At 63.8% G+C, this 56,473-nt stretch carries 54 protein-coding genes and 1 other RNA gene (1 of these 55 cut by a window edge); 43 read left to right on the plus strand and 12 right to left on the minus strand.

Features of this window, described 5'->3' with window-relative positions:
• Nucleotides 1–405: 405 nt before the first annotated feature.
• The 11 genes from AAHK20_RS20870 (at nt 406) to pyrF (ending at nt 11,613) form a co-directional block, all read left to right on the plus strand.
• Entirely contained in the window at nt 406–1,323 is a 918-nt protein-coding gene (locus AAHK20_RS20870) for an IclR family transcriptional regulator (RefSeq protein ID WP_449183412.1), read from the plus strand.
• Nucleotides 1,320–2,351, plus strand: a complete 1,032-nt coding sequence (locus AAHK20_RS20875) for a 2-dehydro-3-deoxygalactonokinase (protein ID WP_449183413.1) — start codon at nt 1,320–1,322, stop codon at nt 2,349–2,351. The genes AAHK20_RS20870 and AAHK20_RS20875 overlap by 4 nt, the downstream gene beginning before the upstream one ends.
• Nucleotides 2,352–2,417: 66 nt before the next feature.
• Nucleotides 2,418–3,104: a 2-dehydro-3-deoxy-6-phosphogalactonate aldolase gene (locus tag AAHK20_RS20880; RefSeq protein WP_449183414.1), complete on the plus strand. Its 687-nt coding sequence runs from the start codon at nt 2,418–2,420 to the stop codon at nt 3,102–3,104.
• The gene (locus tag AAHK20_RS20885; protein ID WP_449183415.1) at nt 3,104–3,883 is read left to right on the plus strand and encodes an SDR family oxidoreductase; all 780 of its coding nucleotides are present in this window, start codon (nt 3,104–3,106) and stop codon (nt 3,881–3,883) included. Before AAHK20_RS20880 ends, AAHK20_RS20885 begins: the two co-directional genes overlap by 1 nt.
• A gap of 90 nt (nt 3,884–3,973) precedes the next feature.
• Nucleotides 3,974–4,972: an arabinose ABC transporter substrate-binding protein gene (locus AAHK20_RS20890; protein WP_449183416.1), complete on the plus strand. Its 999-nt coding sequence runs from the start codon at nt 3,974–3,976 to the stop codon at nt 4,970–4,972.
• Nucleotides 4,973–5,142: 170 nt separating this feature from the next.
• Nucleotides 5,143–6,666 carry an L-arabinose ABC transporter ATP-binding protein AraG gene (gene araG, locus AAHK20_RS20895; RefSeq protein ID WP_449183417.1) on the plus strand — a complete coding sequence of 508 codons (1,524 nt, stop codon included), beginning with the start codon at nt 5,143–5,145 and terminating at the stop codon, nt 6,664–6,666.
• 41 nt (nt 6,667–6,707) lie between these two features.
• On the plus strand, nt 6,708–7,724 hold the full coding sequence (gene araH / locus AAHK20_RS20900) for an L-arabinose ABC transporter permease AraH (RefSeq protein WP_449183418.1): 1,017 nt from the start codon (nt 6,708–6,710) through the stop codon (nt 7,722–7,724).
• A 29-nt stretch (nt 7,725–7,753) separates the two neighbouring features.
• Nucleotides 7,754–8,554 (plus strand): SDR family NAD(P)-dependent oxidoreductase, encoded by an 801-nt coding sequence (locus tag AAHK20_RS20905; protein ID WP_449183419.1) that lies wholly within the window; start codon nt 7,754–7,756, stop codon nt 8,552–8,554.
• A 2-nt stretch (nt 8,555–8,556) separates the two neighbouring features.
• Nucleotides 8,557–9,447: an SMP-30/gluconolactonase/LRE family protein gene (locus tag AAHK20_RS20910; RefSeq protein ID WP_449183420.1), complete on the plus strand. Its 891-nt coding sequence runs from the start codon at nt 8,557–8,559 to the stop codon at nt 9,445–9,447.
• A 193-nt stretch (nt 9,448–9,640) separates the two neighbouring features.
• Entirely contained in the window at nt 9,641–10,699 is a 1,059-nt protein-coding gene (locus tag AAHK20_RS20915) for an aldose 1-epimerase (RefSeq protein WP_449183421.1), read from the plus strand.
• 89 nt (nt 10,700–10,788) lie between these two features.
• Nucleotides 10,789–11,613 (plus strand): orotidine-5'-phosphate decarboxylase, encoded by an 825-nt coding sequence (gene pyrF, locus AAHK20_RS20920; RefSeq protein ID WP_449183422.1) that lies wholly within the window; start codon nt 10,789–10,791, stop codon nt 11,611–11,613.
• A gap of 107 nt (nt 11,614–11,720) precedes the next feature.
• Here pyrF and AAHK20_RS20925 read toward each other — a convergent pair whose 3' ends face one another.
• Genes AAHK20_RS20925 through thiL form a run of 3 tightly spaced genes read right to left on the minus strand, consistent with a single transcriptional unit; the run spans nt 11,721 to nt 13,801 of the window.
• Nucleotides 11,721–12,221: a CinA family protein gene (locus tag AAHK20_RS20925; protein ID WP_449183423.1), complete on the minus strand. Its 501-nt coding sequence runs from the start codon at nt 12,219–12,221 to the stop codon at nt 11,721–11,723.
• A gap of 25 nt (nt 12,222–12,246) precedes the next feature.
• Nucleotides 12,247–12,786: a phosphatidylglycerophosphatase A family protein gene (locus AAHK20_RS20930; RefSeq protein WP_449183424.1), complete on the minus strand. Its 540-nt coding sequence runs from the start codon at nt 12,784–12,786 to the stop codon at nt 12,247–12,249.
• Nucleotides 12,776–13,801, minus strand: a complete 1,026-nt coding sequence (gene thiL, locus AAHK20_RS20935; protein WP_449183425.1) for a thiamine-phosphate kinase — start codon at nt 13,799–13,801, stop codon at nt 12,776–12,778. Before thiL ends, AAHK20_RS20930 begins: the two co-directional genes overlap by 11 nt.
• A gap of 218 nt (nt 13,802–14,019) precedes the next feature.
• On the opposite strand from thiL, the gene AAHK20_RS20940 reads away from it, so the two are divergent.
• The 3 genes from AAHK20_RS20940 to AAHK20_RS20950 all read left to right on the plus strand — a co-directional run bounded on the left by AAHK20_RS20940 (nt 14,020) and on the right by AAHK20_RS20950 (nt 17,716).
• Complete coding sequence (locus AAHK20_RS20940) at nt 14,020–16,317, plus strand: NADP-dependent malic enzyme (protein WP_449183426.1); 2,298 nt, start codon at nt 14,020–14,022, stop codon at nt 16,315–16,317.
• A gap of 399 nt (nt 16,318–16,716) precedes the next feature.
• On the plus strand, nt 16,717–17,139 hold the full coding sequence (locus tag AAHK20_RS20945) for a ribonuclease (protein ID WP_449183427.1): 423 nt from the start codon (nt 16,717–16,719) through the stop codon (nt 17,137–17,139).
• A 16-nt stretch (nt 17,140–17,155) separates the two neighbouring features.
• Complete coding sequence (locus AAHK20_RS20950; protein ID WP_449183428.1) at nt 17,156–17,716, plus strand: barstar family protein; 561 nt, start codon at nt 17,156–17,158, stop codon at nt 17,714–17,716.
• Nucleotides 17,717–17,883: 167 nt separating this feature from the next.
• Here AAHK20_RS20950 and AAHK20_RS20955 read toward each other — a convergent pair whose 3' ends face one another.
• Nucleotides 17,884–18,624, minus strand: a complete 741-nt coding sequence (locus AAHK20_RS20955; RefSeq protein WP_449183429.1) for a 16S rRNA (uracil(1498)-N(3))-methyltransferase — start codon at nt 18,622–18,624, stop codon at nt 17,884–17,886.
• A gap of 18 nt (nt 18,625–18,642) precedes the next feature.
• A complete protein-coding gene (locus AAHK20_RS20960; RefSeq protein ID WP_449183430.1) occupies nt 18,643–19,059 on the minus strand; it encodes a VOC family protein in 417 nt (138 codons plus the stop codon).
• A gap of 402 nt (nt 19,060–19,461) precedes the next feature.
• Here AAHK20_RS20960 and tkt point away from each other — a divergent pair, with 402 nt between their 5' ends.
• Together tkt and gap are read left to right on the plus strand one after the other, a co-directional pair.
• Nucleotides 19,462–21,492: a transketolase gene (gene tkt, locus AAHK20_RS20965; RefSeq protein ID WP_449183431.1), complete on the plus strand. Its 2,031-nt coding sequence runs from the start codon at nt 19,462–19,464 to the stop codon at nt 21,490–21,492.
• 108 nt (nt 21,493–21,600) lie between these two features.
• Nucleotides 21,601–22,611: a type I glyceraldehyde-3-phosphate dehydrogenase gene (gene gap, locus AAHK20_RS20970; protein WP_137333846.1), complete on the plus strand. Its 1,011-nt coding sequence runs from the start codon at nt 21,601–21,603 to the stop codon at nt 22,609–22,611.
• A 120-nt stretch (nt 22,612–22,731) separates the two neighbouring features.
• On the opposite strand, the gene AAHK20_RS20975 is transcribed toward gap, so the two are convergent.
• Nucleotides 22,732–23,508, minus strand: a complete 777-nt coding sequence (locus AAHK20_RS20975) for a FadR/GntR family transcriptional regulator (RefSeq protein ID WP_449183432.1) — start codon at nt 23,506–23,508, stop codon at nt 22,732–22,734.
• A gap of 204 nt (nt 23,509–23,712) precedes the next feature.
• Here AAHK20_RS20975 and AAHK20_RS20980 point away from each other — a divergent pair, with 204 nt between their 5' ends.
• The 3 genes from AAHK20_RS20980 (at nt 23,713) to AAHK20_RS20990 (ending at nt 26,679) form a co-directional block, all read left to right on the plus strand.
• Nucleotides 23,713–25,047, plus strand: a complete 1,335-nt coding sequence (locus tag AAHK20_RS20980) for a C4-dicarboxylate transporter DctA (RefSeq protein ID WP_449183433.1) — start codon at nt 23,713–23,715, stop codon at nt 25,045–25,047.
• Between the two features lie 104 nt (nt 25,048–25,151).
• Nucleotides 25,152–26,162, plus strand: a complete 1,011-nt coding sequence (gene alc / locus AAHK20_RS20985) for an allantoicase (RefSeq protein ID WP_449183434.1) — start codon at nt 25,152–25,154, stop codon at nt 26,160–26,162.
• Between the two features lie 10 nt (nt 26,163–26,172).
• Nucleotides 26,173–26,679: an ureidoglycolate lyase gene (locus tag AAHK20_RS20990; RefSeq protein WP_449183435.1), complete on the plus strand. Its 507-nt coding sequence runs from the start codon at nt 26,173–26,175 to the stop codon at nt 26,677–26,679.
• A 109-nt stretch (nt 26,680–26,788) separates the two neighbouring features.
• Here AAHK20_RS20990 and fur read toward each other — a convergent pair whose 3' ends face one another.
• Nucleotides 26,789–27,217 carry a ferric iron uptake transcriptional regulator gene (fur, locus tag AAHK20_RS20995; protein WP_137333841.1) on the minus strand — a complete coding sequence of 143 codons (429 nt, stop codon included), beginning with the start codon at nt 27,215–27,217 and terminating at the stop codon, nt 26,789–26,791.
• 161 nt (nt 27,218–27,378) lie between these two features.
• Here fur and AAHK20_RS21000 point away from each other — a divergent pair, with 161 nt between their 5' ends.
• From AAHK20_RS21000 to holA, 7 genes are all read left to right on the plus strand, one after another.
• Complete coding sequence (locus AAHK20_RS21000) at nt 27,379–28,224, plus strand: outer membrane protein assembly factor BamE (RefSeq protein ID WP_449183436.1); 846 nt, start codon at nt 27,379–27,381, stop codon at nt 28,222–28,224.
• A 115-nt stretch (nt 28,225–28,339) separates the two neighbouring features.
• On the plus strand, nt 28,340–29,137 hold the full coding sequence (dapB, locus tag AAHK20_RS21005) for a 4-hydroxy-tetrahydrodipicolinate reductase (RefSeq protein ID WP_449183437.1): 798 nt from the start codon (nt 28,340–28,342) through the stop codon (nt 29,135–29,137).
• 40 nt (nt 29,138–29,177) lie between these two features.
• A complete protein-coding gene (locus AAHK20_RS21010) occupies nt 29,178–29,888 on the plus strand; it encodes a MotA/TolQ/ExbB proton channel family protein (protein ID WP_449183438.1) in 711 nt (236 codons plus the stop codon).
• Between the two features lie 41 nt (nt 29,889–29,929).
• Nucleotides 29,930–30,373 carry an ExbD/TolR family protein gene (locus AAHK20_RS21015; protein WP_449183439.1) on the plus strand — a complete coding sequence of 148 codons (444 nt, stop codon included), beginning with the start codon at nt 29,930–29,932 and terminating at the stop codon, nt 30,371–30,373.
• Nucleotides 30,374–30,558: 185 nt separating this feature from the next.
• A complete protein-coding gene (gene leuS / locus AAHK20_RS21020; protein WP_449183440.1) occupies nt 30,559–33,156 on the plus strand; it encodes a leucine--tRNA ligase in 2,598 nt (865 codons plus the stop codon).
• Nucleotides 33,157–33,224: 68 nt separating this feature from the next.
• Entirely contained in the window at nt 33,225–33,776 is a 552-nt protein-coding gene (locus tag AAHK20_RS21025; protein ID WP_449183441.1) for an LPS-assembly lipoprotein LptE, read from the plus strand.
• Nucleotides 33,777–33,814: 38 nt separating this feature from the next.
• Nucleotides 33,815–34,927, plus strand: a complete 1,113-nt coding sequence (gene holA / locus AAHK20_RS21030; protein WP_449183442.1) for a DNA polymerase III subunit delta — start codon at nt 33,815–33,817, stop codon at nt 34,925–34,927.
• Nucleotides 34,928–34,994: 67 nt separating this feature from the next.
• Here the strand turns inward: holA and AAHK20_RS21035 are convergent, their stop codons facing one another.
• Entirely contained in the window at nt 34,995–35,123 is a 129-nt protein-coding gene (locus tag AAHK20_RS21035) for a hypothetical protein (RefSeq protein ID WP_449183443.1), read from the minus strand.
• Between AAHK20_RS21035 and AAHK20_RS21040 the strand changes: the two genes are divergently transcribed.
• The 3 genes from AAHK20_RS21040 (at nt 35,122) to AAHK20_RS21050 (ending at nt 38,399) form a co-directional block, all read left to right on the plus strand.
• Nucleotides 35,122–36,402: a glutamate-5-semialdehyde dehydrogenase gene (locus AAHK20_RS21040; protein ID WP_449183444.1), complete on the plus strand. Its 1,281-nt coding sequence runs from the start codon at nt 35,122–35,124 to the stop codon at nt 36,400–36,402. The genes AAHK20_RS21035 and AAHK20_RS21040 overlap by 2 nt on opposite strands.
• 22 nt (nt 36,403–36,424) lie before the next feature.
• Nucleotides 36,425–36,841, plus strand: coding sequence for a CopD family protein (locus AAHK20_RS21045; protein WP_449183445.1), 417 nt, complete (start codon nt 36,425–36,427; stop codon nt 36,839–36,841).
• Between the two features lie 619 nt (nt 36,842–37,460).
• Nucleotides 37,461–38,399, plus strand: a complete 939-nt coding sequence (locus tag AAHK20_RS21050) for a YadA family autotransporter adhesin (protein WP_449183446.1) — start codon at nt 37,461–37,463, stop codon at nt 38,397–38,399.
• A 173-nt stretch (nt 38,400–38,572) separates the two neighbouring features.
• Here AAHK20_RS21050 and AAHK20_RS21055 read toward each other — a convergent pair whose 3' ends face one another.
• Entirely contained in the window at nt 38,573–39,415 is an 843-nt protein-coding gene (locus AAHK20_RS21055; RefSeq protein WP_449183447.1) for a MurR/RpiR family transcriptional regulator, read from the minus strand.
• A 336-nt stretch (nt 39,416–39,751) separates the two neighbouring features.
• Between AAHK20_RS21055 and edd the strand changes: the two genes are divergently transcribed.
• From edd to AAHK20_RS21080, 5 genes are all read left to right on the plus strand, one after another.
• Entirely contained in the window at nt 39,752–41,617 is a 1,866-nt protein-coding gene (gene edd, locus AAHK20_RS21060; protein ID WP_449183448.1) for a phosphogluconate dehydratase, read from the plus strand.
• Nucleotides 41,618–41,636: 19 nt separating this feature from the next.
• Nucleotides 41,637–42,278: a bifunctional 4-hydroxy-2-oxoglutarate aldolase/2-dehydro-3-deoxy-phosphogluconate aldolase gene (gene eda, locus AAHK20_RS21065; RefSeq protein WP_449183449.1), complete on the plus strand. Its 642-nt coding sequence runs from the start codon at nt 41,637–41,639 to the stop codon at nt 42,276–42,278.
• Nucleotides 42,279–42,534: 256 nt separating this feature from the next.
• Entirely contained in the window at nt 42,535–43,896 is a 1,362-nt protein-coding gene (locus AAHK20_RS21070; RefSeq protein ID WP_449183450.1) for a GntP family permease, read from the plus strand.
• A gap of 26 nt (nt 43,897–43,922) precedes the next feature.
• On the plus strand, nt 43,923–44,420 hold the full coding sequence (locus tag AAHK20_RS21075) for a gluconokinase (protein ID WP_449183451.1): 498 nt from the start codon (nt 43,923–43,925) through the stop codon (nt 44,418–44,420).
• Nucleotides 44,421–44,525: 105 nt separating this feature from the next.
• Nucleotides 44,526–44,942: a hypothetical protein gene (locus tag AAHK20_RS21080; protein ID WP_449183452.1), complete on the plus strand. Its 417-nt coding sequence runs from the start codon at nt 44,526–44,528 to the stop codon at nt 44,940–44,942.
• A 137-nt stretch (nt 44,943–45,079) separates the two neighbouring features.
• On the opposite strand, the gene purB is transcribed toward AAHK20_RS21080, so the two are convergent.
• Nucleotides 45,080–46,468, minus strand: coding sequence for an adenylosuccinate lyase (gene purB, locus AAHK20_RS21085; protein ID WP_449183453.1), 1,389 nt, complete (start codon nt 46,466–46,468; stop codon nt 45,080–45,082).
• Nucleotides 46,469–46,610: 142 nt separating this feature from the next.
• Here purB and AAHK20_RS21090 point away from each other — a divergent pair, with 142 nt between their 5' ends.
• From AAHK20_RS21090 to AAHK20_RS21115, 6 genes are all read left to right on the plus strand, one after another.
• Nucleotides 46,611–47,567 (plus strand): LysR substrate-binding domain-containing protein, encoded by a 957-nt coding sequence (locus AAHK20_RS21090; protein ID WP_449183454.1) that lies wholly within the window; start codon nt 46,611–46,613, stop codon nt 47,565–47,567.
• Between the two features lie 161 nt (nt 47,568–47,728).
• Nucleotides 47,729–49,033 (plus strand): Glu/Leu/Phe/Val family dehydrogenase, encoded by a 1,305-nt coding sequence (locus AAHK20_RS21095; protein WP_449183455.1) that lies wholly within the window; start codon nt 47,729–47,731, stop codon nt 49,031–49,033.
• 220 nt (nt 49,034–49,253) lie between these two features.
• Entirely contained in the window at nt 49,254–50,147 is an 894-nt protein-coding gene (locus AAHK20_RS21100; protein WP_449183456.1) for a glutamate/aspartate ABC transporter substrate-binding protein, read from the plus strand.
• 82 nt (nt 50,148–50,229) lie between these two features.
• Complete coding sequence (locus AAHK20_RS21105) at nt 50,230–50,970, plus strand: amino acid ABC transporter permease (protein WP_449183457.1); 741 nt, start codon at nt 50,230–50,232, stop codon at nt 50,968–50,970.
• Nucleotides 50,970–51,647 (plus strand): glutamate/aspartate ABC transporter permease GltK, encoded by a 678-nt coding sequence (gene gltK / locus AAHK20_RS21110; RefSeq protein WP_449183458.1) that lies wholly within the window; start codon nt 50,970–50,972, stop codon nt 51,645–51,647. Before AAHK20_RS21105 ends, gltK begins: the two co-directional genes overlap by 1 nt.
• Entirely contained in the window at nt 51,644–52,369 is a 726-nt protein-coding gene (locus AAHK20_RS21115; RefSeq protein ID WP_449183459.1) for an amino acid ABC transporter ATP-binding protein, read from the plus strand. Before gltK ends, AAHK20_RS21115 begins: the two co-directional genes overlap by 4 nt.
• A 117-nt stretch (nt 52,370–52,486) precedes the next feature.
• Here the strand turns inward: AAHK20_RS21115 and AAHK20_RS21120 are convergent, their stop codons facing one another.
• Entirely contained in the window at nt 52,487–53,392 is a 906-nt protein-coding gene (locus AAHK20_RS21120) for a class II glutamine amidotransferase (protein WP_449183460.1), read from the minus strand.
• Between the two features lie 243 nt (nt 53,393–53,635).
• Between AAHK20_RS21120 and pyrC the strand changes: the two genes are divergently transcribed.
• The 3 genes from pyrC to rnpB all read left to right on the plus strand — a co-directional run bounded on the left by pyrC (nt 53,636) and on the right by rnpB (nt 56,011).
• On the plus strand, nt 53,636–54,724 hold the full coding sequence (pyrC, locus tag AAHK20_RS21125) for a dihydroorotase (RefSeq protein WP_449183461.1): 1,089 nt from the start codon (nt 53,636–53,638) through the stop codon (nt 54,722–54,724).
• Entirely contained in the window at nt 54,721–55,530 is an 810-nt protein-coding gene (locus tag AAHK20_RS21130; protein WP_449183462.1) for a DUF3025 domain-containing protein, read from the plus strand. Before pyrC ends, AAHK20_RS21130 begins: the two co-directional genes overlap by 4 nt.
• A gap of 66 nt (nt 55,531–55,596) precedes the next feature.
• An RNA gene (rnpB, locus tag AAHK20_RS21135) (RNase P RNA component class A) lies at nt 55,597–56,011 on the plus strand.
• A 70-nt stretch (nt 56,012–56,081) separates the two neighbouring features.
• Here rnpB and AAHK20_RS21140 read toward each other — a convergent pair.
• Nucleotides 56,082–56,473, minus strand: the 3' portion of a protein-coding gene (locus AAHK20_RS21140) for an OsmC family protein (RefSeq protein WP_449183463.1). Its footprint extends 31 nt past the window's final position; only the last 392 of its 423 coding nucleotides appear in the window; its start codon lies off the right edge, out of view; the stop codon is at nt 56,082–56,084.

Consider the following 56,473-nt stretch of genomic DNA (forward strand, 5'->3'; position numbering starts at 1 on the left):
TTACTTTGGGCAAGGACCAAAGTGACCCCGGTCCCGGGGAGGGACGGACCATACGGACCGCCGCGAAATCAAAGTTTTCACGCAAACCCAAGCGAACGACAAAACGCGCCGCAGGCAAAAGAAGCGCCAAAAATCCCAAAATATGAATCAACAATTCAAATGTTGGAGATTCCGGTGCCCCGCCCTACAATCCAGACCGACAAAGCGCCGCTACCGCGGCCAACCGCTGCGAACCACGATTCGCACGACAACGGAGACACCGTCAAATGACCTCGATTCATCGCCAAGCCGCAGGCACCGCTTCGCACGAACGTATCGCGCTTCATCCGTCCGCCCAGGGCGCTTAACCGCGCACCCAGCACCGCGACCAATCGGCCGAATGGCCACCTGAACCGGATGAGCGCCATGAACAAACCCCTGGCAGAGCACACCGAAGAGCCGCAAGCCACGCAAAACGGCAAGCGCGACACGCAATCGATTCCGTCCGCCGTCGACGGCATCGCACTGCCCAGCACGCTGCTCGACATCACCCCGCAGCAAGCCGGCACGCAAACGCTCCTGCGCGGCCTCGCGATCCTCGAAGCGGCCGCGTCCGGCGCGCGCGATCTGCGCGCCTTCGGCGCCGCGCTCGGCACGACGCGCAGCACGACGCACCGGCTCGTCAGCAGTCTCGTCCAGGCGCGCTATCTGCGTCAGGTGCAAGGCGGCTATCTGCTCGGTCCGAAGCTAATCGAACTCGGCACCATCGCGCTCGAACAAATGCCGCTCACGGCCGTCGCCCGCCCGCATCTGGAGCGGCTCGCCGAGGCGACGCTCGACACGATTCACCTCGGCGTGCGCGATGGCGACGACGTGCTGTACATCGACAAAATCCCCGGCACGCGCGGGCTGGAAATGCGCTCGCGGGTCGGGCATCGCATGCCGCTCGCGTCGACGGGGATCGGCAAGGCGATGATGCTCGACCTCAAGCCCGAGTCTTGGCAGTCGCTCTTCGACGCGTCGCGCCGCGCGCTCGCGTCGGTCAGCTTCAAGCCCGACAATCGCCCCGATGCGCCCACCTTCCTGCAGCGCATGGCGACCTATTCCGCGGGCGGCTTCACGCTCGATCTCGAAGAAAACGAAGCGTCGATCCGCTGCGTGGCCGCGCCCGTGCGCGACGCGTCGGGCTCGATCGTCGCAGCGGTTTCGGTCGCGAGCACGATTCCCTATATGCCGCTCGAGCGCATGGATGAGCTCGTGCCGGTCGTGCAGCGCGAAGCGCGCGCGATCTCCGAGGAACTCGGCTGGCGCGCACCGCAGACCACACGCAGGATCAAACGATGACCGAGCAGCACTCCGCCACGACGTACACCGTCGCCGATACCGCTTTCGAGCACGCCGCGCTGATCGCGCTCGATTGGGGCACGACGTCGCTGCGTGCGTACCTCTTCGACGCGAACGGCAACGTGATCGCGAACAGCGCATCGACGGCCGGCATCATGAATCTGCCGCGCTCGGTGAGCGCGGGCGGTTTCGATGCCGCGTTCGAGGACGCCTGCGGCGTCTGGCTCGACCGCGCGCCGCGCGTGCCGGTGATCGCGGCAGGCATGGTCGGCAGCGCGCAAGGCTGGGCGGAGGCGCCGTATGTCGACGCGCCCGCCGATGCGAATGCGCTCGCGGCCGGCATCGTGCGGGTCGGCACGGACCGCGGCATCGCGCTCCATATCGTGCCGGGCGTGATCCAGCGCGGCGAACTGCCAAACGTGATGCGCGGCGAAGAAACGCAGATCGTCGGCGCGCTCGCCGCCAACGGCGCGCTCGGCAACGGCAGCGCAAGCGCGCTGATCGGCCTGCCGGGCACGCATGCCAAGTGGGCTGTCGCGCGCGACGCTCGCATCGAACGCTTCTATACGTTCATGACGGGCGAAGTCTTCGCGGCGCTGCGCGATCACACGATTCTCGGCCGCACGATGGCCGAGCCGGAAACGCCGAACACGGCGGCATTCCTGCGCGGCGTCGCGGTCGCGAAGCGCACGGACCACGCGGGCTTGCTTGCGACGATTTTCAGCACGCGCACGCTGGGGCTGACCGCCGAACTTTCGGCCGAAGAGCAGTCGGATTATCTTTCCGGACTCCTCATCGGACACGAGCTGTGCGGACTTGCCGCCGTGCATCCGCAATTCGCCGTCGAGCCGCTTCGCCTGATCGGCAACGAAGCACTGTGTGACCGGTATCGCCTCGCGCTTGCCGAGCTGGGTTGCCTGCAGACAACGCACGTCAAGGACGCGACTGAGCGCGGGTTATGGCGGATCGCGTCGCTGGCCGGGCTGGTCGGCGAGGCGCGTTCGGCTGTGGCGCAAACCGCTGGTTGAGCCGGGTCGAGCCCGATTGATGCCAGGGTCCCACGAATAGAACGCCTAAATTTTCACGGAAACGATATGCAACCGCAGCAACCGCACATCAACTTGCCAGCACCGTATCAGCCGCACGCGGGCCTCGCCGCCGCGTTCGCCGCGTGCCCGCTGATCGCGATCCTGCGCGGCGTGACGCCGGCCGATGCCGCCGATCACGGCCGCGCGCTATATGCGGCGGGTTTCCGGATCATCGAGGTGCCGCTCAATTCGCCGCAGCCATTCGAAAGCATCGCGGCGATTCGCGAAGCGTTGGCGGCCGATGCGATCGTCGGCGCGGGAACGGTGCTGCATCCGAGTTATGTCGACGAGGTGAAGCGCGCGGGCGGCGAGCTGATCGTGATGCCGCACAGCGACGCGGACGTGGTGCGCGCCGCCAAGGCGCAGGGGCTCGCGTGCGCACCGGGTGTCGCCACGCCGAACGAAGCGTTCGCCGTGCTGAAAAACGGCGCGGATGTACTGAAGATGTTCCCGGCCGAGCAATTGGGCCCGCATGTCGTGAAGGCGTGGCGCGCAGTCATTGCGGCGCAGGTGCCGCTCGTCCCCGTCGGGGGCGTTGCGCCGGACAACATGGGGCCGTTCCTCGCGGCCGGGGCGAACGGCTTTGGCCTGGGTTCGGCGCTGTACAAGCCGGGGCAGAGCGCAGCGACCACCGCGGCGCATGCGAAGGCTTTCATCGACGGCTTGCAAGCCGCGAAAGCAGGAGCAAAGTGATGAACCGTCTGGCGGACAAAGTCGCGCTGATCACCGGTGCCGGTCGCGGTATCGGCGCGGCGATCGCGCACGCGTTCGCTAGAGAGGGTGCGTCGGTCGTGCTGGCTGAACTCGATATCGACACGGCGCGCCGCACTGCGAAGGAAATCGAAGCGGCGGCGCCCGGCGCACGCGTGCTCGCGGTGCAGACGGACGTGACGCAAGCCGCCTCGGTCCAGAACGCGGTGAGCGAAGGGGAGCGCGCTTTCGGCCCGCTCGACGCGCTCGTCAACAACGCCGGCATCAACGTGTTTTGCGATCCGCTCACGATGACCGACGACGATTGGCGCCGCTGCTTCGCGGTCGATCTCGACGGTGTCTGGAATGGCTGCCGCGCGGTGCTGCCGGGCATGGTCGAGCGCGGGCGCGGCAGCATTGTGAACATCGCGTCGACACATGCATTCAAGATCATTCCCGGGTGCTTCCCGTACCCGGTTGCCAAGCATGGCGTGCTCGGTCTCACGCGCGCGCTCGGCATCGAATACGCGGCGCGTCAGGTGCGCGTGAACGCGATCGCGCCCGGCTACATCGAGACGCAGTTGACGCTCGACTGGTGGAACGGTCAGCCCGACCCGGCCGCCGCGCGCCAGGCGACGCTCGATTTGCAGCCGATGAAACGGATCGGCAAGCCCGACGAAGTGGCGATGACAGCGGTGTTTCTCGCTTCCGACGAAGCGCCGTTCATCAACGCGAGCTGTATCACGGTCGATGGCGGGCGCTCTGCGCTCTACCACGACTAATGTGGGTAATCGGATGGCGCACCGGCCGCGTGCGTTATCCCGCTAGAAGAACACGCGGCCGACTTTTCCATCCAAGACAGGAGACACGTCATGAAGCGAAGAATTTTCCTCACGTTGGCCGCGGCGGCTGCTGGGGTGCTGTTCAATGCGCCGGTGGCACAGGCTGCCGACGAAGTGAAGATCGGTTTTCTCGTGAAGCAGCCCGAAGAGCCCTGGTTCCAGGACGAGTGGAAGTTCGCTGAAATCGCCGCCAAGGAAAAGGGCTTCACGCTCGTGAAGATCGGGGCGCCGTCGGGCGAGAAAGTCATGAGCGCGATCGACAATCTCGCCGCGCAAAAGGCGCAGGGCTTCATCATCTGCACGCCTGATGTGAAGCTCGGGCCGGGCATCGTCGCGAAGGCGAAGGCGGACGGCTTGAAGATGATGACCGTGGACGACCGTCTCGTCGACGGCTCGGGCAAGCCGATCGAATCGGTGCCGCATATGGGCATCTCGGCTTACAACATCGGCAAGCAAGTGGGCGAGGGTCTGGCCGCTGAAATCAAGAAGCGCGGCTGGGATATGAAGGACGTCGGCGCAATCGACGTCACCTACGAGCAACTGCCGACCGCCCACGACCGCACGAGCGGCGCGACCGATGCGCTCATCGCCGCGGGCTTCCCGAAGGCGAACGTGATTGCAGCGCCGCAAGCGAAGACCGATACCGAGAACGCGTTCAACGCGGCCAACATCGCGCTTACCAAGAATCCGCAGTTCAAGCACTGGATCGCGTATGGCCTGAACGACGAGGCCGTGCTCGGCGCGGTGCGCGCAGCGGAAGGCCGCGGCTTCAAGGCGGACAACATGATCGGCATCGGCATCGGCGGCTCGGACTCGGCGCTGAACGAGTTCAAGAAGCCGCAGCCGACGGGCTTCTACGGCACGGTCATCATCAGCCCGAAGCGCCACGGCGAAGAGACGTCTGACCTGATGTACGCGTGGATCACGCAGGGCAAGGCGCCGCCGGCGCTGACGTTGACGACCGGCATGCTCGCCACGCGCGACAACGTGGGTGAAGTGCGCGAGAAGATGGGCCTCGCGTCGAAGTAAGCGATCGTTCTGAACCGCCGCTTCACGGTGTGCACGCGCATACCGTGAAGCGGCAAACAGAGCGACGCAAAGAACAGGGGTGAATGAGACGGTTCGCATTGCGATAGACGCGCCACGCAACACAAGGCGCGCAGCAGGCGAACCATCCATATGGCGTGATTGGAGGCGATGTGTCAGCGACGCTGCGTTTTGACAATATCGGCAAGGTGTTTCCAGGCGTACGCGCGCTTGACGGTGTGTCCTTCGAGGTCAACGCCGGGCAGGTGCACGGCCTGATGGGCGAGAACGGGGCGGGCAAGTCGACGCTCTTGAAAGTGCTCGGCGGCGAGTATCAGCCCGATTCCGGCCGCGTGATGATGGACGGCAACGAGGTGCATTTTGCGAATGCGGGCGCGTCGATCGCGGCTGGCATTGCGGTGATTCACCAGGAGCTGCAGTACGTGCCTGATCTCACCGTGGCCGAAAACCTGATGCTCGGCCGCTTGCCGAATACGTTCGGCTGGGTGAAGAAGCAGGACGCGAAGCGCTACGTGCGCGAGCGGCTGGCCGCGATGGGCGTCGATCTCGATCCCAACGCGAAGCTGCGGCGGCTCTCGATCGCGCAGCGGCAGATGGTCGAAATCTGCAAGGCGCTGATGCGCAACGCGCGCGTGATCGCGCTCGACGAACCGACGAGCTCGCTCTCGCATCGCGAGACCGAGGTGCTGTTCAAGCTCGTGCGCGACCTGCGCGCCGACAATCGCGCGCTGATTTACATCTCGCACCGCATGGACGAGATCTACCAGCTTTGCGATGCGTGCACGATTTTCCGCGACGGACGCAAGGTCGCTTCGCATCCGACGCTCGAAGGCGTGAAGCGCGAGACGATCGTTGCCGAGATGGTCGGGCGCGAGATTTCGGATATCTACAACTACCGGCCACGCGAGCTCGGGGCGGTGCGCTTTTCGGTGCAGAACGTCGAGGGCCACGGGCTGGCCAGGCCGGCGAGCTTCGAGGTCCGTTCGGGCGAGATCGTCGGGTTTTTCGGGCTCGTGGGTGCGGGGCGCAGCGAGTTGATGCACCTCGTCTACGGCGCCGAGAAGAAGAAAGGCGGGCAGTTGATGCTCGACGGCAAGCCGATCACCGTCAAGAGCGCCGGCGAGGCGATCCGCCACGGCATCGTGCTGTGTCCCGAAGACCGCAAGGAGGAAGGGATCGTCGCGATTGCGTCGGTCTCGGAGAACATCAACATCAGTTGCCGGCGTCACTATCTGAAGGCTGGCCTCTTTCTTGATCGCAAGAAAGAAGCTGAAACCGCTGATCGTTTTATTCAGCTGCTGAAGATCAAGACGCCGAACCGCCGTCAGAAGATCCGCTTCCTTTCGGGCGGCAACCAGCAGAAAGCGATTCTGTCGCGCTGGCTCGCCGAGCCGGACCTCAAGGTCGTGATTCTCGACGAGCCGACGCGCGGCATCGACGTCGGCGCGAAGCACGAGATCTATCACGTGATCTATCAGCTCGCCGAGCGCGGCTGTGCGGTCGTGATCGTTTCGTCGGAGTTGCCGGAGGTGCTGGGCGTGTCAGACCGTATCGTCGTGATGCGTCAGGGGCGCATTTCCGGCGAGTTGCCGCGCAGCCAGGCGAACGAGCATGCGGCGCTGAGCCTCGCGCTGCCGGAGAGCTCGACGCCGCAAGCGGCCGCGCAGGCGGCGTGATTCCGGAACACAACTTAATGCAGCACGGTAGGAGCCCTCAAATGCAAGCCAGAGAAAACTTAGTGCAGTCGGCCGCGAAGAGCGCCGCCGATGCGCTGACGCCGCAGACCAGCGACAAGCAGAAGTGGTGGCAGCAAATCACCGAATACAGCCTGATCCTGATCTTCGTGGTGATGTTCATCACGATGTCGCTGACGGTCGATCATTTCTTCTCGATTCCGAACATGCTCGGCCTCGCGCTGTCGATTTCGCAGATCGGCATGGTCGCGTGCACGATGATGTTCTGTCTCGCGTCGCGCGATTTCGACTTGTCGATCGGTTCGACCGTGGCGTTCGCGGGCGTGTTGTGCGCGATGGTGCTGAATGCAACCAACAACACTTTCATCGCGATCGGCGCCGCGGTGTTGGCCGGCGCCGCGATCGGCTTCGTGAACGGCGCGGTCATCGCTTACCTGCGCATCAACGCGCTGATCACCACGCTCGCGACGATGGAAATCGTGCGCGGCCTGGGGTTCATCGCGTCGCAGGGGCAGGCAGTCGGCGTGTCGTCGGATACGTTCATCGCGCTCGGCAATCTCGCCATGTTCGGCGTGTCGCTGCCGATCTGGGTGACGCTCGTTTGCTTCATCGTGTTCGGCGTGCTGCTCAACAAGACGGTGTACGGCCGCAATACGCTCGCGATCGGCGGCAACCCTGAAGCGTCGCGTCTTGCCGGTATCAACGTGGAGCGCACACGTGTCTACATTTTCCTGATTCAAGGCGCGGTGGCGGCGCTCGCCGGTGTGATTCTCGCGTCGCGCATCACGTCGGGGCAGCCGAACGCCGCTCAGGGCTTCGAGCTGAACGTGATTTCCGCGTGCGTGCTCGGCGGCGTGTCGCTGCTCGGCGGGCGCGCGACGATTTCGGGTGTCGTGATCGGCGTGCTGATCATGGGCACGGTCGAGAACGTGATGAACCTCCTGAACATCGACGCGTTCTATCAGTACCTCGTGCGCGGCGCGATCCTGCTTGCCGCCGTGCTGCTCGACCAGTTGAAGAATCGCGGTTCGCGCGATTGATGCGCTACTACCGATAGGGAAAGAACACGATGACGTCTCCAGCCAATGCGGCCGATCGCCAATCCGGCGGGACTTATGCGCACTATCCGAGCCTCGCCGACCGCACCGTGCTGATCACCGGCGGCGCGACGGGCATCGGCGCGTCGTTCGTCGAGCACTTCGCGGCGCAGGGTGCGCGCGTGGCCTTCTTCGACATCGACGTGGCGGCAGGCGAGGCACTCGCGGACCAGCTCGGCGATTCGCGCCACGCACCGCTCTTTCTGACGTGCGATCTCGCCGATATCGATGCGCTGCGCAAGGCGATCGCCGACGTGAGGAGCGCGCTCGGCCCGATCTCCGTGCTGGTCAACAACGCGGCGAACGACAAGCGCCACTCGATCGCCGAAGTCACGCCCGAATCGTTCGATGCGGGCATCGCGGTCAATCTGAAGCATCAGTTCTTCGCGGCGCAGGCGGTCGTCGAAGACATGAAGCAACTGGGCGGCGGCTCGATCGTCAACCTGGGCTCGATCAGCTGGATGCTCAAGAACGGCAACATGCCCGTCTACGTCACGTCGAAATCGGCGATAGCGGGGCTCACGCGCGGTCTCGCGCGCGACCTCGGACCGTTCGGGATCCGCGTGAACACGTTGTTGCCGGGCTGGGTAATGACGGAAAAGCAAAAGCGCTTGTGGCTCGACGAGGCGGGCAAGCGCGCGTTGAAAGCGGGACAGTGCCTCGACGCTGAACTACTTCCGGAAGACCTCGCGCGGATGGCGCTCTTTCTCGCCGCCGACGACAGCCGTATGATCACGGCCCAGGATTTTATCGTCGACGGAGGATGGGCTTGAACATGCAGACCAACGAAGCGGCGCTCGCCATCGATGCGCAATGCGTGCTCGGCGAAGGCGCGACGTGGTGCACCCGCAATGGTGTGCTCTATTGGACAGATATCGAAGGCGCACGCCTTTGGCGCTATTCGCCGGTGTTCGGCGAAACCCGCTCGTGGCCCATGCCGGAGCGGCTGGGAACGTTCGCGCTGACCGCCGATTCGAAGCGCCTGCTGCTCGGCCTCGCTACGCATCTCGCGTTCTTCGATGTGACGACCGGCGCGACGCAGCACATCGTCGACGTCGAGCCCGGCCTGAACACGCGCGTCAACGACGGCCGTTGCGACCGCCAAGGGCGCTTTGTCTTCGGCACCAAGGACGAAGCCGAGCCCACCCAGCCGATTGGCGGCTTCTACCGGCTGAACCTCGATCTGTCACTCGAACGCCTGCCGCTGCCGGCGCCCGCCATTTCGAACAGCATTGCGTTCAGCCCCGACGGCGCGACGATGTACTACTGCGATTCGCCGACCCGCGAAATCCGCGCCTGCGACTACTTCGCGGACGGACGCATCGCCGGCGACCGCGTCTTCACGCGGCTGACTGACGCAGACGGCGAGCCCGACGGTTCGACCGTCGATGCCGACGGCGGCCTCTGGAACGCGCAGTGGGGCGGCGCGCGCGTCGTGCGCTACGGCGCGGACGGCGTCGAAACCGAGCGCGTGGGTGTGTCGTCGATACAACCAAGCTGCGTCGCGCTAGGCGGCGCGGGGCTCGATACGTTGTACATTACGACAGCGCGGATCGGTCTGACGGATCACGCGCTGTCGCAAGATCCGTACGCCGGCGGCGTCTATGCCGCAAGCGTGTCGCGGCAGGGCTTGCCGGAGCCTGTGTTTCTCGGCGAGCCTCGTTGAGCAACTGTGTGAGCAAGACCGGCGGGATTCGTCGAACGCTAGCCAGACGCCGGATCTCGCGCTTTTCTTGTTTCCCCAGCCGTTTGCAACATGCAACACGACAACTTCAGAGGCGGCGCTCATAGCCGCCCGACATCGCCTCAAGTCATTCGGTCTGCAAGACGACGATCTACGCCTCTCGATGGAGCGAACCATGACCGCTGCGAATGTTGATGTCACACCCGTATCTCCTTCCGAATCGCGCCGCGCCAAACTGGCGGGGCTGACCCAGCCGGTGCGTCCCGGGCCGAGCACGTCGGCCGTTGCGCGCGGCGCGGCAACGTCGGCCAACGCGGAGCTTGTCACGCTCGCCAACGCGCAATTGCGGCTCGATCTCGCGCCGGGGATCGGCGGCGGGATCGCGCGCTTCGACTGGCGCGGCGACGACGGCGCGTTGATTCCGATCTTCCGCCGCTGCGAGACGGTGCGCGCGAACACTGATCCGAACGAGCTCGCCTGCTATCCGCTCCTGCCGTATTCGAACCGGATCGGCGGGGGGCGCTTCCGGTTTGCGGGGCGCGACGTGCAGGTGAGCGCCAATCGCGCGACCGAAGCGTGTCCGATCCACGGTGACGGCTGGCTCGCGCAGTGGCAGCTCGAACAAACGGACGACGCGAGCGCGCGGCTCACGCTTGACCGCAGTCGCGGCAAGCCTTACGCGTATCGCGCGTCGCAAGCGTACTCGCTCGACGGCGCGACGCTCACCGTCACGCTCGAAATCGAAAACAGGGGGCGCGAGCGGCTGCCGTTCGGCCTCGGCCTCCATCCGTTTCTGGTTCGCGACGATGACACCGAGCTGTCCGCAGGCGCGGCGGGTCTCTGGCTGTCGGGCGACGACTGGTTGCCGGTTCGTCACGTGCCGGCGCCGCCCGCGTGGCAGTTCGGCGTCGCGTATCCGCTGCCTGCGGCGATGGTGAACCACGCGTTCACGGGCTGGAGCGGCTATACGTCGGTGGTGTGGCCGAAACGCCGACTGTCGCTGACGATTGCGGCGAACACCGAGTACTACGTGCTCTACACGCCGCCGGGCGAGGACTTCTTCTGCTTCGAGCCAGTCGACCATCCGATCAACGCGATGAACTTGCCGGGCGGCGCTGCGGCGAATGGCATGACTGAGCTGGCGCCGGGCGAGCGGCTCGTCAGGCAGTTCGGCTTCACGGTTGAACGCATGGGCGTGCGCGCGAGCGCCGATGGGCGCGGCGTGAGGCGCTGATCGCGAGCGCGGGCGGCCGCTTTGGCGGCCGCTCGCCCGTCCAAGCGCCGGCCAGATAAAATACGGCCTCTTCCGTTACCGGCACCGCCATGTCTTCCACACCTTCTTTCATCGAAACGCTTACGAGCGCCTGGCAACGCACGAACTCGCTGCTGTGCGTCGGCCTCGATCCCGAGCCGGCCAAGTTTCCCGGCGCGCTGGCGAACCGTCCGGATGCGATTTTTGATTTCTGCCGCGCGATCGTCGACGCGACGGCGCCGTATGCGAGCGCGTTCAAGCCGCAGATCGCCTACTTTGCCGCGCACCGTGCCGAGGACCAGCTCGAAGCGCTGATCGCGCATATTCACGAGCGACACCCTGGGCTGCCGGTGATCCTCGATGCGAAGCGCGGCGATATCGGCAGCACCGCCGAGCAGTACGCGCGCGAAGCGTTCGTGCGCTATGGCGCCGACGCGGTGACGGTCAACCCGTACATGGGTTTCGATTCGGTCGAGCCGTATCTCGCACACGAGGGCAAAGGCGTGATCGTGCTGTGCCGGACGTCGAACCCCGGCGGCTCGGATCTGCAGTTCCTCGAGACGGGGGGCCGGCCGCTCTATCAGGTTGTCGCGCAGCTCGCCGCCGATAAGTGGAACGCGAACGGGCAGCTTGGGCTCGTCGTCGGCGCGACGTTTCCGAAGGAAATTGAAATCGTGCGGCAGATCGTCGGCGACATGCCGCTTTTGATTCCCGGCATCGGCGCGCAGGGCGGCGACGTCGAGGCGACGGTGCGCGCCGGCCGCACGGCGGCGGGCGCGGGGATGATGATCAACTCGTCGCGCGCGATTCTCTACGCGGGCAAGGGCGACGATTTCGCGGCGGCGGCCGCGCGCGCGGCAGAGGAAACGCGTGACAAGATCAACGCGTACCGCTAATTCGTACCGGTAACGCGCGCACTAAGGGCAGGAAAACAAGACGCCACGCAGATCGCTGGATCTGCGTGGCGTTTGTGCTTTGTGGGGCCAGCCGGCAGCGAACCCGCTTACCGCTCCTTCTCGTCGAGCAGCGTCAGCAGCCCGCGCAACGAATGCGTCGCCGCTTGCACGCGAATCTGCTCGCGGTCGCCCTTGAACACGACCGTCTCGACTTCCGTATGAAGCCGGTTGCTCCACGCGAACACGACCATGCCCACGGGCTTTTCCTTCGATCCGCCGCCCGGCCCGGCGATGCCCGTGATCGCCAGCGACACCTGCGCGCGGCTGTTGCGCAGCGCGCCCTCGGCCATCGCACGCGCGACCGGCTCGCTCACGGCGCCGTGCTTGTCGAGCATGTCGGTGGGCACGCCGATCATCTCGTGCTTCGCCTGGTTCGAATACGTGACGAACCCGCGGTCGAACCAGCCGCTGCTGCCGGAAATGTCGGTGATCGCCGTTGCCACCATGCCGCCCGTGCACGATTCGGCGGTCACGAGCGTCAGGCGTTCATCGCGCAGCTTGTTGCCGGCGCGAATGGCGAGTTGATGGACGACGGAATCAGTTGGCATTGCAAATCCGTAAAACTTTGAGAGCTCAGATGGTCATGCGCCACAGCGCGATGACGAGCAACGTGAAGAACGCCGCCACCAGATCGTCGAACATGATGCCAAAGCCACCTTTCAATCGGCGGTCGAAGTAGCGGATAGGCGGTGGCTTCACCATGTCGAAGAAGCGGAAGACGACGAACGTCCAGAGCTGGCCAGTGAAGGTCTCAGGTGTGACGAAAAGGAGCACGAGCCAGAACGCGACAATTTCATCCCAGACGACAGGCGAAGGGTCGTCCGTGCCGAGTTTTTGCGCGGTATAGCCGGTGATCCAGCAGCCCGCGATAAAGCCGACGACGATCAGCACGGCCCAGTCGATGACCGTCAGATGACGGCTCAGCACCGCGAACGATGCCCAGGCGAACAATGTGCCGACCGTGCCCGGCATGATCGGCGACAGTCCGCTGCCAAAACCGAGCGAGAGGATGTGAAACGGATGCGTGAGCATGAAGCGCGAGGTCGCGCGCCGCGGTTTGGACGCGCGCGGGACCTCGCCGGTACCGCCGCCGAGCGTGGGGTCAGTCTGCATTGAAATGATCGAAGCCTTGCAACGTCAGGGAAAGCGGGGCGCCTGTCGAGTCGCGCCAGGCAATCGCAGGCCGGTCCGCCGGAGCTTTCAAAGCGCTTATTGTACCGATGCGCGTGACCGGCACGTTCACCTGGGCGCCGATCGCTTCGATCGCTTCACGATTCGCGGCGGGAGCGGTGAAGCACAGCTCGTAGTCGTCGCCGCCAGTGAGCGTGCAGCGGCGCTGCACGTCGGCGGATAGCCGGGAGAGCGCGGCGGAGCGGGGCACCGCGTCGGCGTCGACCGACGCGTTCACGCGCGAGCGTTCGAGAATGTGCAGCAGATCGCCGGCGAGGCCATCGGAGATATCGAGCGCGGCGCGCGCGAGCCCGCGCAGGGCGATGCCGAGCGCGATGCGCGGCTCGGGGCGTTCCAGCGCGCGGCGAAAGGCGGCCGTATCGCTCGCTGCGTCGTCCCCGGTCACGGACCATTCGCCGCGCGCCACGCCCAACCCGGCGCGCGCATTGCCGAGCGTCCCCGAGACCCAGATGTCGTCGCCGTCACGCGCCGCGTCGCGCCGCAGCGCGACGTCCGGCGGCACGTCGCCGAACACGGTCACGCAGAGATTGAGCGGCCCGCGCGTCGTGTCGCCGCCGATCAGCTCGCAATCGAATCGCTCGGCCAGCTCGAAGAGGCCGTTGCTGAAGGCGGCGAGCCAGTCCTCGCGCGCGTCCGGCAGCGCGAATGCGAGCGTGAAGGCGCGCGGCTTCGCACCCATCGCGGCGAGATCCGACAAGTTCACGGCGAGCGTCTTGTGGCCGAGCGCATGCGGATCGATGTCGGGGAAGAAGTGCCGGCCTTCGACGAGCATGTCCGTCGATATCGCCAGCGACTGGCCGGCGCGCGGCGCGATCAGCGCGCAGTCGTCGCCGATGCCGAGGACGGCGCGGTTGGCGTCGTTGGGCGAACGATTTAGTGCACGACGCTCAAAAAATCGTTCGATCAGTGAGAACTCGGAAAGAGAGGTCTGGCTCACGAGAGGGGAGCGAAAGTTATCGCAAAAAGGCGTTGAAAAAACAAAGCGTTGACCGCGAATGGCGCGCTGCAGCAATGGTTTGAAGCGATCGTTCGACGCTGGCCTTGGCCATATTTCAGTCGCAGCAGTTGTACCCGAATTGAAGGAATTAGGCCGTTGAATGGCGCTACAATGCGACCGAATAGCTATTCTAATCCGCCCTCAAGACCGACCGCCTCATGTCAACCAATCCCGCCAAATCCAAACTCCGCGAAGCCGCTCTCGATTATCACGAGTTCCCTACCCCGGGGAAAATCGCGATCGCGCCGACCAAGCAGATGATCAATCAGCGCGATCTCGCCCTCGCGTATTCGCCCGGCGTGGCCTACGCCTGCGAGGAAATCGTCGAGAACCCGCTGAATGCCGCGCGCTTCACGGCGCGCAGCAATCTCGTCGGCGTGGTGACGAACGGCACCGCGGTGCTCGGTCTCGGCAACATCGGGCCGCTGGCGTCGAAGCCGGTGATGGAAGGCAAGGCGGTGCTGTTCAAGAAGTTCGCAGGCATCGACGTGTTCGACATCGAGCTGAACGAGTCGGACCCGCACAAGCTCGTCGATGTCATCGCCGCGCTCGAACCGACCTTCGGCGGCATCAACCTCGAAGACATCAAGGCGCCGGACTGCTTCATCGTCGAGCGTGAATGCCGCAAGCGCATGAAGATTCCGGTCTTCCACGACGACCAGCACGGCACGGCGATCGTCGTTGCGGCGGCGGTGACGAACGGCCTGAAGGTCGTCGGCAAGGATATTCGCGAAGTCAAGCTCGTCGCGTCCGGCGCGGGCGCGGCGGCGCTGGCGTGTCTCGACTTGCTCGTCGATCTCGGCCTGCCGATCGAGAACATCCTCGTCACGGATTTGGCCGGCGTGGTCTACAAAGGCCGCACCGAGCTGATGGACCCGGACAAGGAGCGCTTCGCGCGCGAAACCAGCGCGCGGACGCTGGCCGAAGCCATCCCGGGCGCGGACATTTTCCTCGGTCTTTCGGCGGGCGGCGTGCTCAAGCCGGAGATGGTCAAGGAGATGGGGACCAAGCCGCTGATCCTCGCGCTCGCGAACCCGACGCCGGAAATCCTGCCGGAACTCGCGCTCGAAGTGCGCCCTGACGCGGTGCTCGCGACCGGCCGCACCGACTATCCGAACCAGGTCAACAACGTCCTGTGCTTCCCGTTCATCTTCCGTGGTGCGCTCGATGCAGGCGCGTCCACGATCACGCGTGAAATGGAAATCGCGGCGGTCAACGCGATCGCCGATCTCGCGCGCCAGGAGCAGAGCGACATCGTTGCGACTGCTTACGGTATCCAGGATCTGTCGTTCGGCCCTGAGTACCTGATTCCGAAGCCGTTCGATCCGCGCCTGATCGTCAAGATCGCGCCGGCCGTAGCGCAAGCGGCGATGGATTCGGGCGTCGCGACGCGTCCGATCGAGGACATGGAGGCCTATAAGGTCCACCTCCAGCAGTTCGTTTATCACAGCGGCACGACGATGAAGCCGATCTTCCAACAAGCGCGCAACGTAGCGCCTGAGAGGAAGCGTGTCGTGTTTGCGGAGGGCGAGGAAGAGCGCGTGCTGCGCGCGGTGCAGATCGCCGTCGACGAGAAGCTCGCGACGCCGATCCTGATTGGCCGCCCGGCTGTGATCGAGCACCGGATCGAACGTTATGGCCTGCGTCTGACGGCGGGTGTCGACTACACGGTCGTCAACACCGAACACGACGAGCGCTACAAGGACTTCTGGCAGACCTACGCGAAGATGATGGCGCGCAAGGGCATCAGCGAACGCCTTGCGCGCGTCGAAATGCGCCGCCGCACGACGCTGATCGGCGCGATGCTCGTCGAGAAGGGCGAGGCCGACGGCATGATTTGCGGCACGGTCTCCACGCCGCACCGCCACCTGCACTTCATCAACCAGATCATCGGCAAGCGCGAGGGCTGCAAGGTGTTCGCGGCGATGAACGGACTCGTGCTGCCGGGCCGCCAGATTTTCCTCGCCGATACGCACGTGAACGTCGACCCGACGCCGGAAGAACTCGCGGAAATCACGATCATGGCGGCTGAAGAAGTGCGCCGCTTCGGCATCGAGCCGAAGATCGCGCTGCTGTCGCATTCGAACTTCGGCACGAGCAATGCGCCTTGCGCGCAGAAGATGCGCGACACGCTGGCGCTCCTGAAAGAACGTGCGCCTGACTTGCAAATCGACGGCGAAATGCACGGTGACGTTGCGCTCGATGCGAATCTGCGCAAGGAAGTGCTGCCTGATTCGACGCTCGAGGGCGACGCGAACCTCTTGATTCTGCCGAACATCGACGCAGCGAACATTTCGTACAACCTGCTGAAGACGGCCGCCGGCAACAACATCGCGATCGGTCCGATCCTGCTTGGCGCAGCCAAGCCGGTGCACGTGCTGACCGAGTCCGCGACGGTGCGCCGCATCGTCAACATGACGGCGCTGCTCGTGGCCGACGTGAGCGCCGCCCGATAAACGAAGCCCAGGCCCACAGAATGGGACCGGAGTAAGCGCTAAAGCACAAACTCCGGTCGAAAAAAAACGGCGTGCCCGCAATGGGCACGCCGTGGAGCAAGTTGGGGATTGCGGCTCCAAAGGAGTAATACCAACGGCGCGCGTTTCGCAAAAAGCAAAAAGACGAGGAGGCAAATGCCCGTCACAAGCGAACGCCGTCATGGCTATTTTATCTTGAACAAGATAAAAAACACCTGATTTGCGGCTCGGCTGGGTGCGTTAAACGGTCGCACCCGCAAGCGTCGCCGCGCCCACAAAACCTTTCATTTCAATGACAAACGTTGCTTCTGGGTGTCATTAGCGATAACCTTACGTCTTTCGTGGTCGTCAACTTCATCCAATCAGCGGGAACTCTGGTTCATGGCACGCAAGTGGCTCCGCAACGGCGCGCTCGCGGCCGTCCTCGCGATCGGCAGTCTTGGAAGTATCGGCATTGTCTCCGGGGGCATCGTCCCCAGCGCATTCGCACGCGATTATTCGCAGTCCGGGCAGGTTGAAGGCACGATCGCGGTACGGCAATTGCCGCCCGAAGCCGCCAAAACGTTGAACTTGATTGCAGCCGGCGGGCCTTATCCGTATCCGAAGGATGGCGTCGTATTCGGCAACTTCGAGCGGCTGCTGCCACGGCAACCGCGTGGCTTTTACCACGAATACACCGTTCCTACGCCGCGCGCGAAGAATCGCGGCGCCCGCCGCATTGTCTGCGGGGGCCCGCCGAAGCAGGTCGACAATTGTTTCTATACCGACGACCACTACAACAGTTTTAAACGCATTGTTGAATGATATTGGGATGAACGGCATGAGCGACAACATCTACGCGCACGACCCCGCGGTCGCGACGGATCTTTTCGCGGCCGGCGACGGCAATCTTTTTCAACGCGTCATGCAGATGCGCATGGCCGAGCACGGCCAGACTGCCGCAGACGAAGCCAGCCCCGGGCTTTCATCGAACGAGGAGCCTATGAGTCTTTTCAAGACGGTGCGGTCGAATATCGTGCAGTCGATTCGCGCATTTCGCGTGCAGGATTTGCACGACGAAGCGCTCCAGCTTCAGCAGCATTTTCTGTATGCGCACTGCGGTAACGCGCAGACGAAGCAGGAAGTGCTGGAAACGATAGCGACATCGTTTCTGTTTCCGAAGCACTTCGGCAAGAACTACGACGCGCTGTACGACTGCTTGACCGATCTGGTGCAAAAGGCCGGCACGCAGCCGGGCTTCGTAATCGTGCTCGAGGCGTTGCCGATTGCGCAGAAGTTCGACAAGGAAGGCCGTGAAACGCTGCTCGACGTGTTCCGTGAAGCGGCGGAATTCTGGGCCGAGCGCAAGGTCGCATTCCGCGTGTTTTATTCGTTTGCGTGATCGTTTTTCGACTGGCCGCGACGCGTCGTCCCGGTCGTAGTCGAAGATACAGAAAGGCCCGCCGGATGTGCGGGCCTTTTGCATTGTGTCGACGCAAGTTAGCGCTTTAGCTCTTACGCGGGTCCCATGCAAAGCGGGTAGCGCTTTTGAAGGGACGGTTCTGGTTCTCACCAGCCGCCCCAGCGCGCCGCCAGCGCCGCCAGCACGGCAATGCCCGCCGTTTCCGTGCGCAGCACGCGCGGGCCGAGTCCCAGTGGCAGAAAGCCCTGTGCGGACGCCGCGTCTTCTTCCGCGGGCGTCAGGCCGCCTTCTGGTCCGATCAGCAAGGTCACGTTGCCCGACGGAGCAAGGGCTGGCAGCTCGGCAAACGGGACGCTCGCACGCGGCGACAGCATCAGGCGCAAGTCGCCGTGGTCGGGACGCTCGGGCATGCTCCCGAGCCACGCTTCGAGTTCGACGGGCGCCGCGACTTCGGGCAGCCGATTGCGGCCGCATTGTTCGCACGACGCCCGCACGATCCCTTGCCAATGGGCGTGGCGGCGTTCCGCGCGATCGCCGGTTAGGCGTACGACGCTACGCGCCGCAGCCAGCGGGACGAACCCGGATGCGCCGAGTTCCACGGCTTTTTCGATCAGCCAGTCCATCTTGTCGCCGCCGGCGATGCCTTGCGCGAGTGTGATGCGATAGGGCGGCTCGGTCTCGACTTCGGCAAACTCGCCAATCTCGACGAGCGCCTGCCGCTTGCCGATCTCGACGAGCCGCGCGTCGTTCTGGCCGCCGCGGCCGTTGAAGACGACGAGCGCGTCGCCGACTTGCAAACGCAACACCTGGACATGGCGTGCGACTTCGTCGGGCAGCGTAACGACGTCGCCGGGCGCATAGATCGAATCGATAAAGAAACGGGGCATGACAATAGACTAAGTGACTCAGACCGACAGGTGACGGGCGAGCGCCCAACGGTAGCCGTCAAGATCTTCGACCTGAGCGAAGCGGTCGCCCCAGAACTGGTCTTGCGGCTCGGAGAGCGACTTTGCGCCCGCCGCAATCGCGCGCGCGTGCACTTCGTCGACATCGTGGACGTACAGATAGAACGACTGCGGCGCGATCGCGCCGGAATTCCTCGGCGTCTTCGCCGTCGAGCCGAACGCGCCTTCGGGCGCGAACATCACGATCAGCTGGCCTTGGTAGGTCATCTCGACGTGCATGATGACGCCGTCGTCCTGCACGCTGTCGCGTAGCTCGAAGCCGAACGCAGCTTCGAAGAACGAGATGGACGTGCGCGCATTGTTCACCGTCAGGTAGGGCGTCAACCAGGAAACGTTGGCTGGTCGCGGGGCGGTCATGCGTTTCTCCTGCTTAATGGGCGATGGTGAGGTTGGAGTGGGGCCGGCGCGAAGCGTTCGATTCGCATAACCGGCACATAAGCGGCAATGTGCTCCGTGCCGGTAGTTCGGCGCGGGTGGCACTGAAAAATCGATCCCGATCGCCGGATTATAAAAGGCCGAACGGCGGCGTGAGCCGCGCCTTCGCGTAAGGCTCACGCCGCCGTCGCATGGCGGAGGATGAGCCTCTCCATCTGTTAGAATGACAGGCTTTGCAGCCTCGTCCGTTTGCTCTGTCGCTTAGGGCATGTTCCGGTGCCATTCGCTCGCCGAAGCGCGCGCCCGAATTTGCAAAAGCCGCTGAAAAACGAGCATCCGGTCCGCCGCCCGCCCCGCTTTTTGGACTCGTTTCCCGGACTCGACATGACGACCTCGTCTCCCGCCCCGACCTCCCTGATGGCCAACGCGATCCGCGCGCTCGCCATGGATGCTGTTCAACAAGCGAACTCCGGTCACCCCGGCATGCCGATGGGCATGGCTGAAATCGGGGTTGCGCTGTGGTCGCGCCATCTGCGCCACAACCCGGCCAATCCGCACTGGGCCGATCGCGACCGCTTCGTGCTGTCGAACGGCCACGGCTCGATGCTGCTGTATTCGCTGCTGCATCTGACCGGCTACGATCTGCCCCTCGTCGAGCTGAAGAATTTCCGCCAGCTCCACTCGAAGACGCCGGGCCACCCGGAATACGGCATCACGCCGGGCGTCGAGACCACCACTGGCCCGCTCGGCCAGGGTCTCGCGAACGCGGTCGGCATGGCGCTCGCTGAAGCGCTGCTTGCCGCCGAGTTCAACAAGGCCGATGCGAAGATCGTCGATCACCACACGTACGTGTTCCTCGGCGACGGCTGCCTGATGGAAGGCATCTCGCACGAAGCCTGCTCGTTTGCGGGCACGCTGAAGCTGAACAAGCTGATCGCGCTCTACGACGACAACGGCATCTCGATCGACGGCGACGTCGTCCACTGGTTCCACGACGACACGCCGAAGCGCTTCGAAGCGTACGGCTGGAATGTGATTCGAGATATCGACGGCCATGACGTCGATGTGGTCGACGCGGCTATCGCCCGCGCGAAGCTCTCGGACAAGCCGACGCTGATCTGCTGCAAGACGGTCATCGGCAAGGGCTCGCCGAACAAGGCCGGCACCCATGACGTGCACGGCGCGGCGCTCGGCGCGGCGGAAATCGCGGCGGCGCGCGAGGCGCTCGGCTGGAAGTGGGAGCCGTTCGTGATTCCCCAAGAAGTGTACGCAGCGTGGGACGCGAAGGAATCCGGCGCGAAGTACGAAGGCGAGTGGAACACGGCATTCGCGCAATATCGCGCAAAGTACCCGGCTGAGGCGGCCGACTTCGAGCGCCGCGTCTCGAAGCAGCTGCCGGCCGACTGGGCTGCGAAGGCGCAAGCGATCATCGCGGGCGCGAACGAGCGCGGCGAGACTGTCGCCACGCGCAAGGCGTCGCAGCAGGCGATCGAAGGCTTGGCGGCGGTGCTGCCCGAGCTGCTCGGCGGCTCGGCCGACCTGACCGGCTCGAACCTCACCAACTGGAAGGCATCGAAACCGGTGCGCGCGCCGAAGCAAGGCGAGACCGGCATCCAGTGGGGCAACCACATCAACTACGGCGTGCGCGAATTCGGCATGAGCGCCGCGATCAACGGCATCGCGCTGCACGGCGGCTACAAGGTGTTCGGCGGCACGTTCCTGACGTTCTCCGACTACGCCCGCAACGCGCTGCGCGTCGCCGCGCTGATGAAGTCACCCTCGATCTTCGTGTACACGCACGATTCGATCGGCCTCGGCGAAGACGGCCCGACGCACCAGTCGATCGAGCATGTCGCGAGCCTGCGTCTGATTCCGAACCTGCAAACGTGGCGTCCGTCTGATACCGTCGAAACGGCGGTGGCCTGGACCCAGGCGGTCGAGCATCACGGCCCGTCGACGCTGATCTTCAGCCGTCAGAACCTTGCGTTCGCGCCGCGCACCGACGCGCAGATCGCCAACATCGCGAAGGGCGGCTACGTGTTGCGCGACTGGAATGACGACGTGCCGGCCCGCAAGATCATCCTGATCGCCACGGGCTCCGAAGTTGAACTCGCGATGAACGCGATCGAGCCGCTCGCGCGCGAAGGGATTGCAGCGCGCGTCGTGTCGATGCCGTGCACCAACGTCTTCGACAAGCAAGACGCCGAGTACCGCGAGCGCGTGCTGCCCAAGGGCGTGCGACGCGTCGCGATCGAAGCGGGTGTCACCGATTTCTGGCGCAAGTACGTGGGTCTCGAAGGCGGCGTGGTCGGCATCGACACGTTCGGCGAATCGGCCCCGGCTGGCGTGCTGTTCAAGCATTTCGGCTTTACCGTCGATCACGTGGTCGCGACGGCGAAGGCCGCGCTCGCCTAACCAAGAACGAACGGCGTTCGCGCGAAGCGCAGCCCCGCGTTTTCGCGCCAACGCCCCGCAAGCAAGCGAGAAGGTTTTTTTTCAGCCATCAGGTATCAGGAGATAAACATGACGATTCGCGTTGCAATCAACGGATACGGCCGGATCGGCCGCAACACGCTGCGCGCCTTCTATGAAAACGGCAAGAAGCACGACATCGAGTTCGTGGCGATCAACGATCTCGGCGATGCGAAGACCAACGCCCACCTGACGCAATACGACACCGCGCACGGCAAGTTCCCGGGCGAAGTGGCGGTCGACGGCGACTACCTCGTCGTGAACGGCGACAAGATCCGCGTGCTCGCGAACCGCAATCCGGCCGAGCTGCCGTGGGGCGACCTGGGCGTCGACGTGGTGATGGAGTGCACGGGCTTCTTTACGACGAAGGAAAAGGCGAGCGCGCACATCAAGGGCGGCGCGAAGAAGGTGATCATCTCGGCGCCGGGCGGCAAGGATGTCGACGCGACGATCGTTTACGGCGTGAACCACCAGACGCTCAAGAAAGAGCACACGGTGATCTCGAACGCATCGTGCACGACGAACTGTTTGGCTCCGCTCGTCAAGCCGTTGAACGACAAGATCGGCCTCGAAACCGGCCTGATGACGACGATCCACGCCTACACGAACGATCAGGTGCTGACCGACGTCTATCACGAAGACCTGCGCCGCGCGCGCTCGGCCACGCACAGCCAGATCCCGACGAAGACGGGTGCGGCATCGGCAGTCGGCCTCGTGCTGCCGGAGCTGAATGGCAAGCTCGACGGCTACGCGATCCGCGTCCCGACGATCAACGTGTCGATCGTCGACCTGTCGTTCATCGCCAAGCGCGACACGACGGTCGATGAAGTCAACGCGATCATGAAGGAAGCGTCGGAAGGCGCGCTGAAGGGCATCCTCGGTTACAACTCGGCGCCGCTCGTGTCGATCGACTTCAACCACAACCCGGCTTCGTCGACGTTCGACGCGACGCTGACCAAGGTGTCGGGCCGTCTCGTGAAGGTGTCGAGCTGGTACGACAACGAGTGGGGCTTCTCGAACCGCATGCTCGATACGGCTGTCGCGCTCGCGAACGCGCAGTAAGCGGCGTTCAGTCGTCGTTGTGCGTCGGTGTGCCGTATGTAACGCGGCTATCGCCGGCGCAAAAAAACCGCTCCTCGGAGCGGTTTTTTTATGCGCGCGGCGTTGTTTGCCTCGCCTCATTCAACGCGAAACCGAAGCCGAAAGCGGCAGCGGCGTCTCGCTCGTCTCGGCCGACCGCGGCGGCGTCGGAAAATGCACGCCGGCGCGTTGAGCCGCCGCCGTGATGTGCGCTTCGATCGCGCGCCCTGCGCCCTCGCTGTCGCGCGCCCTCAGCGCATCGAGAATCGCGCGGTGCTCGTGATACGTCGACAGCAGCAACTCGCGCTGATAGAACGGCAGGCGCTGGCTCTCCTTCATGATTTCGGCGCTGCCGCGCAAGACCGTATCGATCGCCGAATTGCCCGCGATCCCGATTATGCGCATATGGAACTCGAAGTCGAGCTGCGAGGCTTCGTCGAGGTCGCCATTGGTGAGCGCGCTGTGCAGCGCATCCATGTTGTCGTCGAACCAGACGACGTCGGTATCGCTGATCGCGAGCGCCGCCATGCGCGCCGCGAAGCCTTCGAGCGCGTAGCGCATCTGATAGGTGTCCGGCAGCGACGATTGATCGGCGAAACGCCAGGCGTGCCCGTTCATCGCCTTCGCGCTTTCCACGTATACACCCTTGCCCGCGCGGATCGTCAGCATGCCGAGCGCTTCGAGCGTCGATAGCGCTTCTCGCAGCGACGCGCGGCTGATCTCCAGTTCTTCCGACAATTGCCGCTGCGCCGGCAACAGGCTGCCAACCGGATAGATGCCGGACTCGATGCGTTCGCGGATCGTCGAGGTGGCGGCGTCGGTGACGGTATGCGTGACGTTCTTCATATTGCTCAGCACTCCAACTGGTCTGACCACCATTGTAGTCGCCTGCCGCCCACATGCAAATCAAACTGGTCTAACCGGCCTGGACTGCATCAGAAATGCCTGATTCGGCACGGGTAAACACCGTTGTGACGCGGCTTGACGCGACTATATCGGCTTCCTACTATTCACCATAACTGCTCTGGTCCGACCAGTATGAACAGTTAAACTGATTCCTTCTCTTCTCATCTGGAGAAAGCCGTGTCGAAGTTCTTCAATTCGTTGTTTGGCCGGGTGATGATCGCGCTGGTCGCGGGCATCGTGATCGGCGCGTTTTTTCCGCACTTCGCCCAATCGCTACGGCCCCTCGGCGACGGCTTTCTCAAGCTGATCAAGATGGTGATCGGGCCGATCGTGTTCTGTGTCGTCGTCAGCGGCATGGCCAGCGCGGGCAATTTGAAGAAGGTCGGCCGGGTCGGCACGAAGGCGGTGATCTACTTCGAGTTCATGACTTCGATCGCGCTCGTGATCGGCGCGGCGCTCGCTTACTTCCTGAAGCCGGGCGTGGGCATGAACATCGATTTGCACTCGCTCGACGCCTCCGCGCTCACCACCTACACCGAGCACGCGAAGAGCCTCAAGGACGTGGCCGGTTTTCTGCTGAAGATCATCCCCGACACGGCCGTCGACGCGTTCGCGAAGGGCGACATCCTGCAAGTGCTCGTGTTCTCGGTGTTGTTCGGCTCGGCGCTCTCGCTGCTCGGCGAGAAGGCGCAGAAGGTCAACACGCTGATCGAAGAACTTTCGCACGTGTTCTTCCGCATCATGGGCTTCATCATCAAGCTCGCGCCGCTCGGCGTGCTGGGCGCGATCGCGTTCACAACGGGCGCCTACGGTGTCGGTTCGCTCAAGCAGCTTGGTGTGCTCGTGCTGGTCTTCTACGCGAGCTGCTTCGTGTTCGTGTTCGTCGTGCTCGGTATCGTGACGAAGCTTGCGGGCTTCAACATCTTCAAGCTGATCCGCTACCTGCGCGAGGAGCTCTCGATCGTGCTCGGCACCGCTTCGTCGGATGCCGTGCTGCCGCAGATCATGCGCAAGCTCGAATGGATGGGCGTCAAGGATTCGACGGTGGGTCTCGTGATTCCGACCGGCTACTCGTTCAACCTCGACGGCTTCTCGATCTACCTCACGCTCGCCGTCATCTTCATCGCGCAAGCCACCAATACGCCGTTGTCGATGCATGACCTGATCGTCGTGGTGCTCGTCTCGCTCGTGACCTCGAAGGGCGCGCACGGCATCCCCGGTTCGGCGATCGTGATTCTGGCCGCGACGCTTTCCGCCATTCCCGCGATTCCGGTGCTCGGTCTCGTGCTGATCCTGCCGGTCGACTGGTTCGTCGGGATTGCCCGTGCGCTCACCAATCTGATCGGCAACTGCGTCGCGACCGTGATCGTCGCCGTGTGGGAAAACGATATCGACCGCGTGCGTGCCCATCGCGTGCTGAACCAGGAGCCGGACGTGCGCTTCATTGCGGGCGTCGACGAAGGCGGCGCGGCCGAAGGCGTGCACGGTGCGCCGGCGGCTTCGGCCATCTGAGCTGCCCCCCGCGCACTCCTGCAGACCCAACCGCTTTCTTGCGTTTCCAGGCGGGCAGGCCATCGATCCTGTCCGCCGCCATTCACCGGAGATTCAACCGCATCATGGCTATTCCGACTCTCGACCCCAACGCCCCTTCGTTCACGCGCCGCTACCTGAACCTCGCCGACCCGCGCCTCGGCGCAAAAGCGATCTTCGCGAGCGACGAATTCTTCGCGCCGAAAGAGCGCATGCTCGACCCGCAGCCGGCCGTCTTCATCCCCGGCAAATACGACGATCACGGCAAATGGATGGATGGCTGGGAGACGCGCCGCAAGCGCACGACCGGCTACGATTACTGCATCGTGAAGCTCGCGCGGCCGGGCACGATCTACGGCATCGATGTCGATACGAGCCACTTCACGGGCAATTTCCCGCCGGCCGCGTCGATCGAGGCTTGCTATACCGACGGCGACCGGCCGGCCGATAACGCCCAATGGCGCACGATCGTGCCCGCGACGACGCTGCAAGGCAATCAGCACCACTACCTCGAAGTGACGGACGTGCGTCCTTATACGCATCTGCGCGTGAACATCTACCCGGACGGCGGCATCGCCCGGTTGCGCGTGTACGGTCAGCCGACGGTCGATTGGAGCCGTGCGGAGCGCGGGGTGGCGGTCGATCTGGCGGCGGCGGAGAACGGCGCGTACCTGGTCGCCACGAACAACCAGCACTTCGGTCTCGCTTCGACGATCTTGATGCCGGGCCGCGGCGTGAACATGGGTGACGGCTGGGAAACACGGCGTCGGCGCGAGCCCGGTAACGATTGGGCGATCGTCGCACTGGCGCATCCGGGCGTGATCAAGCGCGTCGAAGTCGATACGGCGCACTTCAAGGGCAACTTCCCGGACCGTTGCTCGCTGCAGGCGGCGCGCGTCGCGGGCGGCACCGACGAGTCGCTGATCACGCAGGCCATGTTCTGGCCGGTGCTGTTGCCCGAGCAGCCGCTCAAAATGGACAATGTGCATACCTACGAGGCCGAACTGGCCGCGCTCGGCCCGGTGACGCACGTGCGCTTCAACATCTTCCCGGACGGCGGCGTATCGCGCCTGCGTCTGTGGGGCGAAATCGAGTAACGAGGCAGCGATGAATACCCTTCATGTGGAGCGGCTCACGCGCGAGGCGTTCGCGCCGTTCGGCGACGTCATCGAGCTCGCGGGCGCGCGGCACTTCCCGATCAACGCCGGCACGACCGAGCGCTATCACGATCTCGCGACGGTCGACGTGACCGAAGCAGGCGGGCGTCCGCTCATCAACGTGTTTCGCGGGCAGCCGCGCCAACTGCCGCTCGACGTCGCGCTGATGGAGCGTCATCCACTCGGCAGCCAGGCGTTCATTCCGCTTGGCGATGTGAAGTACCTCGTCGTCGTCGCGCCGGCGGGCGAGTTCGATCCGGCGCGGATGCGCGCGTTCGCGGGAGAGGGCCTTCAGGGCGTGAACTACGCTCGAGGGGTCTGGCACCATCCGTTGATCGTGCTCGAGCGGGAAGGGGACTTCATCGTCGTCGATCGTGGCGGCAATCAGCCGAATTGCGATGAGGTGACGTTGGCCGAGCCGTATCGGTTGGCGTTCGACGAAGTCTTCGCGGCTTGAGGGCGGCGCTAGCCGTTACGTCGCCGTCGGCCGCCTTACAGCGAGAGACCGGCGCAAAAAAGCCGCCCGAGGGCGGCTTTTTTGCATCCTTGATACTGGATTCGTACGCTCAGTGCTTGCGGTGCGGGCAGTTTTCCTTGGTGCAAGCACCGTACAGCGCGAGCGCGTGTTCTTGCAGCTTGAAGCCGCGCTCCTTGGCGATCGATTGCTGACGGCTTTCGATTTCGGGGTCGAAGAACTCTTCGACGAGCCCGCAGTCGAGGCACACCAGGTGATCGTGGTGCGTGCCTTCGTTGAGCTCGAACACCGCCTTGCCGGATTCGAAGTTGCTGCGCGACAAAAGTCCCGCCTGCTCGAATTGCGTGAGCACGCGATAAACCGTGGCGAGCCCGATATCGAGCTCTTCATTCAGCAGGCTTCGGTAGACGTCTTCAGCGGTGAGGTGGCGCACGGCACTGTGCTGAAAAATCTCGAGAATCTTGAGGCGCGGTAGGGTCGCCTTGAGCCCGATATTCTTGAGATCGGTCGGATTGGTCATCGGTAGGCATCCCTAGAGTACAATGCAGGGTTCTAATAGTAATGTGTTTTTGCTGTTCCGGGCATCTTCGGTGTAACTCGCGCGGCCTTTTCAGCCTTTCCAGGCGGGCCCGCACGGTGAGTGAAATGATTCCAAATTTTCTTTTGAACCGGGGGAGCCGCGTGCGGGGTACCTTGATCGTAGCTGCTGCGGCGGCGGCCCTCGCGGGATGCTCGACCTACAACAGCGTCACGCAGCGCATCGCGCAAACCATCACGCCCTACCGGATTACCATCGTCCAGGGCAATTTCGTGTCGTCGGAAATGGCGGCGAAGATGCAGGTGGGCATGTCTCGAGACCAGGTGAAGGCGCTGCTCGGCACGCCTCTGCTCTCCGATATGTTCCATGCCGATCGCTGGGACTATCTGTTCTATTTCAAGCGCGGCTCGACGTCGATCGTCCAGCAGCGCGACTTCGTCGTGAACTTCCAGAACGACCGGGTCGCGAGCTGGTCGGGTGGCGACAATCTGCCGTCCAATCTTGAATTGCTCGCCGACATCGACGGCGACAAGCTCGGCAAGAAGAAGGCCGCTAAGGAGAAGGCGGCGGAAGCGGCGCTCGATGCGAGCCAAGCTGCCGCGGCCAGCGCCGCGAGCGCGGCAGCGGCGTCTCCGGCTCCGCTCGCGACGGTCGCCTCGCCGACGGACGAAGCCGCGCAGGCAGGCTCGCTGCCGGCGACAGCCGCGAATGCCGAAGCTGCCCAGGCGGCCAACCGCGCAACGGGCCAGGTCACGTCGACGCCGACCAACCGGCCGTCGGTGCCCGTGCCGCCGTCCACCGCGGGCATGACGCCGGGCGCCGCGCCGCTGCAGGGCCAGCCGCAGTTCCAGTTCCACCGGCCGTCGCCGAACGCACCGGATAACAGCACCCCGGTGGGCCCGACGGGCCCGCAGAGCAGCGATGGTTCCTCCTTGCACAATCAGCCGGTGACTTCATCGTCGCAAGGCACGCAGGGAACGGGTGGCTGAGCGCGCGGTCAAGTGAGAGGCGGGCGCACATCATGTGCCGCCCGCCTTCATTCTTTGCGCGGTGCCTTGACCTCTCGACAGTCGTCGTAACTCGTCGTTTTTACGTGTATTGCTCATGAAAATTGCCATTGCTGGCGCATCGGGCCGCATGGGCCGGATGCTCATCGAAGCGGTCTTGAACGACCCTGACGTCACGCTGGCCGGCGCGCTCGATCGCGCAGGTTCCCCGCAGCTCGGCCAGGATGCCGGCGCATTTCTCGGCAAAACGACGGGTGTCATGCTGACCGACGACATCGACAGTGTCTTCGCCGCAGCCGATTACCTGATCGATTTCACGCGGCCGGAAGGCACGATGACGCACGTCGAGGCCGCGCTGCGCCACAACGTGAAGCTGGTGATCGGCACGACCGGTTTCGACGATGCGCAAAAGGCCCAACTGCGCGCGGCCGCCGAGAAAATCGGCATCGTGTTCGCGGCGAACATGAGCGTCGGCGTGAACGTCACGCTGAAGCTGCTCGAATTCGCCGCGCGCGCGTTCGCGACCGGCTACGACATCGAGATCATCGAAGCGCACCATCGTCACAAGGTCGATGCCCCATCGGGCACCGCGCTGATGATGGGCGAGGTGGTCGCCAACGCGCTCGGCCGCGATCTCAAGGACTGCGCCGTGTATGGCCGCGAAGGCGTGACGGGCGAGCGCGATCCGTCGACCATCGGCTTCTCGGCGATTCGCGGCGGCGATATCGTCGGCGATCACACGGTGCTCTTTGCCGGCATCGGCGAGCGCATCGAGATCACGCACAAGTCCGCGAGCCGCGTGTCGTATGCGCAAGGCGCGCTGCGCGCAGTGCGTTACCTCGCGAGCCGTGAGACCGGCCTCTTTGACATGCAGGACGTGCTCGGCCTGCGCTGAGCCTGTCCCGCGCTTTTTCCCGACCGCGTTTTAGGCCCCGATGGCAAACACCGGCATTCTTCACTACCTGCAAACGAGCGACGCCGTCACACACGGTGTCGCGTATCTGTTGCTGGCGATGTCGGTGGCGAGTTGGTGCTTCCTGATCGTGAAAAGCTGGATGCTGGCGCGCGCGAAGCGCCAGGCGCCGCGCGCGCTCACGCTGTTCTGGCAGGCGTCGTCGCTCTCCGACGGCGTGCTGGCATTGCGCCTCGCCGATAAGGAGCGCGTGTTCGCGCCGCTGGCCGAAGCCGCGCTCGAATCGGCCGAGGCGCATACGCCGGGCGCGCTGCTCGCGCGCGTCGAGCGCAGCGAGCGGGTACTGCGCGCGCTGCGTCAGGCGCTCGCCGCGTCGCAGCGGCGGCTCGAGTTCGGGCAGGTGCTGCTCGCGTCGGTCGGCAGCACGGCGCCATTCGTCGGCTTGCTCGGTACTGTCTGGGGCATCTATCACGCGCTCGGCAGCATCGCGGCAAGCGGACAGGCGATGATCGAGAACGTCGCGGGGCCGGTCGGCGAGGCGCTCATCATGACGGCGTTCGGTCTCGTCGTCGCGATTCCCGCCGTGCTTGCGTACAACGTGCTCGGACGCATGGCGCGGCAATTGTCCGAGGAGCTCGACGGCTTCGCGCACGATCTTCACGCCTACGTCTGCGCGCCGCAGGACGCCACGCCGCACGGGGCGGCCGCGGCGCGCCGCGTCGAGGCGTCCTGAGCGGAAACTGGACCGAAGCGGACCCAAGCGGAGAGCACGGCATGGCATTCGGCGGACTCGACAAGAAGCAGACTGCCGCGCCGATGGCGGACATCAACATGACGCCGCTGATCGACGTGATGCTCGTGCTGCTCGTCATCTTCATCATCACGGCGCCGCTCTTCACGCACGCGATCCGGCTCGAGTTGCCGAAGGTCGCCTCCGCCCCGGCGCGCCAGACCCCGACCACGATTTCGCTGTCAATCGACGCTGCCGGCAAGATCTACTGGGATGGTCAGCCGATTTCACTCGACGCGATGCGCGCGAAGTTCGTCGCGGCAGGCAAGCTGGCCGAGGCGCCCGAGATCCATCTGCGTGCGGCGCGCGCGACCCGCTACGAGGTCATCGCGCAAGTGATGGGCGCGGCGCAGCAGGCGGGGCTCGAGCGCATCGGCTTCGTGACCGAACCGCCGGGCGCGAGCGCGCCGGACGCATCCAATCCATAGCGGGACGGCGCTACGGGTAATCCCACGCGAACGGTATAATCAGCCCTTTCCCCGCGCTGGTCAGGCGACAGGGAACCCGCATTTCAACCGCATTTCGACACTTACAGCCACGCCCAATGCGCCCGGTGCCGCCCGCACCGCCAGGCGCAAGAGGGCGCGAACGCACAGCCAGCCCGAACCACACCATGCAAGAAAGATACTTACCCGCCGATGTCGAAGCCGCCGCCCAGCAAGAGTGGCGCGCCGCCGATGCCTACAAGTCCACGGAAATCGCTGGTAAGCAGAAGTTCTATTGCGTCTCGATGCTGCCGTACCCGTCGGGCAAGCTGCACATGGGTCACGTGCGGAACTACACGATCAACGACGTGATGTACCGCTATCTGCGGATGAACGGCTACAACGTGCTGATGCCGATGGGCTGGGACGCGTTCGGCATGCCCGCCGAAAACGCGGCGATGGCCAACAACGTGCCGCCCGCGAAGTGGACCTACGACAACATCGCGTACATGAAGGGGCAGATGCAGTCGATGGGTCTCGCGATCGACTGGTCGCGCGAAATCGCCACCTGCAAGCCCGAGTACTACAAGTGGAACCAGTGGCTGTTCCTGAAGATGCTGGAAAAGGGCATTGCCTACAAGAAAACGGGCACCGTGAACTGGGACCCGGTCGATCAGACCGTGCTCGCGAACGAGCAGGTGATCGACGGCCGCGGCTGGCGCTCGGGCGCGCTCGTGGAAAAGCGCGAGATCCCGATGTACTACATGCGGATCACGCAATACGCCGATGAATTGCTGAACGACCTCGACGGCCTTGGCTGGCCCGAGCGCGTGAAGATCATGCAGCAGAACTGGATCGGCAAGAGCTTCGGCGTGAACTTCGGCTTCCCGTACGAACTCGACGGCGAGCAAAAGCTGTTGCGCGTGTTCACGACGCGCGCCGACACGATCATGGGCGTCACGTTCTGCGCGGTGGCCGCCGAGCATCCGCTCGCCACGCATCTTGCGAAAGGCAAGCCCGAGCTGCAGGCGTTCATCGACGAATGCAAGCGCGGCGGCGTCGCGGAAGCCGACGTCATGACGATGGAAAAGAAGGGCATGGCGACGGGCTTTTTCGTCAAGCATCCGCTCACGCAGGAGCCGGTCGAGGTGTGGGTCGGCAACTACGTGCTGATGACCTACGGCGAAGGCGCGGTGATGGGCGTGCCGGCGCACGACGAGCGCGATTTCGCGTTCGCGAAGAAATACGGTCTGCCGATCAAGCAGGTCATCGCGGTCGAAGGCCAGCAATACTCGACCGACGCGTGGCAGGAGTGGTACGGCGACAAGACGGCCGGCGGTGTGTGTGTCGCGAGCGGCAAGTACGACGGCATGGGCTATGACGCGGCCGTCGACGCCATCGCCGCCGATCTCAAGGCACTCGAACTCGGCGACAAGCAGATCACGTGGCGCCTGCGCGACTGGGGCATCTCGCGCCAGCGCTACTGGGGAACCCCGATCCCGATCATCCACTGCCCGAGCTGCGGCGACGTGCCGGTGCCGGAGCAGGACCTGCCCGTCGTGCTGCCGGAAGACCTCGTGCCGGATGGCACCGGCAACCCGCTCGCGAAATCGGCCGCGTTCGTGAACTGCACGTGTCCCAAGTGCGGCGCGCCCGCCAAGCGCGAGACCGACACGATGGACACCTTCGTCGATTCGTCGTGGTACTTCTACCGCTACGCATCGCCTGACGCGACGACGATGGTCGACGCGCGCACCGACTACTGGATGCCGATGGATCAATACATCGGCGGCATCGAGCACGCGATCCTGCACCTGCTGTACTCGCGCTTCTGGGCTAAGGTGTCGCGCGACCTCGGCCTCGTCAAGTTCGGCGAACCGGCGAAGAACCTGCTCACGCAGGGCATGGTGCTCAACGAAACGTTCTACCGCGAAGACGCGTCGGGCAAGAAGACCTGGTACAACCCGGCCGACGTCACCGTCTCGCACGACGACAAGGGCCGCCCGGTCGGCGCGACGCTGAACGCCGACGGCCAGCCGGTCGTGCTCGGCGGCATCGAGAAGATGTCGAAGTCGAAGAACAACGGCGTCGATCCGCAATTGCTGATCGACCAGCATGGCGCCGATACCGCGCGCCTCTTCACGATGTTCGCCGCGCCGCCCGAGCAGCAGCTCGAATGGTCGGGCGCGGGCGTCGAGGGCGCGAGCCGCTTCCTGCGGCGCGTCTGGGGGTTCGGCTTCGCGAACCAGGCGGTGCTGCGCGAGCGTGGCGCGTTCGACGCGGCGACTCAGACGGACGCCGACAAGACTGTGCGCCGTGAAATCCACAGCGTGCTGAAGCAGGCCGATTTCGACTATCAGCGTTTGCAGTACAACACTGTCGTTTCGGCGGCGATGAAGATGCTCAACGCGCTCGAAGGCGCGAAGCAAGCGCAAGGCGCGGTGTTGCGCGAGACGTACGGCATTTTGCTGCGTGTGCTGTACCCGGTCGTGCCGCACGTCACCCATCAGTTGTGGAGCGAACTCGGTTACGCAAGCGAATTTGGCGGTCTGCTCGATGCGGCGTGGCCGAAGGTCGACGAGCAAGCGCTCGAGCAAGCCGAGATCGAACTCGTGCTGCAGGTGAACGGCAAGGTGCGCGGCGCGTTGACGGTCGCCAAGGACGCCTCGCGCGAGTCGATCGAGCAAGCCGCGCTCGCGCACGAGATGTTCGAGAAGTTCGCCGAGGGCAGGGCGCCGAAGAAGGTCATCATCGTGCCGGGCCGCCTCGTGAACATCGTGGCCTAAGAATGCGCCGGGTGCCGCGCGGCGGATTTCGCCGCGCGCGCCTTGCCACTGCGAACCAAGGAGGTCATGTGACTCGCAGATCGTTTTTGACGCTTGCGTGCAGCGTGATGATGCTGTCCGCATGCGGCTTCCAGTTGCGCGGACAGCAGGACTACGCGTTCAAGCGGCTCGCCATTGTCGGCGCTCCGGCGCCGGTCGCGGCGCGCCTGACGCGCATGGTGCAGGGCGGCAGCGATACGGTAGTCGTCAATTCGCCGGCCAATGCGGATGCGATTTTGACGATGTCGGAAGGGCGTGGGCAAGGAACCTTGACGATGAACTCACAGGGCCTCGTCGAAGAGTATGAAATCACGTATTCGCTTTCCTACCAGCTCGTCGGCAAGGATGGAACTTTACTAATTGCGCCTAGCGCGATTGCGCTGAATCGCGCGATGACCTACAGCGACCAATATGCAACGGCGAAGCAGGCGGAAGCCGATCTGCTGTTCGCCGACATGCAGAACGACGCCGTCGATCAGCTAACGCGCCGACTTTCGCTGGTGCATTCGCTGCATCCAGCGCCGGGGCAGCAAGTACCTTCGGTTGCGCCTCGCGTCCCGTTGCCGTCGCCGCCGCTCTGATCGTTACTTATATCCGATATCGCTAATCGCACGCCCTCATGCAACTGCGACTTGACGCTCTCGAACCGCATCTCGCGAAGGGACTGGCGGGCCTGTACGTCGTGTACGGCGATGAGCATCTGCTCGCCCAGGAGGCGTGCGACCGCATTCGTGCGACGGCTCGCGCAGCGGGCTTTACCGATCGCTCGGTGTTCACCGTCGAGCGCGGTTTCGACTGGAGTTCGCTGCTGGGCGCGAGCCAGTCGATGTCGTTGTTCGGCGACCGGCAGTTCGTCGAGCTGCGCATCCCGTCGGGGAAGCCCGGCAAGGAAGGCGCCGACGCACTGAAAACGCTCGCTTCGTCCGGTAACCCAGATGTGCTGACGCTCGTCACGCTGCCGCGTCTCGACGCGGCGACGCAGAAAGCCGCTTGGTTCACCGCGCTCGCTGAGGCGGGCGTGGCCCTCAAGATCGATCCCGTCGAGCGCGCACAACTGCCGAACTGGGTGGGCCAACGCTTGGCGCAGCAGGACCAGCGCGTCGCCGCCGGCGAAGAAGGGCGGCGCGCGTTGCAGTTCATCGCGGAGCGCGTCGAAGGTAATCTGCTCGCCGCGCATCAGGAAATTCAAAAGCTCGGCCTGCTCTATCCGCAGGGCGTGCTGAGCTTCGAGCAAGTGCAGGACGCGGTCCTCAACGTCGCGCGCTACGACGTCTTCAAGCTGAACGAAGCGATGCTCGCGGGCGATGTCGGCCGGCTCGCGCGAATGCTCGACGGACTGAAAGGCGAGGGCGAGGCAGCAGTCCTGGTGCTGTGGGCGATCGTCGAAGAGCTGCGCACGCTGCTGCGCATCAAGCGCGGCGTCGAGGCGGGCAAGCCGCTGGCCATGCTGCTGCGCGAGAACCGCGTCTGGGGGCCGCGCGAACGGCTCGTCGGGCCGGCGCTGTCGCGCGTGACCGAAGCCGCGCTGGAGAAGGCGCTGTCGCTTGCCGCGCGCCTCGATCGCCAGGTCAAGGGCTTGTCGGGTTCGGGTACCGACCGTCGCAATGAGCCGCCGCCAAACCCATGGGACGGGTTGTTCGAACTTGCGATGACGGTTGCGGCGCCAGGCCGATCCGCGCCTCGCCCGCCATCGGGTACGCCGCCGAGAGCACCGGCACGACGCGCAGCCTGATGGATCACCGGCCGGCGACGCTAAGCGGAACGCGTCGCGCCACGCTACAATCGATTGCTATTCGGGTTCAGATGGAAGCGTCGATGCTCGCTGCTGGTTTGCGTAACATCGCTTGACCGCTCGCCTGTTTCTGCAATTCCGCTAATTTGTATTCACGTGCCCTCATCTTTTCGCGCGGCACGACGAGAATCACCATGGATATCGACCAATACATGACCGGCCTCGGCCGCCGGGCGCGCCAGGCATCGCGTGCGATGGCGCGAGCCACTACCGCGACGAAGAACGCCGCTCTCGAAGCGATCGCGCGGGGAATCGAGCGCGATGCGCAGGCGCTTAAGGATGCGAATGCCCGCGACGTCGCGCGCGCCCGCGACAAGGGCCACGATGCTGCGTTCATCGATCGCCTGACGCTCTCGGACAAAGCGCTGACGACGATGGTCGAAGGTTTGCGCCAAGTGGCGGCGTTGCCCGACCCGATCGGCGAGATCAGCAATCTGAAATACCGCCCGAGCGGCATCCAGGTCGGCCAGATGCGTGTGCCGCTCGGTGTAATCGGGATCATCTACGAATCGCGCCCGAACGTGACGATCGATGCCGCGGCGCTTTGCCTGAAATCCGGCAACGCGACGATTTTGCGCGGCGGTTCGGAAGCGCTCGAATGCAACACGGCGCTCGCGAAGCTGATCGGCGAAGGGCTTGCTGAGGCCGGCTTGCCGCAGGAGGCGGTGCAGGTGGTCGAGACGGCCGATCGCGCGGCGGTCGGCAAGCTGATCACGATGACGGAATACGTCGACGTGATCGTGCCGCGAGGCGGCAAGAGCCTGATCGCGCGCCTCATCGAAGAAGGGCGCGTGCCGATGATCAAGCATCTCGACGGGATCTGCCACGTCTATGTCGACGATCGCGCGGATCTCGTGAAGGCGCTGAAGGTTTGCGACAACGCGAAGACGCATCGCTACGGCACGTGCAACACGATGGAAACGCTGCTCGTGGCACGCGACATCGCGGATAAGGCGTTGCCGCCGCTTGGCGCGATGTATGCGGAGAAGGGTGTCGAGCTGCGTGTTGATCCGGCGGCGCGCAAAGTGCTGAGCGGTGTTCTCGGTATCGTGTCAGGAACGCTCGTCGATGCAACCGAAGAGGACTGGCGCACCGAATATCTGGCGCCTGTGCTCGCGATCAAGGTTGTCGACGGTCTCGACGAGGCGATCGAGCACATCAACACCTACGGCTCGGCGCACACGGATGCGATCGTCACCGAAGACCACGACCGCGCGATGCGTTTCTTGCGCGAAGTCGATTCCGCGAGCGTGATGGTGAACGCATCGACGCGTTTCGCCGACGGCTTCGAATACGGCCTCGGCGCGGAGATCGGCATTTCCAACGACAAATTGCACGCGCGCGGGCCTGTGGGTCTCGACGGGCTCACTTCGCTGAAGTACGTCGTGCTTGGGCATGGCGAGGCGCGTCAATAAGAAAACGAACTAAGGCCGTCTGATGCTCTGGATCAAGACCTTTCACATTGTCCTTATCGCTTCCTGGTTTGCGGGGCTGTTCTATCTGCCGCGCATCTTCGTGAATCTCGCTATGGAGACGGAGCCGGCCGCGGTGCGGCGGCTGCTCACGATGGCGCGCAAGCTTTATCGCTTCATGACGTTCATCGCAGTGCCGGCGATTGCCTGCGGGTTGTGGCTGTGGCTCGCGGTCGGAATCGGCCGCGGGCAGGGTTGGATGCATGCAAAGCTCGGCGTGGTTGTGCTGCTGGTGATCTATCACGCGTACTGCGGGCATTTGCTCGCCGTGTTCGAGCGCGGCGAGAACCGGCGCTCGGACAAGTGGTATCGCTTCTTCAACGAGCTACCGGTGCTGGGCATGCTGGCAGCCGTGGCACTGGTGGTCCTCAAGCCGTTCTGAGCATCGCAAATCGCGGCGCGGCGTGCGCCGAATAACGAGAATAGTTCCGCAACGGGCTGCCTTTTAAGAGTAGTCCGATTTCCTGCCGCCTACTCCATCCCTATATTGATGTCCGGTCGAAGCGCTTGGGCAGTAGCCATGTCGTGCCCGACCGATTCCATCGGGTTGCTATAGCTTCGGTCGGCGCATCGTCCGGCTGAAGTCAAGTCTGACCTTCCTTCCTTGGCTTAGCGTCGATCCACGTCCGACGTGCGCACAGATGCGTGGTCACGCGGCACATGCCGCGCCTATTCCGCATAGACGTCTGACTGATCGACTATTTATTTAGGATGGCAAATTGAAAAAAGAGAAATATTCCGTTTGGGGGCAAACGGCAGGCGGACCAGTTTTGAGATTGGCTGCGGCTGGTAATCGCGGTCGGCGAGGCGCGGCTATCCGGGTTTTCGGCGGCCTGGTACTTGCCGTGGCAGGGGCGGTCGGTTTCGCGTCTTCCGCATCGGCCGCAACGTTTTATATTAACGACGGCGCGGACGACGTCTGCTCGATGCTTCAGGATTCGACGACGTTTGGAACCGCCTTTGCTAACAATACGACGAACCCCAACTGCGGTATTTCGAGCGTGAACGATTTCACTGGCGAGGGCGGCGTGGGTTCGATGGTCCTCAATGGAAACGGGCTGTTCCTGAACAACAAGATGCAGATCAACGGCACGCTGAGCCTGAACAACAACAAGCTCATCGATCTGGCAGCGGGTACGGCTGACACGGATGGCGTGAACGTCGCGCAGCTGCGCGGGGTGCTGGCGGGCTTGGGTGGTGGCGCGGGGATCGATGCGGACGGCAACATTCTTGCGCCCAGCTACACGATCGGCGGAACCACATACAACAACGTCGGCGATGCGCTCAAGAATCTCGATGACCGCGTGACGGCCAATACAGACGCGATCAACAGCGCAAACAGCAAGATCGACGAGGTCGACCAGCGCGTGACCAACGTCGAAAACAACAACAATCCGTACGTCAACGTGAATTCTTCCAACAGTCCGTCGACCGCCAATGGTCAGAGTACGGTCTCGATCGGCGGCGGCGCGCAGGCGAACGGGAATAACTCGACGGCGCTCGGCGAAAACGCGATTGCGAATGGAAACAATTCGGTGGCGCTTGGCAATGGTTCGGTGGCGGATGAGGCGGATACCGTCTCCGTAGGGTCCAGCAGTCTGCAGCGACGTATCACAAACGTGGACAATGGCCAAAATCCAACCGATGCCGTGAACAAGCGCCAGTTGGACGGTCTGCGCAGCGACATGAACGCAGCTATTGGGACGGTTGCTCGAGCGGCATACAGCGGTGTCGCAGCCGCGACCGCGCTGACGATGATCCCCGATGTCGATCCTGGCAAAACGCTGGCCATTGGTATCGGTACCGCGAACTTCAAGGGTTATCAGGCAGGGGCGCTCGGCGCGTCGGCACGCGTGACGCCGAACCTGAAGCTGAAAGTCGGCGCGGGCATGAGCGCCGCCGGCACGACGGTCGGCGGAGGTGCGTCGTATCAGTGGTGATGACGGGCGGCGCGCCGGCGCCGCAAGCGTGGTGAATCGCGTCGTCGAGGGCATCTCTCCGCGCTCCGGCTTTCCTGCGTGACGTGTCGAAACAAAAACGGGCTGCTCCGAATTCGGGCAGCCCGTTTTGCATGGTGTTTCTTCAGGATCGCTGCAGACGCCAAAGTGCGCTCTCAGTCGTCCGCTCCGATCCTTCGCCGCGTGATTGTCTCCTTCGCCTTGCCCAGTCGGTCGACGAGTTCTGGCCCGCGTCGCAATGCGACGCCGACCGCCAGGATGTCCCCGATCGCCAAATGCGACATGCGCGACGTCATCGGCGAAAACACATCCGCCTCTTCGGCGATATTCGCCGAAAGACTCACAGTTGCGATCTGCGCCAACGGCGAATTGCTATGCGTAATCGCGATGACCTTCGCGCCGCACGCGAGCGCCGAGCGCGCGGCGTCGACGATATCGCGCGTGCGGCCGGTGTTCGAGATCGTCACGACAACATCACCTGCCCCCAGCAGCGCTGCCGACATCGAATAAGTATGAGGATCGGCATAGGCCACGCTCGGGATGCCCAGGCGGAAGAACTTGTGCTGAATATCCTGCGCGGCTATTCCAGAGCCGCCAGCGCCGTAGAACTCGATGCGCGACGCGTGCGCGAGCAAGTCGATTGCCGCGGCGATGCTATCCGTCGACAGGCTGTTGCGCACTTCAATCAATGCTCCGATTGTCCGGTCGAATACCTTGGCGATAACGCCCGGTGCGGGCTCATCGGGGCGCACGTCGCGATACACCGACGGCACGCCGCGCGCAATGCTCTGCGCCAGCCGGATCTTGAACTCACGAAAACCGCTGCACCCGAGCGCATGGCAAAAGCGTGCAATCGTCGGTTGGCTGACGCCCGCGCGTTCCGCGAGTTCGGTCATCGCGAGATCGAGCACCTCGCGAGGGGCGTCGATCACGTAGTCGGCCAGTTTGCGTTCAGAGGGGCGCAACTGCGCGCGCATCGATTCGATTCTAGAGAGCATGGTGGGCGTGGCCGCGGCGCGCGGCGAGGCGAAATCGTTCGATAAAGTATCGTCGTTTTTGTGTAGAAAATCTACATACTCAGATGCGACAACTTCTGTGGTCGTGTGGTGATTCGACTCTGTTATGGTGCGCCGCACAAGTGAGGATCCGGTGGAGTAGATCAGCTGAGCGCCAAAATGCCGGTATGAGATCCTTACGCAATCCCCTCACATCCCGATTGCTTGCATGTAGTTTTTCTACTAAACTCCTGTCGTCCGGTCGAACTTGCGGCCGTCCTCACGATCCCATCTACTCGCGCGCCTCCCTGCCGCGCGGACTCTCAGGAGCGTCTGTCCATGGCCTCGCCGCATTCCACGCTGACCACCGTCACCAAGCGCATCGTCGGACGCAGCAAGCCGACGCGCGCGGCCTATCTCGCGCGCATCGATGCCGCGCAGGGCCGCTTCCCGGCGCGCGGCGCGCTGTCGTGCGCGAATCTCGCGCACGGTTTCGCGGGTCTCGAAGGCAACGACAAGCTCGTCATCAAGCAGATCCGCCAGCCGAATATCGGCATCGTGTCGGCGTACAACGAAATGCTGTCCGCGCACGCGCCGTACATCACCTACCCCGACATCATCAAGCAGGCCGCGCGTGAAAACGGCGGCGTCGCGCAATTCGCGGGCGGCGTGCCGGCGATGTGCGACGGCGTCACGCAAGGCAACGCGGGGATGGAGCTGTCGCTCTTCTCGCGCGAAGTGATCGCGATGAGCACGGCCGTCGCGCTCACGCACAACATGTTCGACGCGGCGCTGTGCCTCGGCATCTGCGACAAGATCGTGCCGGGCCTCCTGATCGGCGCGCTGCAGTTCGGCCATCTGCCGACGATCTTCGTGCCCGCCGGTCCGATGACGAGCGGCCTGTCGAACGACGACAAAGCCAAGATCCGCCAGCAATTCGCGACGGGCAAAGTGGGGCGCGATGCGCTGCTCGAGGCGGAATCGGCCGCTTACCATGGCCACGGCACCTGCACGTTCTACGGCACCGCGAACAGCAACCAGATGCTGATGGAGGTGATGGGCCTGCATCTGCCGGGCTCGGCCTTCGTTCACCCGCACACGCCGCTGCGCGACGCGCTCACCGCCGCGGCCGCGCGCCGCGTGCTCGATCTCACCACCGAGCGCGGCAACTACACGCCGATCGGCCACGTGATCGACGAAAAAGCGATCGTCAACGGCATCGTCGCGCTGCTCGCGACGGGCGGCTCGACCAATCACACGCTGCACCTCGTCGCGATTGCACGCGCGGCCGGCGTCGTGATCGACTGGGACGACTTCGACGCGCTCTCGCAAGCCGTGCCGCTGCTCGCCAAGATCTACCCGAACGGCAAGGCCGACGTGAACCACTATCACGCGGCGGGCGGCATGGCGTACCTGATCCGCAATTTGCTGGAAGGCGGCTTGCTGCACGAAGACGTGACGACGGTCGCGGGCAAGGGGCTTGCGCACTACACCGAGGAGCCGAAGCTGATCGACGGCCAATTGAAGTGGGTGCCGGGCGTCGCCGAGAGCGGTGATGCCAGCGTGTTGCGCCCGATCGGCGAGCCGTTTCAGGCGGACGGCGGCCTGCGGCTGATGCAAGGCAAGCTCGGGCGCGGCGTGATCAAGATCTCGGCGGTCTCGCCTGATCATCGCAAAGTGACGGCGCCGGCGATCGTCTTCGATTCCCAGGAAGCCGTGCAGGAGGCATTCGACAACGGCGAGCTGAAGCGCGATTTCGTCGCCGTGGTGCGATTCCAGGGCGCGCGCGCGAACGGCATGCCCGAGCTGCACCGGCTGACGCCGCTTCTCGGTGTGATGCAGGATCAAGGCTTCCATGTCGCCCTCGTCACCGACGGGCGCATGTCGGGCGCGTCGGGCAAGGTGCCGGCGGTGATCCACGTGTCGCCCGAGACGCTGCTGGCCGGCCCGCTCGGCAAGGTCCGCACCGGCGACACGATCGTCATCGACGCCGAAGCGGGCGTGCTCGACGTCGAGGTCGACGCGAACGAATGGGCGGCGCGCGAAGTGGCCGCGCCCGCGCATCAGGCGGAAAACGAAGTCGGCTTCGGCCGCGAATTGTTCGGCGTCTTCCGTTCGGCCGCGGCGCCGGCGGAAATGGGCGCTTCGGTGTTCGGTCCGCTCGTCGGCGAGACGGCTGAACAACCGGCTCATGTACGTCAATGACGCACACCCATAAGGAGGCATGCAAATGAAGACGGTTAGCGAAATCGTACGTCTGGGTCCGGTGATTCCGGTGCTGGCATTCGACTCGGCCGAGCAGGGCGAGCACGTGTCGCGCGCGCTGCACGCAGGCGGCGTGAAGGTGCTCGAAATCACGCTGCGCACGGAGGCCGGGCTGAAGGCGATTGAGCGGGCGAGCCAGCTGGCGCCCGATATCGTCGTTGGCGTCGGCACGATCACGAAGCCCGAGCAGTGCGCGCTCGCCAAGAAGGCCGGTGCGCAGTTCGGCGTGTCGCCGGGGCTTACCAAGGAAATGCATCAGGCCGCGCAGGACGCCGGTCTGCCGCTCTTGCCCGGCGTGATGACGCCCTCGGACATCATCGTCGCGATGGAACTCGGCTACGAGATCGTCAAGTTCTTCCCCGCGCAGCAGGCGGGTGGCGTGCCGATGCTGCAAGCGTTCTACGGTCCGTTCCCGACCCTGAAGTTCTGCCCGACCGGCGGTATCACCGCGGAGTCGGCGCCGACTTTCCTGGCTCAGCCGAATGTGGTCTGCGTCGGTGGATCTTGGCTCACGCCGAAGTCCGCGCTCGCCTCGCAAAACTGGGACGAAGTGACCCGACTCGCACACGCCGCCACCGAGCTCGCGGCCCATCGCAATTGACCTCGCAGCGTTTCCGCTAGCCAGGTTTCATCTCAAAACCCTCTCAAAACGGGCTTTTTGCTCGGTTTGGTGAGGGTTTTTGCTTATGGAACCGGTTCTATCCTCAAAGATTAATCAAAAGTAAAATTCAGCGTCCTTGCCTTCGCAAGACAAGATCGCCTTGCCGCGTCGTTGCGAGGCGCGGCACGTTGTACGCTAGGGATCGTTTTGTGCGCCGTCTTGCGCCCCTGGCCGAATAATCACAAGGAGGAGCTTCATGGGAGCTGTCCAAGGCAGCATGCTGCTGGTCTATACGGTGATCGCCATCGCGGCGCTGATTCTCTTGATCGCCCGCTACAAGGTCTACCCGTTTCTGGTGCTGATCATCGTGTCGCTGGTGCTCGGCCTGGTGGTCGGCATGCCGATGGACAAGATCGTGAAGTCGTTCGAAGCCGGCACGGGCGGCACGCTCGGCCACATCGCGATCGTGGTCGGCTTGGGGACGATGCTCGGCAAGATGATGGCGGAGTCGGGCGGCGCCGAGCGCATCGCGACCACGCTGATCAAATGGTTCGGCGAGAAGAACATTCACTGGGCGATGATGTTCGTCGCGATCATCGTCGGCCTGCCGGTGTTTTTTGAGGTCGGCTTCGTGCTGCTGATTCCGATCGCGTTCAACGTCGCCAAGCGCACCGGCAAGTCGCTGCTGCTGATCGGCTTGCCGATGGTGGCGGGGTTGTCCGTGGTCCACGGGCTGATTCCGCCGCACCCGGCCGCGCTGCTCGCGGTGCAGGCGTACGGCGCCGACATCGGCAAGACGATCGCTTACGGGCTCATCGTCGGCGTGCCGACCGCCATCGTCGCCGGTCCGCTGTTCGCGTTGCTCATCCACCGTTATGTGAAGCTGCCCGAGAACAATCCGCTCGCCGCGCAGTTTGTCGATACGCATGCCCAGGGCGCGCAGCGCGAGTTGCCTAGCTTCGGCGTCACGCTGTTCACGATTTTGCTGCCGGTGATCCTGATGCTCGTCGGCAGCTGGGCCGATCTCGTCTTCACGCCGAAAACGCTGCCCAACAATCTGCTGCATTTCGTCGGCAACTCGGATGTGGCGCTGTTGATCGCGGTGCTCGTCAGCTTCTGGACCTTCGGTGCGCGGCGCGGCTTCAATCGCGACCAGATCCAGAAGTTCTGTAGCGAGTGTCTGGCGCCGATCGCAGGCATCACACTAATCGTCGGCGCGGGCGGCGGCTTCGGCGGCGTGCTGCGCGATAGCGGTATCTCGAACCAGATCGTCGAGACGGCGAAGCACGCGCACCTGTCGCCGCTTTTGCTCGGCTGGCTGGTGGCCGCGCTGATTCGTCTTGCGACTGGCTCGGCGACCGTTGCGATGACGACGGCTTGCGGCGTCGTCGCGCCCATCGCGTCGGCGAGCGGCATCGTCGTGAAGCCCGAACTGCTTGTGCTCGCGACGGGCTCCGGCTCGCTGATCTTCTCGCACGTCAATGACGGTGGCTTCTGGCTGATCAAAGAGTACTTCGGGATGACGGTGGGGCAGACCTTCAAGACGTGGTCGCTGTGCGAAACCATCATCTCGCTGTTGGGTTTAGGCCTGACGTTCGCGCTCGCGACGGTGCTGTAACGGGTATTGGGTTTTAGGAGCAGGAAATGATTTTGATCGTGATGGGTGTGTCGGGCGCGGGCAAGACGCGGATTGGCGAGCTGTTGGCGGAACGTTTGTCGTGCAGCTTCACGGATGGCGACGCTTTCCACAGCGAAGCGAACAAGGAGAAGATGCACCGCGGCATTCCCTTGACCGACGACGACCGCTGGCCGTGGCTCAAGACAATCCGCGCGGCGATCGAAGACAAGCAGCGCGCGGGCGAGACGGCGGTGTTCACGTGCTCGTCGCTCAAGCGCTCGTATCGCGACGTGCTGCGCGGCGGCGATCCCGATGTTCGCTTTGTCTACCTGAAGGGGACGTTCGAGGTGCTCAAGGCTCGGCTCGGCGCGCGCACCGGGCACTTTTTCGACGCGTCGCTGCTGCAGAGCCAACTCGATACGCTCGAGGCGCCGGGGCCGGATGAGGCGATTGAAGTCAGTATCGATCTGACGCCGGAACAGATCGTCGACAGCGTGATGGTGCAGGCCGGTTTTGCAGACTGACAATCTCGAATTATCTGTCTAGCGGCTTGCAAAACGAATCGATTGCCTTTCAATCGAATCCCATGATGCCGCCCATGTCGGGCGGCGCGTTAATGGGAGAGACTCATGAGGGAAAAGACAGTCGGTAAGCACTTGGTCTTCGGTGCAGCATGTCTCATGCTTGCCGCGTCCCACGCTTTTGCCGTCGGCAAAAGCGTGGATCAGACGGACCATGTTCCGTACTTGAGCGGTAGCGTGGACTCGGCCGAAATGCGGTCGCTTCGCTTCCACTACAACGTGAATTTGACCTTTGTCGACAAGACGGGGGCGTATCTGTCCGGCGTACGTGTGCAGATCGTCACCGAGAAGGGCGACCTAGTGATCGACGCAGTATCGAAAGGGCCGCTTTTCTACGCGCGTCCCCGTCTCAGTTTAGAAAAGCTGGGCCGCTACCAATTGATTGTGTCGAAGGACGGAAAGTCCCGGCAGTACGACATCGAAATTGGACCCACGAAATCCGCGGAGTTGCGCATCGCCCTCTAGCCGACGAATTGTTCGTTGCGACGATCGGGCGAACTTCTTCGGGCGTTGCGTACGCGTCTCGCTTTAGCGCGCATCAAAAGAAATGCCGTTCAGTGTTTGGCTGAACGGCATTTCTATTTTCAAGCGCGTCGTATCGATTACGCGATCCGCTTCGCCAGCTCCACGGCCTTGCCGACATACGAAGCCGGCGTCATCGCGAGCAGCCGCTCCTTCGCATCGGCCGGAATCGCCAGGCCGCCGATGAACTGCTGCAGCGCTTCGCGCGTGATGCCCTTGCCGCGCGTCAGTTCCTTCAGCTGCTCGTACGGATTCTCGATGCCGAAGCGGCGCATTACCGTCTGTACCGGCTCGGCGAGCACTTCCCAGCAGTTGTCGAGGTCGTCGTTCAGGCGCTGCGGATTCACTTCGAGCTTGTCGAGGCCGCGGTTCAGCGCGTCGTAGGCGAGCAGCGAGTAGCCGAACGCGACGCCCATATTGCGCAGCACGGTCGAGTCCGTGAGGTCGCGCTGCCAGCGCGAGACCGGCAGCTTATCGGCGAGGTGGCGCAGCGTCGCGTTCGCGAGACCAAGGTTGCCTTCGGAGTTTTCGAAGTCGATCGGATTGACTTTGTGCGGCATCGTCGACGAACCGATTTCGCCTGCCTTTGTCTTCTGCTTGAAGTAGCCGAGCGAGATGTAGCCCCAGACGTCGCGGTCGAGATCGAGCAGGATCGTGTTCGCGCGCGCGATCGCGTCGAAGAGCTCGGCCATGTAGTCGTGCGGCTCGATCTGGATCGTGTACGGATTGAAGGTGAGCTTCAGGCGCTGCTCGACGACTTCACGCGAGAACGCTTCCCAGTCGAACTCCGGATACGCCGACAAGTGCGCGTTGAAGTTGCCGACCGCGCCGTTCATCTTGCCGAGCAGTTGCACGGCCGCGATGCGCTCGATCGCGCGCGCGAGACGCGCGGCGACGTTGGCGATTTCCTTGCCGAGCGTCGTCGGGCTGGCGGGCTGGCCGTGCGTGCGCGAGAGCATCGGCTGCTCGGCGTGCGCGTGCGCGAGTGCAACGAGGCGCTGGTGCACCGAGCGCAGCGCCGGCAGGACTACGTGCTCGCGCGCGCCGGCGAGCATCAGGCCGTGCGACGTGTTGTTGATGTCCTCCGACGTGCACGCGAAGTGAATGAACTCGCTCGCGCGCTCCAGCTCCGGCTGGCCCTTGACCGCTTCCTTCAGCCAGTACTCGACGGCCTTCACGTCGTGGTTCGTGACGCGCTCGATGTCCTTGATGCGCGCGGCGTCGTGCGCGGTGAAGCGCTCGACCAGCTGCAGCAAGAACTGCTCGGACGCCTCCGAGAAGCGCGGCACTTCGGCGAAGCCGGCGCGCGACAGCGCGATCAGCCAATGGACTTCGACCGTCACGCGATGGCGCATGAATGCGGCTTCGGAGAGCCAGTCGCGCAGCGCCTCGGTCTTGGCGGCATAGCGGCCGTCGAGCGGCGACAGGGCGGTGAGGGCGAAGAGGGTGTCGGGGCGGGTGTCGGACATGATGAGGGCGGGACGGCTCGATTGCCGGTCAGGACAGGGGAGAACCGCGAATTTTACCACCTGCGCGAGTCGCGTTCCCCCGCGTGCGCGCCGGTAAAATGCCGACTTCTCTCGGCATCGCTCGCTTGACGCAAAGGTCCGCATGGAACTGAAATGGCTCGAAGACTTCGTATCGCTCGCGGAGACGCGCAGCTTCAGCCGCTCGGCGGAACTGCGGCATGTCACGCAGCCGGCGTTTTCGCGGCGCATCCAGGCGCTCGAGGCATGGCTCGGCACTGAGCTCATCGACCGCTCGGTGTATCCGACGCGCCTCACGCCCGCCGGACAAGTGTTCTACGAGCAGGCGCTCACGATGCTCTCGCAGTTCCGCGAGGCGCGCACCGTGCTGCGCGGACACACCGGCGCGCCGGCCGCGACGATCGAATTCGCGGTGCCGCATACGCTCTCGCTCACGTATTTCCCGCGCTGGCTGCAGCGCATCGAGGCGCAGATGGGCCAGGTGCATGCGCGCCTGCGCGCGCTGAATGTGCACGATGCGGTGCTGTCGCTCGTCGAGGGCGGCTGCGATCTGGTGATGGGCTATCACCATCCGAGCCACCCGGTCGCACTGGACCCCGCGCGCTACGACATGCTGACGCTCGGCACCGAGCCGATCAGCCCGTTCTCGGCGCCGTCGCGCCCCGGGCGGGCGCGCTACACGCTGCCCGGCACGCCAGAGGCGCCGGTGCCGTATCTCTCGTACACCCCGAACGCCTACCTCGGGCGCATGACGGAAGTGATCATCGCCAACGCGCCGGCCCGGCTTTATCTGAACCGCGTCTACGAGACCGACATGGCCGAGGGGTTGAAGGCGATGGCGCTCGCCGGTCACGGCGTCGCGTTCCTGCCGCATAGCGCCGTCGAAGAGGCGGTGGCCGACGGCAAGCTGATCCGGCTCGACCGGACTGCGCGCGGCGCGGGCGCGAATTCGTTCACGCTGACGATGGAGATTCGCCTCTATCGCGACAAGCTCGCGGCTGCCGGCGACGAGCCGAGACAAGCGCTGGTGCGACGCCTTTGGGACGTCGTGACGCAGGAACTGGCGCAGCCATCCGCATAGACTCACAGCCCGGTCTATCGCCGTTTTGCGTGTCTCATAACACGTCAGAAGCCCCAAAACATCGTTATGCGAGAAAAGCATAATGGGATGACCAATCGGCATTGGATTTCGGAAATGGCCTTCTCGACAATTGCGGTCACCTGTTGACCGTCGGAGATTTCATGTCCTCGCAATTGCAGTCCTCGTCCGCTGAGCAATCCATTCCCTCGTATCTGCACAGCGACGATCTCGGCCCCTGGGGCAACTATCTGCAACAAGTCGATCGCGTCGCGCCTTACCTCGGCTCGCTGTCGCGCTGGCTTGAAACGCTGAAGCGTCCGAAGCGCATTCTCGTGGTCGATGTGCCCATCGAACTCGATAACGGCACTGTCGCGCACTTCGAGGGCTATCGTGTGCAGCACAACGTGTCGCGCGGCCCGGGCAAGGGCGGCGTGCGTTACCACCAGGACGTGACGCTCTCCGAAGTGATGGCGCTGTCCGCCTGGATGTCGGTCAAGAACGCTGCCGTGAACGTGCCGTACGGCGGCGCGAAGGGCGGTATCCGCGTGGATCCGCGCAAGCTGTCGCGCGGCGAGCTCGAGCGCGTCACGCGCCGCTACACGAGCGAAATCGGCATCATCATCGGACCGAACACCGACATCCCTGCGCCGGACGTGAACACGAACGAGCAGATCATGGCGTGGATGATGGACACGTACTCGATGAACCAAGGCCAGACGGCCACGGGCGTCGTGACCGGCAAGCCGATCACGCTCGGCGGTTCGCTCGGTCGCAAAGAAGCAACCGGCCGCGGCGTGTTCGTCGTTGGCACGGAAGCGGCTCGCCGCGTCGGCCTCGAAATCGAAGGCGCGCGCATCGCCGTGCAAGGCTTCGGCAACGTGGGCGGCATCGCCGCTCGCCTGTTCCAGGAAGCGGGTGCGAAGGTCATCGCCGTGCAGGACCACACCGGCACGATCTACAAGTCGTCGGGCCTCGACACCGTGGCGCTGCTCGAGCACGTCGCAGCGAAGGGCGGCGTGGGCGGCTTCCCAGGCGCCGACCCGGTTTCGGCCGACGAGTTCTGGACCATCGAGACCGACATCCTGATCCCGGCCGCGCTCGAAAACCAGATCACCGAAAAGAACGCATCGAAGATCAAGACGAAGATCGTCGTGGAAGGCGCAAACGGCCCGACCACGACGGCAGCCGACGACATCCTGCGCGACAAGGGCGTGCTCGTGATCCCCGACGTGGTCGCGAATGCCGGCGGCGTGACGGTGTCGTACTTCGAATGGGTGCAGGACTTCTCGAGCTTCTTCTGGACCGAGGAAGAGATCAACCATCGTCTCGAGCGCGTGATGCGCGAAGCGTTTGCCGCTGTGTGGCAAGTGGCGAGCGAGAACAACGTGTCGGTGCGGACGGCGGCGTTCATCGTTGCGTGTAAGCGGATTCTGATGGCGCGCGAAATGCGCGGCCTGTACCCCTGATCCCCTGCTGATCGAAAGATCAGATCCTACCGGCGCGGTTCACAAGACCGCGCTAGCACCTGAGAGGCGGGCGGCATCGATAAGATGCCGCCCGTTTGCGTTTTGGGCGCCGGATCGGCATCGCCCGACGAATTGCATTGCTTTCGAATTTCAATTTTTATTCTTTCAAAATAATTACTTTGCTACACTTGCGCGATTCCAGCCAAGGAGACACTAGCAAATGAAGATCAAACAAGCGGCATGGGTGCTGACTGCGTTGGGACTGATCGCAAGCGGCGCACAGGCGCAAGACGCGGGGACGCTGAAAAAAATCAAGGACACAGGCGTGATCTCGCTCGGCCACCGCGAATCGTCGATCCCGTTTTCTTATTACGACGACAAGCAGAACGTGATCGGCTACTCGTATGAGTTTCAGATGAAGGTGGTCGACGCCGTCAAGCAGAAGCTCAAGATGCCGAATCTGAAGACGAAGCTGACGCCGGTCACGTCGCAAAACCGGATTCCTCTCGTTCAAAACGGCACTGTCGACATCGAGTGCGGCTCCACGACCAACAACGCCGAGCGCCAGCAGCAAGCCGCGTTCTCGAACACGATCTTCGTGATCGGCACGCGTCTCATGACGAAGAAGGATTCCGGCATCAAAGACTTCCCCGACCTGAAAGGCAAGACCGTCGTGACGACGGCGGGCACCACGTCCGAGCGCTTGCTGCGCAAGATGAACCAGGACAAGAGCATGGGGATGAACATCATCAGCGCGAAGGACCACGGCGATTCTTTCTTGACGCTCGAAACCGGGCGCGCTTCCGCATTCATGATGGACGACGCGCTGCTCGCCGGCGAGCGCGCGAAGTCGAAGAACCCCGATCAATATGTGATCACCGGCACGCCGCAATCGCGCGAGGCATACGGCTGCATGCTGCGCAAGAACGATCCCGAGTTCAAGAAGGTGGTCGACGAGGCGATCGCGCAGGTCCAGACCTCCGGCGAGGGCGACAAAATCTACAAGCGCTGGTTCGAATCGCCGATTCCGCCGAAGGGCCTCAACCTGAACTTCCCCGAAAGCGACGACATGAAGGCGCTTTTCAAGAGCCCGAACGACAAGGCGATCGACTAAACCTCGCTGCGCTACGCATTGAATGAGACGGAAAGAGGCTGACGCCTCTCCCGTCTCTCTTTTTTGGATTTGGAGTCTCGTCATGTCTTATCACTGGAACTGGGGTGTTCTGCTCAGCCCGGTCTCCACCGGTGAGCCGACCACCTATCTCGGCTGGCTCATGTCCGGGCTTTGGGTCACAGTCAGCGTGTCGCTCGTCGCGTGGATGATCGCGCTCGTCGTCGGCTCGTTCTTCGGCGTGCTGCGCACCGTGCCGAACCCGCGGCTGGCCGTGATCGGCACCGTCTATGTCGCGATCTTTCGCAACATCCCGCTGATCGTGCAGTTCTTCATCTGGTATCTCGTCGTGCCGGAGTTGTTGCCAGCGTCGGCCGGCAACTGGTTCAAGCAGTTGCCCCCGGGTGTGCAGTTCTTCTCGGCGTCGATTCTGTGTCTTGGGCTTTTCACTTCGGCGCGCGTCTGCGAGCAGGTGCGCTCCGGCATTCGAGCGCTGCCGCGCGGACAGCGCGCGGCCGGTCTCGCGATGGGCTTCACCGAATGGCAGACCTATCGCTACGTGCTATTGCCCGTGTCGTACCGGATCATCGTGCCGCCGCTCACATCCGAGTTTCTCAACATCTTCAAGAACTCCGCGGTGGCGTCGACGATCGGTTTGCTCGATCTGTCCGCGCAGGCGCGGCAACTCGTCGACTACACGGCGCAGACCTATGAGTCATTCATCGCGGTGACGCTCGCCTATGTGCTCATCAATCTCGTCGTGATGAATCTCATGCGCTGGATCGAGCGCCGGACTCGGCTGCCTGGCTACATCGGAGGGAAGTGATGCATCAATTCGACTGGAGCGGTATCCCGGGCGCGCTTCCCACGCTGTGGACCGGCGCCGTCGTCACGTTCAAGATCACCGTGCTCGCGATCGTCGTCGGCATCGTGTGGGGCACCGTGCTCGCGATCATGCGGCTCTCGGGCGTGAAGCCGCTGCAATGGTTCGCTCACGGCTACGTGACCGTGTTCCGCTCGATTCCGCTCGTCATGGTCCTGCTGTGGTTTTTCTTGATCGTGCCGCAGGTGTTGCAGAATGTGCTCGGGCTCTCGCCCGACATCGACATTCGTCTCGCCTCTGCAATGGTGGCGTTTTCGCTGTTCGAGGCCGCGTATTACTCCGAGATCATTCGCGCCGGCATCCAAGCGGTGCCGAGAGGGCAGGTCAATGCGTCGTTCGCGCTCGGCATGAACTACGCGCAGGCGATGCGCCTGGTCGTGCTGCCGCAAGCGTTTCGCGCGATGGCGCCGCTCCTGCTCACGCAAGCGATCGTGCTGTTCCAGGACACGTCGCTTGTCTACGTGATCAGCCTCGCTGATTTCTTTCGCACGGCAGCGAATATCGGCGACCGAGACGGCTCCACGGTCGAAATGGTACTGTTCGCCGGTGCGTGTTATTTCGTGATTTGCGTGATCGCATCGGGCCTCGTCAAAGGTCTTCAGAAAAAGGTCGCAAGATGATTTCCATTAAGAACGTGTCGAAGTGGTACGGTCATTTTCAGGTGTTGACCGACTGCACGACAGAAGTGAAAAAAGGCGAGGTGGTCGTGGTGTGCGGGCCGTCGGGCTCCGGCAAGTCGACGCTCATCAAGACCGTGAACGGTCTCGAGCCGTTCCAGCAGGGCGAGATTCTGATCGACGGCCAGTCGGTGGGCGACAAGAAAACCAATCTCTCGAAGTTGCGCTCGAAGGTCGGCATGGTGTTCCAGCACTTCGAGCTGTTTCCGCATCTGTCGATCATCGAGAATCTGACGCTTGCGCAGATCAAGGTGCTCGGCCGCTCGAAGGACGAAGCCACCGAGAAGGGGTTCAAGCTGCTCGATCGCGTCGGGCTCAAGGCGCATGCCGAAAAATTTCCAGGGCAGCTTTCGGGCGGCCAGCAGCAGCGGGTCGCGATTGCGCGCGCGCTGTCGATGGACCCGATCGCGATGCTGTTCGATGAGCCCACGTCAGCACTCGATCCCGAGATGATCAACGAAGTGCTCGACGTGATGGTCGAACTCGCGCAGGAAGGCATGACGATGATGTGCGTGACGCACGAAATGGGCTTCGCGAAGAAGGTCGCGCATCGCGTGATCTTCATGGACAAGGGGCTCATCGTCGAAGACGACCGCAAGGAGGACTTCTTCGCGAATCCGAAGTCGGATCGGGCGAAGGATTTTTTGGCGAAGATCCTGCATTGAGTGTGGCGAGCTGCCCGTCGCGGCAGCGACCCGTTAGCCGCAAAACTAAAAAGCCGCTTCCGAGGAAGCGGCTTTTTTGCGTGAGGCGTAGCGTTCTACTCGCGCGCTAATGCAGTATCAAGACTCGCACGCGGCGGCATCGTCAGACTCGATATCGAGTTCGGCCGTCGCGGGCAGCATCGACGCCGAAGCCGTTTCGTCGCACTCGGGATTGCGCGCTTTATCGAGCACGAATTGCGGCACTGGGATATGGGTCCGCGCGACCACGTCGCCATGCTGGAACATCATCAGATCGCCGGGGTGAAACGCGGTCCAGACTTCGTTATCCGTGAGCGGCTTCGTGGCGATCACAGCGACGCGATCTTCCGGCGTCGTATATTTCGCGAAATCGATCGACATGTCCGCATCGATCAGATGCGCGGTCGAGAACGGCCAGCTCCGAACGAGGTAATGCAGATGCGTCGAACAGTGCGCAAAGAGCGCTTGGCCATTCGACATCAGGAAGTTGAACACGCCGAATTGCGTGATCTCGCGCGTGAGCGCGCCGAGCGTGTCGAACAGCTCATCGAGAGGCGGCTGCGAGCCGGGAAACGCTGAACGCAAGCCCTGCATCAACGCACAAAACGCGAGTTCACTGTCGGTCGTGCCGACCGGCTGACACACGCCATTCAGCGCCGGATGATAGTCCTTCAAGTCGCCGTTGTGCGCGAAGATCCAATGACGCCCCCACAGTTCGCGCATGAACGGATGGCAGTTTTCGAGCAGGATGTGCCCTTGCGTCGCCTTACGGATGTGCGCGATCGTGTTCTTCGACTTGATCGGATAGCGCTTGACCATCTCGGCGATCGGCGAGGTCGCGGACGATTGATGATCGATGAAGAGACGGCAGGCTTTATCTTCGAAGAACGCGATGCCCCAGCCGTCGGCATGGTGATCGGTGACGCCGCCACGCGCCGCAAAGCCGGTGAAAGAGAACGTGACGTCCGTCGGCGCGGCGCAGTTCATTCCGAGAAGTTGGCACATGGTGCAGATAAAGCGAAGCGTGTGAGGCGGGCTAACCAACGAGTGAACCCGCAGCTAAGTCGCCAGGTGAACCCGTTACAATATGTTTTTTGAAGCATATCACCGAGCCCCAAGCGGCCAAAAGCGAATTTCCCGGTGTCGCTGCGCGTGCGTTGCAGTTTTTCCACGTTGCCAGCCGGGTTATTCGCGAAAGGCTTGTTGCGCTGGGGGCGCTGCGCTCGCCACTCTCGTTATTCCCTCGCCATGACTGCTTCCGTTCCTGCTTCCATCGCCGCGTCCGCTGGCGCCGCCCAAGACACGCTCACCTTCGCTCGTCCCGACGACTGGCACCTGCACGTGCGCGACGGCGCGATGCTCGCGGCCGTGCTGCCGCACACGGCCCGCCAGTTCGGCCGCGCGATCATCATGCCGAACCTGAAGCCGCCTGTGACGACCACTGAGCAGGCACAGGCGTACCGCGAGCGCATTCTGGCCGCGCTGCCGGCCGGCGCGAAGTTCGAGCCGCTGATGACGCTCTATCTCACCGACAACACGCCCCCCGACGAAATCCGCCGCGCGCGTGAAAGCGGCTTTGTGCACGGCGTGAAACTGTACCCGGCGGGTGCGACCACGAATTCGGACGCCGGCGTGACGAACATCCTGAAATGCGCGAAGACGCTCGAGGCGATGCAGGAAGCCGGCATGCCGCTTCTGATTCACGGCGAAGTGACGGACCCGTCCATCGATTTGTTCGATCGCGAGAAGGTCTTCATCGACCGCGTGATGACGCCGCTGCGCCGCGACTTCCCGGCGCTCAAGGTCGTGTTCGAGCACATCACGACGAAGGATGCCGCTGACTACGTGCGCGATGCCGGTGTCGCGCCCGGACTGTTGGGGGCGACGATCACGGCGCACCATCTGCTGTTCAATCGCAACGCGATTTTCCAGGGCGGCATTCGTCCGCATTACTACTGCTTGCCTGTGCTGAAGCGCGAGACGCATCGCGTGGCGCTCGTCGAAGCGGCCACCTCGGGTAATCCGCGCTTCTTCCTCGGCACCGACAGCGCGCCGCACCCCAAGGGCCTGAAAGAGCACGCGTGCGGCTGCGCGGGCTGCTACACGGCGCTCCACGCGCTCGAGCTCTACGCGCAAGCGTTCGACGAGGCGGGCGCGCTCGACAAGCTCGAAGGCTTCGCGAGCTTCTTCGGCGCCGATTTCTACGGGCTGCCGCGCAGCGATGAGCGTGTGACGCTGCGCCGCGAGACGTGGACGCTGCCTGCCGAGATCGAGGCCGGGGGCGCACCGGTGGTGCCGCTGCGTGGCGGCGAGGAAATCGGCTGGCGACTGGTTTGAGCGCCTCAGGTTTCGAGCGCATTGATTGGTCCAGGCCGTGGTTTGCGCCGTTCGCCGTGCGCGGCGCGCGTTGGCAGCGCGCCGCGCTCGAGAGCGAAGCCGCCTATCTCGCCGAACTCAATCGCGACGCCAGTGCAAGCGGCCAGACGACCGGCCGCGGCAAGCCGCTGGCCTTTATCGCACAGGACGACCTTCCGCCGGGCGCCGCCTACGAGGCACATATCGGCGCAACAGGCTGCGTGCCGACCCGGCACAACCTGCACGACTTCTTCAACGCGCTGATGTGGTTCACGTTTCCGTGCATCAAGGCGGCGCTGAATGCGCGGCAGTCGGAGGCGATCGATCAACTGGGCGTCGGCCCGACGCGCGGCAGCGTGCGTGACATGCTCACCTTGTTCGACGAAAACGCTTTGATCTTCGCAACGGCCGATCTGGCCCTTGCCGCCGCGCTGCGCAATTTCGACTGGCAGGGCTTGCTGGTGGCGAACCGGGCTGCCTGGGGCGTACGCTGCGAAGTTCGTTCGTTCGGGCACGCGTTGCTCGAAAAGCTGATCGCGCCGTACAAGGCATGCACAGGGCACGCATGGATCGTCGACGTCCCGGCTGAGTACTTCTCGTGGCCCGACGCGCAGCAGCGGGCGCTGCTCGACGAGTCCATCAGTGCCACCATCGCGCACGGGTCGCTCGAAAGCCGGATGTTCGCGCCGCTGCCGGTGCTCGGCATCCCGGGCTGGTGGCCTGCCAACGACGCCCCCGCGTTCTACGACGACAAACAAGTCTTCCGCACCGGCCGCCGCGCGCGCTGAGCGCTTGCCGTCCCCCGTCGCGCCACGCCTGCCGCGCCAACCCCGCATGCTAAAATCGCCGCTTGCAAAGCAGGCCAGGCAGTCGCGGCTTTTCCGGCTTCATGCCGGAGAGGGCGAGGAAAGTCCGGACTCCACAGGGCAGGGTGATGGCTAACGGCCATCCGTGGCGACACGCGGAACAGGGCAACAGAAAGCAAACCGCCGATGGCCCGGCTACGCCGGGATCAGGTAAGGGTGAAACGGTGCGGTAAGAGCGCACCGCGGCTGCGGCGACGCAGTCCGGCACGGTAACCTCCACCCGGAGCAATTCCAAGTAGGCAGGCGCGCATCTTCGCGATGCAGGACGGGGCCCCCGTCTCGTCTGCGGGTAGGAAGCTTGAGCGCGTCAGCAATGGCGCGCCTAGAGGAATGGCTGCCACGCGCGCGGCGCTCTCGTAGCGCGGTGCGTGCACAGAATCCGGCTTATCGGCCTGCTTTGCCTCTCTTCAAATGAGAAAGCCGGCGTCGTTGATCGACGCCGGCTTTTTTCGTGCTTCGTCCGGACTCGGTCTTCAGTCCGCGACGATATCGAACGAATGGGTCAGCTCAGCGGTTTTCGCCATCATGATCGACGCCGAGCAGTACTTGTCGTGCGACAGGTTGATCGCGCGTTCGACCGTCGACGGGTTCAGGTTCTTGCCCGTGACGGTGAAGTGGAAGTGGATCTTCGTGAAGACCTTGGGGTCTTCGCTGGCGCGCTCGGCCTTGAGCGTCACCGAGCAGCCCGAAATGTCCTGGCGGCTCTTCTTGAGGATCATCACGACGTCGTAAGCGGTGCAGCCGCCGGTGCCGAGCAGGACCATCTCCATCGGACGTGGCGAGAGATTCCGGCCGCCGCCCTCGGGTGCGCCGTCCATCGTGACGAGATGACCGCTGCCGGTCTCCGCCGCGAACGACATGCCGT

The sequence above is a fragment of the Trinickia camelliae genome (assembly GCF_053525655.1).

What these genes read in the sequence shown, in the direction of transcription:
- gap (WP_137333846.1), top strand. Translation starts at nt 21,601, where the DNA reads ATGACGATTCGCGTTGCAATCAACGGATACGGCCGGATCGGCCGCAAC.
- AAHK20_RS20870 (WP_449183412.1), top strand. Translation starts at nt 406, where the DNA reads ATGAACAAACCCCTGGCAGAGCACACCGAAGAGCCGCAAGCCACGCAA.
- AAHK20_RS21040 (WP_449183444.1), top strand. Translation starts at nt 35,122, where the DNA reads ATGGATATCGACCAATACATGACCGGCCTCGGCCGCCGGGCGCGCCAG.
- fur (WP_137333841.1), bottom strand. Translation starts at nt 27,217, where the DNA reads ATGACCAATCCGACCGATCTCAAGAATATCGGGCTCAAGGCGACCCTA.
- AAHK20_RS20885 (WP_449183415.1), top strand. Translation starts at nt 3,104, where the DNA reads ATGAACCGTCTGGCGGACAAAGTCGCGCTGATCACCGGTGCCGGTCGC.
- AAHK20_RS20950 (WP_449183428.1), top strand. Translation starts at nt 17,156, where the DNA reads ATGAGCGACAACATCTACGCGCACGACCCCGCGGTCGCGACGGATCTT.
- AAHK20_RS20910 (WP_449183420.1), top strand. Translation starts at nt 8,557, where the DNA reads ATGCAGACCAACGAAGCGGCGCTCGCCATCGATGCGCAATGCGTGCTC.
- AAHK20_RS20960 (WP_449183430.1), bottom strand. Translation starts at nt 19,059, where the DNA reads ATGACCGCCCCGCGACCAGCCAACGTTTCCTGGTTGACGCCCTACCTG.
- AAHK20_RS20945 (WP_449183427.1), top strand. Translation starts at nt 16,717, where the DNA reads ATGGCACGCAAGTGGCTCCGCAACGGCGCGCTCGCGGCCGTCCTCGCG.
- edd (WP_449183448.1), top strand. Translation starts at nt 39,752, where the DNA reads ATGGCCTCGCCGCATTCCACGCTGACCACCGTCACCAAGCGCATCGTC.
- eda (WP_449183449.1), top strand. Translation starts at nt 41,637, where the DNA reads ATGCAAATGAAGACGGTTAGCGAAATCGTACGTCTGGGTCCGGTGATT.
- AAHK20_RS21045 (WP_449183445.1), top strand. Translation starts at nt 36,425, where the DNA reads ATGCTCTGGATCAAGACCTTTCACATTGTCCTTATCGCTTCCTGGTTT.
- AAHK20_RS21070 (WP_449183450.1), top strand. Translation starts at nt 42,535, where the DNA reads ATGGGAGCTGTCCAAGGCAGCATGCTGCTGGTCTATACGGTGATCGCC.
- alc (WP_449183434.1), top strand. Translation starts at nt 25,152, where the DNA reads ATGGCTATTCCGACTCTCGACCCCAACGCCCCTTCGTTCACGCGCCGC.
- purB (WP_449183453.1), bottom strand. Translation starts at nt 46,468, where the DNA reads ATGTCCGACACCCGCCCCGACACCCTCTTCGCCCTCACCGCCCTGTCG.
- AAHK20_RS21115 (WP_449183459.1), top strand. Translation starts at nt 51,644, where the DNA reads ATGATTTCCATTAAGAACGTGTCGAAGTGGTACGGTCATTTTCAGGTG.
- AAHK20_RS21120 (WP_449183460.1), bottom strand. Translation starts at nt 53,392, where the DNA reads ATGTGCCAACTTCTCGGAATGAACTGCGCCGCGCCGACGGACGTCACG.
- AAHK20_RS21010 (WP_449183438.1), top strand. Translation starts at nt 29,178, where the DNA reads ATGGCAAACACCGGCATTCTTCACTACCTGCAAACGAGCGACGCCGTC.
- leuS (WP_449183440.1), top strand. Translation starts at nt 30,559, where the DNA reads ATGCAAGAAAGATACTTACCCGCCGATGTCGAAGCCGCCGCCCAGCAA.
- AAHK20_RS21015 (WP_449183439.1), top strand. Translation starts at nt 29,930, where the DNA reads ATGGCATTCGGCGGACTCGACAAGAAGCAGACTGCCGCGCCGATGGCG.
- pyrF (WP_449183422.1), top strand. Translation starts at nt 10,789, where the DNA reads ATGTCTTCCACACCTTCTTTCATCGAAACGCTTACGAGCGCCTGGCAA.
- AAHK20_RS20940 (WP_449183426.1), top strand. Translation starts at nt 14,020, where the DNA reads ATGTCAACCAATCCCGCCAAATCCAAACTCCGCGAAGCCGCTCTCGAT.
- AAHK20_RS20880 (WP_449183414.1), top strand. Translation starts at nt 2,418, where the DNA reads ATGCAACCGCAGCAACCGCACATCAACTTGCCAGCACCGTATCAGCCG.
- AAHK20_RS20955 (WP_449183429.1), bottom strand. Translation starts at nt 18,624, where the DNA reads ATGCCCCGTTTCTTTATCGATTCGATCTATGCGCCCGGCGACGTCGTT.
- AAHK20_RS20890 (WP_449183416.1), top strand. Translation starts at nt 3,974, where the DNA reads ATGAAGCGAAGAATTTTCCTCACGTTGGCCGCGGCGGCTGCTGGGGTG.
- AAHK20_RS21075 (WP_449183451.1), top strand. Translation starts at nt 43,923, where the DNA reads ATGATTTTGATCGTGATGGGTGTGTCGGGCGCGGGCAAGACGCGGATT.
- AAHK20_RS21095 (WP_449183455.1), top strand. Translation starts at nt 47,729, where the DNA reads ATGTCCTCGCAATTGCAGTCCTCGTCCGCTGAGCAATCCATTCCCTCG.
- gltK (WP_449183458.1), top strand. Translation starts at nt 50,970, where the DNA reads ATGCATCAATTCGACTGGAGCGGTATCCCGGGCGCGCTTCCCACGCTG.
- AAHK20_RS20905 (WP_449183419.1), top strand. Translation starts at nt 7,754, where the DNA reads ATGACGTCTCCAGCCAATGCGGCCGATCGCCAATCCGGCGGGACTTAT.
- pyrC (WP_449183461.1), top strand. Translation starts at nt 53,636, where the DNA reads ATGACTGCTTCCGTTCCTGCTTCCATCGCCGCGTCCGCTGGCGCCGCC.
- AAHK20_RS20915 (WP_449183421.1), top strand. Translation starts at nt 9,641, where the DNA reads ATGACCGCTGCGAATGTTGATGTCACACCCGTATCTCCTTCCGAATCG.
- araH (WP_449183418.1), top strand. Translation starts at nt 6,708, where the DNA reads ATGCAAGCCAGAGAAAACTTAGTGCAGTCGGCCGCGAAGAGCGCCGCC.
- AAHK20_RS20990 (WP_449183435.1), top strand. Translation starts at nt 26,173, where the DNA reads ATGAATACCCTTCATGTGGAGCGGCTCACGCGCGAGGCGTTCGCGCCG.
- AAHK20_RS20975 (WP_449183432.1), bottom strand. Translation starts at nt 23,508, where the DNA reads ATGGTGGTCAGACCAGTTGGAGTGCTGAGCAATATGAAGAACGTCACG.
- AAHK20_RS21100 (WP_449183456.1), top strand. Translation starts at nt 49,254, where the DNA reads ATGAAGATCAAACAAGCGGCATGGGTGCTGACTGCGTTGGGACTGATC.
- AAHK20_RS20930 (WP_449183424.1), bottom strand. Translation starts at nt 12,786, where the DNA reads ATGCAGACTGACCCCACGCTCGGCGGCGGTACCGGCGAGGTCCCGCGC.
- AAHK20_RS21055 (WP_449183447.1), bottom strand. Translation starts at nt 39,415, where the DNA reads ATGCTCTCTAGAATCGAATCGATGCGCGCGCAGTTGCGCCCCTCTGAA.
- holA (WP_449183442.1), top strand. Translation starts at nt 33,815, where the DNA reads ATGCAACTGCGACTTGACGCTCTCGAACCGCATCTCGCGAAGGGACTG.
- AAHK20_RS21090 (WP_449183454.1), top strand. Translation starts at nt 46,611, where the DNA reads ATGGAACTGAAATGGCTCGAAGACTTCGTATCGCTCGCGGAGACGCGC.
- AAHK20_RS21105 (WP_449183457.1), top strand. Translation starts at nt 50,230, where the DNA reads ATGTCTTATCACTGGAACTGGGGTGTTCTGCTCAGCCCGGTCTCCACC.
- tkt (WP_449183431.1), top strand. Translation starts at nt 19,462, where the DNA reads ATGACGACCTCGTCTCCCGCCCCGACCTCCCTGATGGCCAACGCGATC.
- AAHK20_RS21035 (WP_449183443.1), bottom strand. Translation starts at nt 35,123, where the DNA reads ATGGTGATTCTCGTCGTGCCGCGCGAAAAGATGAGGGCACGTGAATAC.
- AAHK20_RS20875 (WP_449183413.1), top strand. Translation starts at nt 1,320, where the DNA reads ATGACCGAGCAGCACTCCGCCACGACGTACACCGTCGCCGATACCGCT.
- dapB (WP_449183437.1), top strand. Translation starts at nt 28,340, where the DNA reads ATGAAAATTGCCATTGCTGGCGCATCGGGCCGCATGGGCCGGATGCTC.
- AAHK20_RS21080 (WP_449183452.1), top strand. Translation starts at nt 44,526, where the DNA reads ATGAGGGAAAAGACAGTCGGTAAGCACTTGGTCTTCGGTGCAGCATGT.
- AAHK20_RS20925 (WP_449183423.1), bottom strand. Translation starts at nt 12,221, where the DNA reads ATGCCAACTGATTCCGTCGTCCATCAACTCGCCATTCGCGCCGGCAAC.